Source organism: Pseudomonas sp. 86_A, from assembly GCF_017491705.1.
GTDB lineage: Bacteria > Pseudomonadota > Gammaproteobacteria > Pseudomonadales > Pseudomonadaceae > Aquipseudomonas > Aquipseudomonas koreensis.
This window is the reverse complement of record NZ_JAFGYS010000011.1, coordinates 1-55,125: the sequence shown is the minus strand read 5'-3', so window position 1 is coordinate 55,125 and position 55,125 is coordinate 1. Positions and strand designations below refer to the sequence as shown.

The 55,125-nt window shown below is 61.4% G+C and carries 53 protein-coding genes and 2 pseudogenes; 25 read left to right on the top strand and 30 right to left on the bottom strand.

The annotated features are described in order from the left end of the window. The first annotated feature begins 107 nt into the window (after positions 1-107). On the top strand, positions 108-1,610 hold the full coding sequence (gene ppx, locus J5M57_RS17750; RefSeq protein WP_064589755.1) for an exopolyphosphatase: 1,503 nt from the start codon (positions 108-110) through the stop codon (positions 1,608-1,610). 169 nt (positions 1,611-1,779) lie between these two features. On the opposite strand, the gene ppk1 is transcribed toward ppx, so the two are convergent. Next, positions 1,780-4,005, bottom strand: coding sequence for a polyphosphate kinase 1 (gene ppk1 / locus J5M57_RS17745; RefSeq protein ID WP_064589756.1), 2,226 nt, complete (start codon positions 4,003-4,005; stop codon positions 1,780-1,782). Between the two features lie 18 nt (positions 4,006-4,023). Beyond that, positions 4,024-5,037, bottom strand: a complete 1,014-nt coding sequence (gene hemB, locus J5M57_RS17740; protein WP_207848328.1) for a porphobilinogen synthase — start codon at positions 5,035-5,037, stop codon at positions 4,024-4,026. A 207-nt stretch (positions 5,038-5,244) separates the two neighbouring features. On the opposite strand from hemB, the gene J5M57_RS17735 reads away from it, so the two are divergent. Next, positions 5,245-5,895 (top strand): DedA family protein, encoded by a 651-nt coding sequence (locus tag J5M57_RS17735; protein ID WP_064589758.1) that lies wholly within the window; start codon positions 5,245-5,247, stop codon positions 5,893-5,895. Here J5M57_RS17735 and J5M57_RS17730 read toward each other — a convergent pair. Next, entirely contained in the window at positions 5,876-7,111 is a 1,236-nt protein-coding gene (locus J5M57_RS17730) for a sterol desaturase family protein (protein WP_207848327.1), read from the bottom strand. The genes J5M57_RS17735 and J5M57_RS17730 overlap by 20 nt on opposite strands. Positions 7,112-7,225: 114 nt before the next feature. On the opposite strand from J5M57_RS17730, the gene elbB reads away from it, so the two are divergent. Next, on the top strand, positions 7,226-7,894 hold the full coding sequence (elbB, locus tag J5M57_RS17725; protein WP_064589760.1) for an isoprenoid biosynthesis glyoxalase ElbB: 669 nt from the start codon (positions 7,226-7,228) through the stop codon (positions 7,892-7,894). A gap of 168 nt (positions 7,895-8,062) precedes the next feature. Here the strand turns inward: elbB and J5M57_RS17720 are convergent, their stop codons facing one another. The 3 genes from J5M57_RS17720 to J5M57_RS17710 form a co-directional block, all read right to left on the bottom strand. Continuing rightward, positions 8,063-8,518, bottom strand: coding sequence for a YaiI/YqxD family protein (locus J5M57_RS17720; RefSeq protein ID WP_064589761.1), 456 nt, complete (start codon positions 8,516-8,518; stop codon positions 8,063-8,065). 108 nt (positions 8,519-8,626) lie between these two features. Next, complete coding sequence (locus J5M57_RS17715) at positions 8,627-10,522, bottom strand: FTR1 family protein (protein WP_207848326.1); 1,896 nt, start codon at positions 10,520-10,522, stop codon at positions 8,627-8,629. 84 nt (positions 10,523-10,606) lie between these two features. Next, positions 10,607-11,506, bottom strand: coding sequence for a LysR family transcriptional regulator (locus J5M57_RS17710; RefSeq protein WP_207848325.1), 900 nt, complete (start codon positions 11,504-11,506; stop codon positions 10,607-10,609). 129 nt (positions 11,507-11,635) lie between these two features. Here J5M57_RS17710 and J5M57_RS17705 point away from each other — a divergent pair, with 129 nt between their 5' ends. The 5 genes from J5M57_RS17705 (at position 11,636) to J5M57_RS17685 (ending at position 16,411) form a co-directional block, all read left to right on the top strand. Further along, positions 11,636-13,015 (top strand): hypothetical protein, encoded by a 1,380-nt coding sequence (locus J5M57_RS17705; protein ID WP_207848324.1) that lies wholly within the window; start codon positions 11,636-11,638, stop codon positions 13,013-13,015. A gap of 240 nt (positions 13,016-13,255) precedes the next feature. Continuing rightward, positions 13,256-14,650: a hypothetical protein gene (locus tag J5M57_RS17700; RefSeq protein WP_064589765.1), complete on the top strand. Its 1,395-nt coding sequence runs from the start codon at positions 13,256-13,258 to the stop codon at positions 14,648-14,650. Between the two features lie 15 nt (positions 14,651-14,665). After that, positions 14,666-15,040 carry a YcfL family protein gene (locus tag J5M57_RS17695; protein WP_064589766.1) on the top strand — a complete coding sequence of 125 codons (375 nt, stop codon included), beginning with the start codon at positions 14,666-14,668 and terminating at the stop codon, positions 15,038-15,040. 36 nt (positions 15,041-15,076) lie between these two features. Further along, positions 15,077-15,664, top strand: a complete 588-nt coding sequence (lpoB, locus tag J5M57_RS17690) for a penicillin-binding protein activator LpoB (protein ID WP_003229365.1) — start codon at positions 15,077-15,079, stop codon at positions 15,662-15,664. 3 nt (positions 15,665-15,667) lie between these two features. After that, a complete protein-coding gene (locus J5M57_RS17685; protein ID WP_207848323.1) occupies positions 15,668-16,411 on the top strand; it encodes a penicillin-binding protein activator LpoB in 744 nt (247 codons plus the stop codon). 123 nt (positions 16,412-16,534) lie between these two features. On the opposite strand, the gene J5M57_RS17680 is transcribed toward J5M57_RS17685, so the two are convergent. The 3 genes from J5M57_RS17680 to J5M57_RS17670 all read right to left on the bottom strand — a co-directional run bounded on the left by J5M57_RS17680 (position 16,535) and on the right by J5M57_RS17670 (position 19,814). Continuing rightward, complete coding sequence (locus tag J5M57_RS17680) at positions 16,535-17,167, bottom strand: LysE family transporter (RefSeq protein ID WP_207848322.1); 633 nt, start codon at positions 17,165-17,167, stop codon at positions 16,535-16,537. Between the two features lie 155 nt (positions 17,168-17,322). After that, on the bottom strand, positions 17,323-17,904 hold the full coding sequence (locus tag J5M57_RS17675) for a mechanosensitive ion channel family protein (protein WP_169842972.1): 582 nt from the start codon (positions 17,902-17,904) through the stop codon (positions 17,323-17,325). After that, positions 17,904-19,814, bottom strand: coding sequence for an ATP-binding cassette domain-containing protein (locus J5M57_RS17670; protein ID WP_027610459.1), 1,911 nt, complete (start codon positions 19,812-19,814; stop codon positions 17,904-17,906). The genes J5M57_RS17675 and J5M57_RS17670 overlap by 1 nt, the downstream gene beginning before the upstream one ends. A 50-nt stretch (positions 19,815-19,864) precedes the next feature. Between J5M57_RS17670 and J5M57_RS17665 the strand changes: the two genes are divergently transcribed. Further along, positions 19,865-20,329 carry a TIGR02444 family protein gene (locus J5M57_RS17665; RefSeq protein ID WP_207848321.1) on the top strand — a complete coding sequence of 155 codons (465 nt, stop codon included), beginning with the start codon at positions 19,865-19,867 and terminating at the stop codon, positions 20,327-20,329. On the opposite strand, the gene J5M57_RS17660 is transcribed toward J5M57_RS17665, so the two are convergent. Beyond that, a complete protein-coding gene (locus J5M57_RS17660; protein ID WP_207848320.1) occupies positions 20,326-21,441 on the bottom strand; it encodes an AlgP family protein in 1,116 nt (371 codons plus the stop codon). The two genes, J5M57_RS17665 and J5M57_RS17660, sit on opposite strands and share 4 nt — an antisense overlap. A gap of 192 nt (positions 21,442-21,633) precedes the next feature. On the opposite strand from J5M57_RS17660, the gene J5M57_RS17655 reads away from it, so the two are divergent. After that, on the top strand, positions 21,634-22,299 hold the full coding sequence (locus J5M57_RS17655; protein WP_169842969.1) for an FKBP-type peptidyl-prolyl cis-trans isomerase: 666 nt from the start codon (positions 21,634-21,636) through the stop codon (positions 22,297-22,299). A gap of 77 nt (positions 22,300-22,376) precedes the next feature. On the opposite strand, the gene rsd is transcribed toward J5M57_RS17655, so the two are convergent. The 7 genes from rsd to J5M57_RS17620 all read right to left on the bottom strand — a co-directional run bounded on the left by rsd (position 22,377) and on the right by J5M57_RS17620 (position 28,777). Continuing rightward, a complete protein-coding gene (gene rsd / locus J5M57_RS17650) occupies positions 22,377-22,835 on the bottom strand; it encodes a sigma D regulator (RefSeq protein WP_169842968.1) in 459 nt (152 codons plus the stop codon). 186 nt (positions 22,836-23,021) lie between these two features. Further along, positions 23,022-23,573 (bottom strand): disulfide bond formation protein B, encoded by a 552-nt coding sequence (locus J5M57_RS17645; RefSeq protein WP_169842967.1) that lies wholly within the window; start codon positions 23,571-23,573, stop codon positions 23,022-23,024. A gap of 219 nt (positions 23,574-23,792) precedes the next feature. Beyond that, positions 23,793-25,031: a heme biosynthesis protein HemY gene (locus J5M57_RS17640; protein WP_064589775.1), complete on the bottom strand. Its 1,239-nt coding sequence runs from the start codon at positions 25,029-25,031 to the stop codon at positions 23,793-23,795. Continuing rightward, positions 25,028-26,170, bottom strand: a complete 1,143-nt coding sequence (locus tag J5M57_RS17635) for a uroporphyrinogen-III C-methyltransferase (protein WP_064589776.1) — start codon at positions 26,168-26,170, stop codon at positions 25,028-25,030. The genes J5M57_RS17640 and J5M57_RS17635 overlap by 4 nt, the downstream gene beginning before the upstream one ends. Positions 26,171-26,186: 16 nt before the next feature. Next, positions 26,187-26,954 carry a uroporphyrinogen-III synthase gene (locus J5M57_RS17630; RefSeq protein ID WP_169842965.1) on the bottom strand — a complete coding sequence of 256 codons (768 nt, stop codon included), beginning with the start codon at positions 26,952-26,954 and terminating at the stop codon, positions 26,187-26,189. Next, entirely contained in the window at positions 26,951-27,892 is a 942-nt protein-coding gene (hemC, locus tag J5M57_RS17625; RefSeq protein ID WP_064589778.1) for a hydroxymethylbilane synthase, read from the bottom strand. The genes J5M57_RS17630 and hemC overlap by 4 nt, the downstream gene beginning before the upstream one ends. Before the next feature lie 138 nt (positions 27,893-28,030). Further along, the gene (locus tag J5M57_RS17620; protein WP_003229385.1) at positions 28,031-28,777 is read right to left on the bottom strand and encodes a LytTR family DNA-binding domain-containing protein; all 747 of its coding nucleotides are present in this window, start codon (positions 28,775-28,777) and stop codon (positions 28,031-28,033) included. Between the two features lie 471 nt (positions 28,778-29,248). On the opposite strand from J5M57_RS17620, the gene argH reads away from it, so the two are divergent. Beyond that, the gene (gene argH, locus J5M57_RS17615; RefSeq protein WP_169842964.1) at positions 29,249-30,643 is read left to right on the top strand and encodes an argininosuccinate lyase; all 1,395 of its coding nucleotides are present in this window, start codon (positions 29,249-29,251) and stop codon (positions 30,641-30,643) included. 119 nt (positions 30,644-30,762) lie between these two features. Here the strand turns inward: argH and J5M57_RS17610 are convergent, their stop codons facing one another. Further along, a complete protein-coding gene (locus J5M57_RS17610) occupies positions 30,763-31,422 on the bottom strand; it encodes a glutathione S-transferase (RefSeq protein ID WP_169842963.1) in 660 nt (219 codons plus the stop codon). A gap of 123 nt (positions 31,423-31,545) precedes the next feature. Here J5M57_RS17610 and J5M57_RS17605 point away from each other — a divergent pair, with 123 nt between their 5' ends. The 3 genes from J5M57_RS17605 (at position 31,546) to J5M57_RS17595 (ending at position 35,325) form a co-directional block, all read left to right on the top strand. Next, positions 31,546-31,830 carry a hypothetical protein gene (locus tag J5M57_RS17605; RefSeq protein ID WP_207848319.1) on the top strand — a complete coding sequence of 95 codons (285 nt, stop codon included), beginning with the start codon at positions 31,546-31,548 and terminating at the stop codon, positions 31,828-31,830. A gap of 223 nt (positions 31,831-32,053) precedes the next feature. Next, positions 32,054-32,299, top strand: a complete 246-nt coding sequence (locus J5M57_RS17600; RefSeq protein ID WP_039757399.1) for a TIGR02647 family protein — start codon at positions 32,054-32,056, stop codon at positions 32,297-32,299. 182 nt (positions 32,300-32,481) lie between these two features. After that, positions 32,482-35,325 (top strand): class I adenylate cyclase, encoded by a 2,844-nt coding sequence (locus tag J5M57_RS17595; RefSeq protein ID WP_207848318.1) that lies wholly within the window; start codon positions 32,482-32,484, stop codon positions 35,323-35,325. Positions 35,326-35,332: 7 nt separating this feature from the next. On the opposite strand, the gene rnk is transcribed toward J5M57_RS17595, so the two are convergent. The 3 genes from rnk to cyaY all read right to left on the bottom strand — a co-directional run bounded on the left by rnk (position 35,333) and on the right by cyaY (position 36,555). Then, on the bottom strand, positions 35,333-35,743 hold the full coding sequence (gene rnk, locus J5M57_RS17590; protein WP_207848317.1) for a nucleoside diphosphate kinase regulator: 411 nt from the start codon (positions 35,741-35,743) through the stop codon (positions 35,333-35,335). 256 nt (positions 35,744-35,999) lie between these two features. Further along, on the bottom strand, positions 36,000-36,218 hold the full coding sequence (locus J5M57_RS17585; RefSeq protein WP_080593277.1) for a DUF1289 domain-containing protein: 219 nt from the start codon (positions 36,216-36,218) through the stop codon (positions 36,000-36,002). Between the two features lie 4 nt (positions 36,219-36,222). Further along, positions 36,223-36,555 (bottom strand): iron donor protein CyaY, encoded by a 333-nt coding sequence (gene cyaY / locus J5M57_RS17580; RefSeq protein WP_123454569.1) that lies wholly within the window; start codon positions 36,553-36,555, stop codon positions 36,223-36,225. A 327-nt stretch (positions 36,556-36,882) separates the two neighbouring features. Here cyaY and J5M57_RS17575 point away from each other — a divergent pair, with 327 nt between their 5' ends. From J5M57_RS17575 to J5M57_RS17550, 6 genes are read left to right on the top strand one after another with little or no spacing between them, the layout of a single operon-like run. Further along, on the top strand, positions 36,883-37,056 hold the full coding sequence (locus tag J5M57_RS17575) for a lipoprotein (protein ID WP_007911098.1): 174 nt from the start codon (positions 36,883-36,885) through the stop codon (positions 37,054-37,056). 9 nt (positions 37,057-37,065) lie between these two features. Further along, positions 37,066-38,313: a diaminopimelate decarboxylase gene (lysA, locus tag J5M57_RS17570; protein ID WP_207848316.1), complete on the top strand. Its 1,248-nt coding sequence runs from the start codon at positions 37,066-37,068 to the stop codon at positions 38,311-38,313. Positions 38,314-38,316: 3 nt separating this feature from the next. Then, the gene (dapF, locus tag J5M57_RS17565; protein ID WP_064589785.1) at positions 38,317-39,147 is read left to right on the top strand and encodes a diaminopimelate epimerase; all 831 of its coding nucleotides are present in this window, start codon (positions 38,317-38,319) and stop codon (positions 39,145-39,147) included. A gap of 13 nt (positions 39,148-39,160) precedes the next feature. Continuing rightward, entirely contained in the window at positions 39,161-39,886 is a 726-nt protein-coding gene (locus J5M57_RS17560) for a DUF484 family protein (protein WP_169842959.1), read from the top strand. Positions 39,887-39,888: 2 nt separating this feature from the next. Beyond that, positions 39,889-40,788: a tyrosine recombinase XerC gene (xerC, locus tag J5M57_RS17555; RefSeq protein ID WP_041071985.1), complete on the top strand. Its 900-nt coding sequence runs from the start codon at positions 39,889-39,891 to the stop codon at positions 40,786-40,788. Next, complete coding sequence (locus tag J5M57_RS17550; RefSeq protein WP_064589788.1) at positions 40,785-41,492, top strand: HAD-IA family hydrolase; 708 nt, start codon at positions 40,785-40,787, stop codon at positions 41,490-41,492. The genes xerC and J5M57_RS17550 overlap by 4 nt, the downstream gene beginning before the upstream one ends. Before the next feature lie 232 nt (positions 41,493-41,724). Here the strand turns inward: J5M57_RS17550 and sutA are convergent, their stop codons facing one another. The 4 genes from sutA to glnK form a co-directional block, all read right to left on the bottom strand. Further along, positions 41,725-42,051 carry a transcriptional regulator SutA gene (sutA, locus tag J5M57_RS17545; RefSeq protein ID WP_007951900.1) on the bottom strand — a complete coding sequence of 109 codons (327 nt, stop codon included), beginning with the start codon at positions 42,049-42,051 and terminating at the stop codon, positions 41,725-41,727. 102 nt (positions 42,052-42,153) lie between these two features. Next, complete coding sequence (locus tag J5M57_RS17540; protein ID WP_095049349.1) at positions 42,154-42,579, bottom strand: secondary thiamine-phosphate synthase enzyme YjbQ; 426 nt, start codon at positions 42,577-42,579, stop codon at positions 42,154-42,156. 216 nt (positions 42,580-42,795) lie between these two features. Then, a complete protein-coding gene (locus tag J5M57_RS17535; RefSeq protein ID WP_207848315.1) occupies positions 42,796-44,133 on the bottom strand; it encodes an ammonium transporter in 1,338 nt (445 codons plus the stop codon). 37 nt (positions 44,134-44,170) lie between these two features. After that, positions 44,171-44,509, bottom strand: a complete 339-nt coding sequence (gene glnK, locus J5M57_RS17530) for a P-II family nitrogen regulator (protein WP_002555808.1) — start codon at positions 44,507-44,509, stop codon at positions 44,171-44,173. Between the two features lie 413 nt (positions 44,510-44,922). Between glnK and J5M57_RS17525 the strand changes: the two genes are divergently transcribed. Together J5M57_RS17525 and J5M57_RS17520 are read left to right on the top strand one after the other, a co-directional pair. Continuing rightward, entirely contained in the window at positions 44,923-45,183 is a 261-nt protein-coding gene (locus tag J5M57_RS17525) for an accessory factor UbiK family protein (protein ID WP_007920416.1), read from the top strand. 358 nt (positions 45,184-45,541) lie between these two features. Further along, positions 45,542-46,065: pseudogene (locus J5M57_RS17520) on the top strand (Bro-N domain-containing protein). Here J5M57_RS17520 and J5M57_RS17515 read toward each other — a convergent pair. Next, positions 46,060-46,329 carry a HigA family addiction module antitoxin gene (locus tag J5M57_RS17515; protein WP_083367562.1) on the bottom strand — a complete coding sequence of 90 codons (270 nt, stop codon included), beginning with the start codon at positions 46,327-46,329 and terminating at the stop codon, positions 46,060-46,062. The pseudogene J5M57_RS17520 and the gene J5M57_RS17515 overlap by 6 nt on opposite strands. Before the next feature lie 252 nt (positions 46,330-46,581). On the opposite strand from J5M57_RS17515, the gene J5M57_RS17510 reads away from it, so the two are divergent. Together J5M57_RS17510 and J5M57_RS17505 are read left to right on the top strand one after the other, a co-directional pair. Then, positions 46,582-47,046 carry a hypothetical protein gene (locus tag J5M57_RS17510; RefSeq protein ID WP_095187946.1) on the top strand — a complete coding sequence of 155 codons (465 nt, stop codon included), beginning with the start codon at positions 46,582-46,584 and terminating at the stop codon, positions 47,044-47,046. Positions 47,047-47,428: 382 nt separating this feature from the next. Continuing rightward, positions 47,429-48,922 carry a YifB family Mg chelatase-like AAA ATPase gene (locus J5M57_RS17505; RefSeq protein WP_207848314.1) on the top strand — a complete coding sequence of 498 codons (1,494 nt, stop codon included), beginning with the start codon at positions 47,429-47,431 and terminating at the stop codon, positions 48,920-48,922. Here the strand turns inward: J5M57_RS17505 and J5M57_RS17500 are convergent. The 3 genes from J5M57_RS17500 to J5M57_RS17490 form a co-directional block, all read right to left on the bottom strand. Then, positions 48,919-50,133 (bottom strand): aldose 1-epimerase family protein, encoded by a 1,215-nt coding sequence (locus J5M57_RS17500; RefSeq protein WP_169842953.1) that lies wholly within the window; start codon positions 50,131-50,133, stop codon positions 48,919-48,921. The two genes, J5M57_RS17505 and J5M57_RS17500, sit on opposite strands and share 4 nt — an antisense overlap. A 219-nt stretch (positions 50,134-50,352) precedes the next feature. Beyond that, entirely contained in the window at positions 50,353-52,329 is a 1,977-nt protein-coding gene (locus J5M57_RS17495) for a methyl-accepting chemotaxis protein (RefSeq protein WP_169842952.1), read from the bottom strand. A gap of 188 nt (positions 52,330-52,517) precedes the next feature. Next, entirely contained in the window at positions 52,518-53,438 is a 921-nt protein-coding gene (locus J5M57_RS17490) for a LysR substrate-binding domain-containing protein (RefSeq protein ID WP_064589801.1), read from the bottom strand. A gap of 157 nt (positions 53,439-53,595) precedes the next feature. Here J5M57_RS17490 and J5M57_RS17485 point away from each other — a divergent pair, with 157 nt between their 5' ends. After that, the gene (locus J5M57_RS17485; RefSeq protein WP_207848313.1) at positions 53,596-54,990 is read left to right on the top strand and encodes a NorM family multidrug efflux MATE transporter; all 1,395 of its coding nucleotides are present in this window, start codon (positions 53,596-53,598) and stop codon (positions 54,988-54,990) included. A gap of 9 nt (positions 54,991-54,999) precedes the next feature. Here the strand turns inward: J5M57_RS17485 and J5M57_RS17480 are convergent. Further along, positions 55,000-55,125, bottom strand: a pseudogene (locus tag J5M57_RS17480) (EAL domain-containing protein); the annotation flags it as partial.

Sequence of the window (55,125 nt, the reverse complement as noted above, 5' to 3'; positions counted from 1 at the left end):
CCCTCGCCACAGAAGTTGTGTTGGATCAACGGTTTGAACCATGCGCGTTGGCGTCAGCGTTTGATCGTGGCACGATGTCGGGGTTATCGACCGAGACCCACCTGACCATGCCGCAATCCAAAGCCAAGAATCTGTCCCTGATCGCCGCAATCGACTTGGGCTCCAACAGCTTTCACATGGTCGTGGCCAAGGCCCAGAACGGTGAAATCCGTATTCTGGAGCGCCTCGGAGAGAAGGTTCAGCTCGCCGCCGGCATCGACGAAGAGCGTCACCTCAACGAAGAATCCATGCAGCGCGGGCTCGATTGCCTTAAGCGCTTTGCCCAACTGATCAACGGTATGCCGCTGGGCGCCGTGCGGATCGTCGGCACCAACGCCCTGCGCGAAGCGCGCAACCGTCTGGAATTCATCCACCGCGCCGAAGAAATCCTCGGTCATCCGGTGGAGGTCATCTCCGGCCGTGAAGAGGCGCGCCTGATCTACCTGGGCGTCTCCCACACCCTCGCCGACACCCCGGGCAAGCGCCTGGTGGCCGACATCGGCGGCGGCAGTACCGAATTCATCATTGGCCAGCGTTTTGAACCGCTGCTGCGCGAAAGCCTGCAAATGGGCTGCGTCAGCTTCACCCAGCGCTACTTCAAGGACGGCAAGATCACCCCGGCCCGTTACGCCCAGGCGTACACGGCGGCGCGGCTGGAGATCATGAGCATCGAACACGCCCTGCACCGCCTGACCTGGGATGAAGCCATCGGCTCCTCGGGCACCATCCGCGCCATCGGCCTGGCGCTGAAGGCCGGCGGGCATGGCACCGGCGAAGTGAATGCCGAAGGCTTGGCCTGGCTCAAGCGCCGCTTGTTCAAGCTCGGTGACGTCGACAAGATCGATTTCGAAGGCATCAAGCCGGACCGGCGGGCGATCTTCCCGGCGGGCCTGGCGATTCTCGAAGCGATCTTCGACGCCCTCGAACTGCAACGCATGGATCACTGCGAAGGTGCGCTGCGTGAAGGCGTGCTCTACGACCTGCTCGGTCGCCATCATCACGAAGACGTGCGCGAACGCACCCTGACTTCGCTGATGGAGCGTTACCACGTCGACCTGGAACAAGCAGCGCGGGTCGAGCGCAAGGCGCTGCACGCCTTCGATCAGGTCGCGGCCGACTGGGAGCTCGATGACGGTATCTGGCGCGAACTGCTGGGCTGGGCGGCGAAAGTCCACGAAGTCGGGCTCGACATCGCGCACTACCACTACCACAAGCACGGCGCCTACCTGATCGAACACTCGGACCTCGCCGGGTTCTCCCGCGAAGACCAGCAGATGCTCGCCTTGCTGGTGCGCGGCCACCGCCGCAACATTCCCAAGGACAAGTTTGCCGAGTTCGGTGACGACGGCGACAAGCTGATTCGCCTGTGCGTGCTGCTGCGTTTCGCGATTCTGTTCCACCACATTCGTGGCACTCAGGCGATGCCGCAGGTGGTGCTGCACGCCAAGGGCAACACCCTCGACGTGGAATTCCCGGAAAACTGGCTGGATGAGAATCAGCTGACTCAGGCGGACTTTGGCCTCGAGGCCGATTGGCTGACGCGGGTGGGGATTGTCCTCACCGTGCACTGATCCTGGTGGCGAGGGAGCTTGCTCCCGCTGGGGCGCGAAGCGGCCCTTTCTTTAAAAGCCTGGGCCTGCTGCGCAGTCCAGCGGGAGCAAGCTCCCTCGCCACAAGTGTGTGAACGACAGGCACAAAAAAGGCGATCCCGAGGGATCGCCTTTTTTATTGGGCTGAAGGTCAGCTGCTCACCGGCAGAATCGGGCTGCCCAGGCGTTCCAGCAACGTCGCCTGCGCACTGCGCGGGTTCTGGTTACCGGTTGGCGTGTTGCGGATGTAACGGCCATCCGACTGCAGGCTCCAGCTGTGGGTATTGTCGGTCAGGTACAACTCCAGCTCTTTCTTCACGCGGGTCAGCAGTTTCTTGCCTTCCACCGGGAAGCAAGTCTCGACGCGCTTGTCGAGGTTGCGCTCCATCCAGTCGGCACTGGAGAGGAACATCTGCTCCTCGCCGCCGTTGAGGAAGTAGAACACCCGGGTGTGCTCGAGGAAGCGGCCGATGATCGAGCGCACATGGATGTTGTGCGAAACCCCGGCAATGCCCGGACGCAGGCAGCACATGCCACGCACCACCAGATCGATGCGCACGCCAGACTGGCTGGCCTTGTACAACGCGCGGATGATCTTCGGATCGGTCAGCGAGTTGAACTTGGCGATGATGTGCGCCGGTTTGCCGTCGAGGGCGAACTGGGTTTCCCGGGCAATCATGTCGAGCATGCCCTTCTTCAGGGTGAACGGCGCATGCAGCAGCTTTTTCATGCGCAGGGTTTTACCCATACCGATCAACTGGCTGAACAGTTTGCCGACGTCTTCGCACAACGCATCATCAGAGGTCAGCAAGCTGTAGTCGGTGTACAGACGGGCGTTGCCGGCGTGGTAGTTACCGGTGCCGAGGTGCGCGTAACGCACGATCTCGCCGGCCTCGCGCCGCAGGATCAGCATCATCTTGGCGTGCGTCTTGAAGCCGACCACACCGTAGATCACCACCGCACCGGCCGCTTGCAGACGGCTGGCCAGTTGCAGGTTGGACTCTTCGTCAAAGCGTGCGCGCAGTTCGATGACTGCGGTCACTTCCTTGCCGTTACGCGCGGCGTCCACCAGCGCATCGACGATTTCCGAGTTGGCGCCCGAGCGGTACAGGGTCTGGCGTACGGCCAACACATGCGGGTCTTTCGCCGCCTGGCGCAGCAGGTCGACCACCGGGGTGAACGACTCGAACGGGTGTAAAAGCAGGATGTCCTGCTTGCTGACGACGCTGAAAATGTTCTCGCTGTTCTGCAGCAGTTTCGGGATCTGCGGGGTGAACGGCGTGTATTGCAGCTCCGGGTGACTGTCCAGACCGGTGATGCTGAACAGACGGGTCAGGTTGACCGGGCCGTTGACCTGATACAGCTCCGTCTCGCTCAGGTTGAACTGCTTGAGCAGATAGTCCGAGAGATGTTTCGGGCAGGTGTCGGCGACTTCCAGGCGTACCGCATCACCGTAACGCCGCGAGAACAGCTCGCCACGCAGGGCGCGCGCCAGGTCTTCGACGTCTTCGGAATCGAGCGCCAGGTCGGCGTTTCGGGTCAGGCGGAACTGGTAGCAGCCCTTGACCTTCATGCCCTGGAACAGGTCATCGGCATGGGCGTGGATCATCGACGACAGGAACACATAGTTGTCGCCGGTGCCGCCGACTTCTTCCGGCACCTTGATGATTCGCGGCAGCAGGCGCGGTGCCGGGATGATCGCCAGACCGGAATCGCGACCGAAGGCGTCGATGCCTTCGAGTTCAACGATGAAGTTCAGGCTCTTGTTCACCAGCAACGGGAACGGGTGCGTCGGATCGAGGCCGATCGGGGTGATGATCGGTGCGATCTCGTCGCGGAAATAACGGCGCACCCAGGTTTTGATCTTGGTCGTCCAGTGGCGGCGACGGATGAAGCGCACCTGGTGCTTTTCCAGCTCCGGCAACAGGATGTCGTTGAGGATCGCGTACTGGCGGTCAACGTGACCGTGCACCAGCTCGCTGATCCGTGCCAACGCCTGATGCGGTTGCAGACCGTCGGCACCGGCCTGTTCACGGGCGAAGGTGATCTGCTTTTTCAGGCCGGCGACACGGATTTCAAAGAATTCATCGAGGTTGCTGGAGAAGATCAGCAGGAACTTCAGCCGCTCCAGCAACGGATAGGACTCGTCCAGCGCCTGTTCCAGCACGCGGATGTTGAACTGCAGTTGCGAAAGCTCGCGGTGGATGTAAAGGCTGCTGTCATCCAGGCCCGGGATCGCAATCACCGGCGCCGCCGCGACGGCTTCGGTGACCGGCGCGGGTGGCGCAGGCTCGAGTTCCGGCGGGGTTTCGGTGATTTGCTCCACCACCGGCTGAGCTTCTTTTACTGCAACTTCTGTGAGTCCTTCGGTATTCATCGAATGTTCCTGGGAGGGCTATTTCTGCTCTCGTAACAATTGAGCGGCGCGGACAGCAAAGTAAGTCAGGATGCCATCAGCGCCGGCACGTTTAAAGGCGGTCAGTGATTCAAGAATCACCGCCTCGCTCAACCAGCCATTCTGGATCGCCGCCATGTGCATGGCGTATTCGCCGCTAACCTGATAGACGAAGGTCGGCACTTTGAAGGCATCTTTTACCCGGAAAAGAATGTCCAGATACGGCATGCCGGGTTTGACCATGACCATGTCCGCGCCTTCAGACAAGTCGGCGCCGACTTCGTGCAACGCTTCGTCGCTGTTGGCCGGGTCCATCTGATACGAAGCCTTGTTGGCCTTGCCCAGATTCGCCGCCGAGCCCACCGCATCGCGGAACGGCCCGTAATAGGCGCTGGCGTACTTGGCCGAGTAGGCCATGATCCGCACGTTGACGTGGCCGGCAATCTCCAGCGCTTCACGGATCGCCTGAATGCGCCCGTCCATCATGTCCGACGGTGCCACGACCTGAGCGCCGGCTTCGGCGTGGGACAGTGCCTGCTTGACCAGTGCGTCGACGGTGATGTCGTTCTGCACATAGCCTGCTTCGTCGAGAATGCCGTCCTGCCCGTGGGTGGTGAACGGGTCGAGCGCGACGTCGGTGATGACGCCCAGCTCCGGGAAGCGCTCACGCAGGGCGCGCGTGGCACGCTGGGCGATGCCTTCAGGGTTCCAGGCCTCGGCGGCGTCGAGGGATTTGAGTTCTGCGGGAGTGACCGGGAACAGCGCCAATGCCGGAATCCCCAGCTCGACCCAGTGCGCCGCTTCTTCAAGCAGCAGATCGATGGTCAAGCGCTCTACACCGGGCATCGAAGCAACAGCTTCGCGGCGATTTTCGCCGTCGAGCACAAACACCGGCAGGATCAGGTCATCGACCGTCAGCACGTTCTCCCGCACCAGCCGTCGCGAAAAATCATCGCGGCGATTGCGGCGCAAACGGGTGGCAGGGAACAAACGGTTGGCAGGGGTAAAGCTCACGGCAGACTCCTGAGCCCGCGCAAACGGGCGAGCGTGACAGTTATAGACGGCCATTATGACGAACAGATTACAGTTATGCGTACCCCGTGACATGTAGCCGCATTCCATTGTTAGCGTAGGAATTGTTCACGTCGAGACACATTTCGACACTTTCCTGAATGTGTACGAAGGGTTAGGCTGCGCGTTCATTTCGCCAGCACCCAGACAATGCTCCAACAATTTCTGCATGACTTCGGCTACTTTGCCTTGTTCCTCGGCACGTTCTTCGAAGGCGAAACCATCCTGGTGCTCGCAGGCTTCCTCGCGTTCCGTGGATACATGGACATCAACCTGGTGGTGGTCGTGGCGTTCTTCGGCAGCTATGCCGGCGATCAGCTGTGGTATTTCCTGGGCCGCAAGCACGGGCGCAAATTACTGGCGCGCAAACCGCGCTGGCAGATGATGGGCGACCGCGCGCTGGAACACATCCGCAAGCACCCGGACATCTGGGTCCTGAGCTTCCGCTTCGTGTATGGCCTGCGCACGGTGATGCCGGTGGCGATCGGCCTGTCGGGTTATCCGCCGGGACGTTATCTGCTGCTCAACGGCATCGGCGCGGCGATCTGGGCCACCGCCCTGGCAGCGGCCGCTTACCACTTCGGCGCGGTGCTCGAAGGCATGCTCGGCAGCATCAAGAAATACGAGTTGTGGGTCCTCGGCGCGCTGCTGGTGCTGGGTGTCGGCCTGTGGCTGCGTCGCCGCTTCAAGAACGCACGCCTGGCCAGGCAGGTGTACGCCGACGAGCAAGCCGCAAAAGCCGCCGATCGGCTTCAAGCAGAACAGGCCAGCCTCGCCGAACCTAAGAAGCCAGCCGAGTGACGCGCTGGCGACAGCCATACAGCGCGATGCCGCTGAGCAGGCTGTAACCGAGCAGGCCAGCCCAGACCAACGGGCTGGCCGGCCATAGCCCGAGCAGTGGCGCCAGCCCTGCCAGCGGCAGAGTCGAGGCCAGTCGCAGCAGCTCCACCTTCAGCGCCCACGGGCGATTTTCCAGGGCCACGCCCAACGCAAACAACCCCCACGCCACGGCGCCCCAGCCCAACAGCAGCGCTGCGACCGGCAAATGTGGCGCCTGTCCCATCAAGTAACTGCCCAACGCGATATAGACACAGAACTGCAAGGCCACGTAGCCCTTTCGACGGCTGTCGAGTGGCACCTCGAACTTGCGAAAACGGCTCAGGTCCGGCTTGTTCAGCGGGTACTTCAGCGCCACGTCTGCCGGGCGCCAACCGGTGCGCATGAACCAGATCCGCAGCTTGTCCCACGTACGCTCGGCGCGGCGCGCGTCGTCCCATAACTGCGCATAAAACTGCACGTTGGCCCACAGCGGATTCCAGCTTGCCAGCGGCGTGGTCACGCCGAAAATCACCGGTTCGTTGTCGTCCTCTTCCTGGAACGTACCGAACAGCCGATCCCAAAGAATGAACACCCCGCCGTAGTTGCGATCCATGTAGAGAGCGTTCTGTGCATGGTGAGCCCGATGATTGGATGGCGTGACGAAGAACCACTCGAACCCGCCGAGCTTGGGAATGTGCCGGGTATGGACCCAGAACTGATACAGCAGATTCATCGCCGCGACGCTGACGAACACCGGCAGTGGCACCCCGAGCACGGCCATCGGCAGGTAGAAGATCCAGCCCAGCAAGAACCCGGTACTGGTCTGGCGCAACGCAGTGGAGAGGTTGTACTCCTCGCTCTGGTGATGCACCGAATGCGCGGCCCAGAGAATGTTGCGCTCGTGGCCCAGGCGGTGCAGCCAGTAGTAACAGAAGTCGTAGAACACAAAGGCCAACACCCAGACCCAGGCGCTGTCCGCTGGCAGCCTGAACAGCGCCAGATGTTCGAGGGCAAACCCGTACGTCAGCAGCCCCACCCCCTTGGTCAGCAGCCCGGTGGTGGTCGACAACACCCCGGCGCTGAGGCTGTTCACCGAGTCGGCGAGGCGATAGTGGCTGACCCCGCGCCAGCGGTCGGCAAGCAGTTCGGCAGCGATCAGCACGAAGAAAAACGGCACCGCATACAGAATGAAGTCCATGGCGCGCCCCGGTCGGATTCTATGGACAGATCCTAGGTGTAGCCGCCCAATCACCCTATGGCAACGCGCGACAAATTAGTGGACATTTAGCGCCATGAAACTGGAGAGAAACCCATGAGCAAAAAAGTTGCAGTGATCCTGTCCGGCAGCGGCGTGTACGACGGCGCCGAGATCCATGAGAGCGTCATCACCCTGCTGCGCCTGGATCAACGCGGCGCGCAAGTGCAGTGCTTCGCCCCGAACGTCGCGCAATTGCATGTGATCAATCACCTGACCGGTGAAGAAATGCCCGAGACGCGCAACGTCCTGGTGGAGTCGGCACGCATCGCCCGCGGCAACATCAAGGACATCCGCGAAGCCGACGTCGAAGACTTCGACGCACTGATCGTACCCGGCGGCTTTGGCGCGGCGAAAAACCTGTCGAACTTCGCCGTCGAAGGCGCCAACTGCACGGTGCAGCCCGAAGTGCTGGCCCTGGCCGAAGCGTTTGCCGAAGCGGGCAAACCCGTGGGCCTGATGTGCATCTCGCCGGCGCTGGCAGCAAAAATCTACGGCCCGGGCGTGACCTGCACCATCGGCAATGACGCCGATACCGCGACCGCCATGAACAAAATGGGCGCCACCCACGAAGACTGCGCAGTGAGCGACATTATCGAAGACAAGGCACGCAAACTGGTGACCACCCCGGCGTACATGCTGGCGCAGAACATCAGTGAGGCGGCGTCGGGGATCAACAAACTGGTCGACCGCGTGCTCGAACTGACCCACGAGAACGATGCCTGAGGCATCGCTGAGAACCCTTTGTGGCGAGGGAGCTTGCTCCCGCTCGGCGGCGCAGCCGTCGTAAACCCGATAAGCCGAGCGTATCTGGCAGCTCGTGGTTGAATGGTTTTGCGGCTGCTACGCAGCCAGCGGGAGCAAGCTCCCTCGCCACAGGGTGATAGGGTTGAATCAAGGCTGGCGGGTCAAGCGCGTCAGGATGCGGTCCAGCGCATTGGCAAACGCCTGCTTCTCACGCTCGCCGAACGGCGCCGGGCCGCCGCTGATCTGGCCCTGTTCGCGCAGGTCGGTGAACAGGTTGCGCACGGCCAGGCGCTCGCCCATGTTCTGCGCGTCGAATTCCTTGCCCCGCGGGTCCAGCGCCGCCACGCCCTTCTTCACCAGACGATCGGCCAGCGGAATATCGCTGCAGATCACCAGCTCACCAGGCACCGCGTGCTCGACCAGATAATCGTCCGCCGCATCCGGACCGCTGGGCACCACGATCAGTTTGACGATCGCCAGCCCCGGCTTGGTCTGCGGCTGGCCTGCCACCAGCACCACCTCGAACTTGCGCTTGAGGGCGAACTTCACCACCAGATCCTTGGCGGCCCGAGGGCAGGCGTCGGCATCGATCCATACACGCATCTTCTTTTCCTCTCTTGAAAGCATCGCGGGCAAGCCCGCTCCCACAAGGTTAACGCTAAACCTGTGGGAGCGGGCTTGCCCGCGAATGTGAGCGCCAGCGAATGCTTTTTAAGCGACGGCCCGCCGCTTCTCGGCCATCCGGCTACGCCCGTACAATACGACAATCGCAACAATCGCCAGCGCCTGCGCCATCAGCGAATAGGCGTCGGCATGAATCCCCAGCCAGTCGAAGTCGAAAAACGCCACCGGCCGCGTGCCGAAGATCCCGGCTTCCTGCAACGCCTTCACGCCATGGCCGGCGAACACCACCGACAACGCACACAGCAGCCCGGCGTTGATGCTGAAGAACAGCGCCAGCGGCAGCTTCGCCGAGCCGCGCAGGATCACCCAGGCCAGACCGACCAGCAGCACCAGCGCCGTGGCGCCACCGGCCAGCACCGCGTCATGTCCGGCCGGACCTGCCTGCAGCCACAGGGTTTCGTAAAACAGGATCACTTCGAACAGCTCGCGATACACCGAGAAGAAGGCGAGGATCGCGAAGCCGAAACGCCCGCCGCCGCCCACCAGACTCTGCTTGATGTAGTCCTGCCAGGCCGCCGCGTGACGCCGGTCGTGCATCCACACCCCAAGCCATAGCACCATGACACTGGCAAACAGCGCCGTCGCGCCTTCGAGCAGTTCACGCTGCGAGCCGCTCACATCAATTACATACGCCGCCAGCGCCCAGGTGCCGAGACCGGCCAACAGCGCCAGCACCCAACCGATGTTGACGCTGCGCACCGCCGACTGCTGGCCGGTGTTGCGCAGGAAGGCGAGGATCGCCGCCAGCACCAGAATCGCTTCCAGACCTTCACGCAGCAGAATCAGCAGGCCGGAAATGAAGCTCAGCGACCAGCTCAAGCCATCGCTGCCGAGCAATTCGGCGGACGCTTTCAATTTGTCCTTGGCCGCGTCCAGACGCTGCTCGGCCTGCGCCACCGGCAAGCCGTCCTGCAGCGATTGGCGGTAGGCCATCAGCGATTTTTCGGTGTCCTTGCGCACGTTGGCGTCGACGTTATCCAGCGAGCTTTCGACCAGCTCGAAACCTTCCAGATACGCCGCTACCGACAGGTCGTAGGCCTGATCGCGATCACCGGCACGGTACGCGGCCAGGCTCTTGTCCAGTGTGGCGGCGGTGTAGTCGAGCAACTGCGCCGGGCCGCGCTTGACCTGCGGCGGCTGCGCGCGCTGGGCGCGGAAGATGGCGGCGGTTTGCGCACCTTCGGCGGCCTGCACTTCGGCCGGGGTCTGGCGGGCCAGATCGGCGATGTTGTAGGTCTTGTCGGACTTGGCCGCTGCCGGGTCGGCACTGAAACCGGCGATGTAGGTCGCCAGATCCCAGCGCTGACGGTCGTCCAGTTGATCGGCGAAGGCCGGCATGTCGGTGCCCTCGACGCCTTGGCCGAGGGTGCTGTAGATCGCGTACAGGCTCAGGTGGTCCATCCGTGCGGCATCGCGCAGGTTGGCCGGTGGCGGCGTCATGCCGAGACCTGCCGGGCCGTCACCGGCACCGTTGGCACCGTGGCACACCGAGCAGTTTTGCGCGTACAGCGGCGCGCCACGGGTCGGATCGGGGGTGATGATCGGGGCCTGGCTGACCTCGTAGGCCACCGCCAGTTTCGCCCCCAGTTGCCGGGCCTGACGGGCGACGTCAGCGCCGTCCTGCCTGGCGGTGATCGCGGCGTGCAGCGCACTGACGCCCTGCTCCAGCGCAGCCTTGTCCGGCTTCGCTGGCAGGCTTGCGATCAGCCCTTGCAACACTTGGGTGAATTCCAGTTGCTCGCGGTATTCGCCGTCGTCGACGACCTTGCCTGACGCCACGGTCGGCGGGTAGTCGGCACTGATGTAATCGAGCAGGTGCAGCGCCTGCGGGGCGCCTTCCACGGTGTCGGCGAGCAGATTGGCGCTGCACAGGGCAAACAACGGGAACACCAGCCAGGCCAGCAATCGGGACGAGGCAGTCATGAATGAGTCTCAAATGGAAATGCGAAGTTACATATTGTTCACTTCGAACGCCTTTCGCTCAAGCTTTGTCGACGTAGAACCGCTTTAGCGCAGTGGCGCCGACGCCTGGCGATAATGTTCGAGCATGAATTCGACAAAGACCCGAACCTTGAGCGCCACATGCCGGGCGTGCGGATAAAGCGCGTAATAGTGCCGTTGACCGAGGCTGCAGTTGGGCAGGATCTGCACCAGCCGGCCACTCAGCAGATCGTCCTGCACCGTGGCCCGGGTGAACGCGGCAATGCCGACCCCGGCCAGCGCCGCCGCGTGCAGCGAACTGATCGAATCCGCCTTGAACCGACCTTGTGCCGATACCGGCGTCGTCACCCCGCGCGCATCGGTCAGCACCCAGCTGCTGCCTCCGGCAAACGCCAGCAACTGATGCTCGGCAAGCTCGCGCACCTGACGCACCAGGCCATTGCGGGCGACGTAGGCCGGCGACGCCACCAGCAACAGGTCCGAGACGGTCAGCAGGCGCGCGACCAATGACGAATCGGCCAATGGCCCGCAGATGCGCAAGGCCACGTCGAAACCCTCGGCGATCAGATCGACAAAGCGGTCATCGCAGGACAGGTCTACCTCGATCGCGGGATAGCGCTGTTGAAACGCCGGCAGCCAGCTCGCCAGCTCCAGCGTACCGATCACCATCGGCGCGCTGATGCGCAGCACACCGCTGGGGCTTTCGTGAGCCTGCCCCACTGCCAGCGCGGCTTGATCAAGACGTTCGAGAATGTCCACGCACGCCGCGTAATACTGCTGCCCCGCCGTGGTCAGGCTGAAACGGCGGGTGTTGCGGTTGATCAGGCGTGTGCCGAGTTCGCTTTCCAGTTGCTGCAACTGCCGGGAGATGGTCGAGTGGGTGGTGTCGAGTCGCTCGGCAGCGGCGCTGAATCCGCGACACTCGACGATGCAACGAAAGGCGCGCATGGCTTGCAGTTGATTCATCGAGAGTCCCCGACTTGTTGATCGCTGAGCGCGCAAGCCTAGCGTAATGCTTACCCACCCGGCAGCAGCAAAGCGCCCCTATAATGCGTCACCCCCGTGCTTTTGCCGTTCAAGGAAGAACCCGTCTCCATGCGCCATTGTCTGCCGTTCTGCCTGCTGCTCAGCCTCATCGTGCAACTGAGCGGTTGCGCCGCTTATCGCAATTACGATCAGGAAATGCAGCAGACCATCGACCAGATGGCGCAGGGCAATCTGAACGAAGCGCTCTACCTGATGGAGCTGCACAATCCTTGGGAAGACAAGGATCTGCTGTATTACCTGGAACGCGGCGCGATTCTCAGCGCCGGCACCAACCTGCCAAAAAGCCAGGAAGCCTGGCGCAGTGCCGACCGGATGATTTTCCAGCGTGAAGAGACCACCCCCTCAGCCCCAATCAAACTGCTGACCCGCTTCGGCAACGAAATGGGCACGATGCTGGTCAACGACAAGCTGCTGCGCTACGAGGGCTACGACTACGAAAAAGTCATGCTGACCACCGAGATGGCGCTCAACCAACTGGCGGAAAACGATTTCGACGGTGCCCGGGCCGACATCAAGAAAACCCACGAGCGCGAAACCCTGATCGCCCGGCAGCGCGAAAGGCAATACGAAGAAGCTGAAGAGCAAGCCAAAAGCCAAGGGATCACGCTGCATTACAAAGATTTGCAAGGCTATCCGGTGACCATCCTCGACGCTGCGCAAGTCATCGCGCTGAAGAATGGCTACCAGAGTGCGTTCAGTCATTATCTGGCTGGCTTCACCTATGAAGCCTTGGGCGAGCGTACGCTCGCGGCACCCGGCTATCGACAGGCGATCGAATTGCGCCCGGGCCTGCGGTTTCTCGAAAACGCTCTGCGCAATCTGGACAAACCCGGGCCGGCAGGCGATGAAAGCGAGATTCTGATCGTGGTCCAGGCCGGCTTCGCCCCGGCACGCAGCTCGGTGCAAGTGCCGATCCCGGTGCGGCTGAACGAAAACCTGACGATTATCGCCCCCATTTCGTTCCCGGTGATGGTGCCCGACACTCTCACACCTCCAGTTCCAAGCGTGCTCGTCGATGGTAAACAATACCCGCTGACGATGATCAACAGCGTCACGGACATGGCCATGCGCACCTTGCGCGATGACATGCCGGCGATCATTTCTCGCGCCATGTTCCGCGCCAACATGGCAGCCATCAGCCAGGCGCAAAAGAACGAACGCGATCCGGCCAAGGCTTCGCTGGTGGTGACCGATCACGATCCTTTCGAGGAAGCTGACACACGAACCTGGCGCACACTGCCGGATAAAACCCTGGTCGCCCGTCTGCGCCTGAAAAAAGGCCTGCACCGCGTGCGCTTTCCGTATTTTCGTGCAGAAGACGGGTTCACGGTACGCGTCGACCAGAACCATCAAGTGTTCAATCTGCGGGTATTCATGGGCAAAAACTATTTCGTGGGTTCCGCACTGGTCCTGCCTGAAACGCCATGACCGCAGGACGATTGATAATGCTTAGAATGATGGCACCAAACTAACAAGTGCGATTAAAAAGCTATTACATGGCCAGCACCGCCCGCTTATAATGCCGCGCCCGCGCTATCGCGATGCGGCATAAAAGCTCCTCTGGTTATGAGGAATTGGCAGGAGGCCAGCGCCACTGTCGATGGGTCACATCAGCCCGACCAGCACAGGTGGCTGCTGCTGTTTCAAGCTCAGGGAAGAAACACCCCCATGGCATTCCGTGCTCCCACCTTGATCGCGCTCAGCGCTGTCACTCTGCTGTCCGGCTGTTCGGCATTTCGCAACTACGATTCGGAACTGGCCCAGACCAACCAGCAACTGGCGACCGGCAACGTCGATGCCGCGCTGACCCTGCTGGAAAAGAACAACACCGGCCCGGACAAAGACCTGCTCTATTACTTCGAGAAAGGTGAGTTGCTGCGCGCCAAGGGCGACCTGTCCGGCAGCCAGAATGCCTGGACCAGCGCCGATCAGGTGGTCGGTCAGTGGGAAGATGCAGTCAAGCTCGACTCCGCCAAATACCTCGCCCAGTTCGGCAGCTTCATCGTCAACGACAAGGTGCGTCGCTACGAAGGCTACGACTACGAAAAAGTCATGCTGACCACGCAGATGGCCCTCAACCTGCTGGCGGTCAATGACTTCGACGGCGCCCGCACTGCGATCAAGAAAACTCACGAACGTGAAGCGGTGATCGCCGACCTGCGCGACAAGGAATACCTCAAGAGCGAGGAAGAGGCCGAAAAAGAAGGGATCAAGACCCAGTACAAGGATCTGCAGGGTTACCCGGTCGCCAGCCTCGACGCGCCGGAAGTGGTCGGCCTGAAAAACAGCTACCAGAGTGCGTTCAGCCATTACCTGGCCGGTTTCGTCTACGAAGCCCTGGGCGAGAAAGACCTGGCTGCACCGGGCTACCGCAAGGCCGCCGAACTGCGCCCGAACACGCCGCTGCTGGAACAGGCGCTGGTCAACCTCGACAAGCCGACCAAGTCCGACGACAGCGACATCCTGATCGTGGTGCAAAGCGGCTTGGCGCCAGCCCGCGACTCGATCCGCGTACCGCTGCCATTGCCGATTTCCAACAACGTGGTGATCACCCCGCTGTCGTTCCCGATCATCAAGCCTGACACCTCCACCGCGCCGTTCGCGCAGATTGGCGTCGATGGCCAGCAAGTCAACCTGACCGCCCTCAACAGCACCACCGCCATGTCGCGCCGCGCCCTGCGCGATGACATGCCGGGGATCATCGTGCGCACCACCGTGCGCGCAATCACCAAAGGCGTGGCGCAGAAGAAGATCAACGAAACCAACCCGCTGGCGGGTCTGGCCGTGGGTATCTCTTCAGCCGTGCTGGAAGGTGCCGATACCCGTACATGGCGCACTCTGCCGGATAACACCCAAGTGGTGCGACTGCGCTTGAAGAAAGGCGAGCACCAAGTCAGTCTGCCGAGCGCCGTCGGCGGTTCGGTGGTCAAGGTCACCGTCGATCAGCGTTATCAGGTGATCAGCCTGCGCGCCGTGGGCAATCAGGTGTTCGCTGCGGGCCTCGCCGCCCACGTCATCCCGAGCGCCGGCGCGACCAACGTCGCCAGCCTCAAACAACCTTAAGAACGGAGTCTTTGCATGCGCTTCAAACTCATCGCCGTTGCCGCCCTCGCCGTCCTGGCCAGCGGCTGCGCCACCCCGCCACCACCAGAGCCGGGCAGCGCCGCGAGCAAGGTCGTGGCCATGGGCCCGCAAAAACACATCGCGGTCGGCGCCATGCGCGTGGCTCGCGAGAACGGCTTCATGACCGTCAATGTGCAGTTGACCAACACCCTCAACAGCAACAAGACGTTCTACTACCGCTTCGCCTGGCTCGGTCCGGAAGGTTTCCCGATCGCCGAGGAAGAAGTCTGGAAAAGCCAGTTGATGTACGGCGCCCAGACCAGCTTTATCCAGGGCATCGCGCCGACCCCGAAAGCCGTGGATTTCCGTCTGGAACTCAAGACGCCTTAAGCCCGCCACCCTATTCCTGTTTTAGAGAGCATTCCCATGTTTGCACGCTTTTCCTTGATCGCTGTCCTCGCCCTGCTGGCTTCCGGTTGCGCCAACACTTCGCCGACCCTGGGCAGCAAGAACATCAGCTACGGCGACACCAAAGCGGTTGAAACCGTGACCAACGAATTCGGTTCGACCGACCTGCAAATGATCGCCGAATCGATGACCCGCTCGCTGGCCCAGTCCGGCATCCTGCAGGGCCGCCCGGTGGTGCAGGTCTACGACGTGAAGAACAAGACCAGCGAGTACATCGATACCCGCGAGATCACCACCAGCATCAAGACCCAGTTGATGAAGTCCGGCACTGCCCGCTTCGCCAGCGACAACACCGCAATGCAGAGCCAGGTTGATCAGCTCAAGCTGCAAAACCAGAGCGGCCTGTACAAGAAGAGCACCGTGGCCAAGACCGGCAACATGATCGCCGCCAAATACCGTCTGGAAGGCTCGATCAGCTCGATCGTCAAGCGCAGCAGCGACTACAAGGACGTCTTCTACAAATTCAGCCTGCAACTGATCGACGTTGAAAGCGGTCTGGCCGAGTGGATGGACGAAAAAGAGATCCGCAAAACCACGGAGCGTTAAGCAATGCGCGCATGGATTGGCATGATGGCCCTGGCTTGCGCGTTCAGCGCGCAAGCGGCCCCGAAAGTCGCGGTGACGGATCTGGCGTATCAGGAGCGTGTGGAGCAATACATCCACATCGTTTCGGCGCAGAACAATTACCGCGAGGGTTACTACAGCTCCAGTGGTTCGTCGAACTACAACGAGCTGGAAGCGACCACCAGCTACATCGAGCAGACCGAGCTGCGCAAATTCACCGGCGACATCAAGGGTGAAATCCTGCGCACCGGTATGTTCCAGCTGGTGCAGGGCACGCCGTACACCGCGTCGTCCAAGGGTGATATCTACGACGTGATCAAACGCATCAAGGCCGGCAACTTCAAGGGCGCCGACTATGTGTTGTTCGGCACCGTGTCCGACATCGATTTCACCCAGGACATGAATGAGCTGGCGCACACCGACAGCTATTCGGCGGTGCTGGGCCTGACGCTGGTGGCGGATTTCAGCCTGATCAACACCAAGACTTACGAGATCACGTCGGCCTTCACGGCGATGGGTGAAGCACAGGACACCAAACTGGTGAACGGCCGCGACATCAAGATCTCGCTGAACCGCCCTCGGGTGGTGCGTGAGGTGTCGAAAGCGCTGGGCGAAGACGTGGCCGGGCAACTGAGCATGCAGCTGGGTGGCAGCGGTTACGAGCAGCCGCGTGAACCGCAGCAGCGCAACAATCTGCCGCGTGATACTGCGCCGGTGATTTTGCACTAGCCGGCTGAGTGAATAACCCTGTGGTGAGGGGATGAATCCCCTCGCTACAACTGAGTTCTCTAGAGAAATCAGTAGAAATAAAAAGGCGACCTCAAGAGGTCGCCTTTTTTGTGGCCGAGGCTTTTAGACCGCCGCTTTGCGCAACGTCGCCATGAACGCCGCCGCGCCAATGAACAGCCCGGCAAACGTGCGGTTCATGCGCTTCTGCTGCGTCGGGGTACGCAACAGGCGCAGCACCTTGGATGCCAACCCGGTGTAGCCGGCCATGACGATCAGATCAACACAGATCATGGTCACGCCGATCACCAGATACTGCATCAGCAACGGTGCATGCGGATTGATGAACTGCGGCAGCACCGCCAGCATGAACACCAATGCCTTGGGGTTGCTGATGTTCACCAGAAAGCCGCGGAACACCAGGGCCAACGGTTTGCCGATCGGCCGCACCGCCGCGTCGTCGCTCATGTCCATGGGCAGCGCACGCCATTGCTTGATCGCCAGATAGACCAGATAGGCCACGCCAAACCATTTGATCGCATAGAACGCCGTGGCCGAAGCAGTAAGAATCGCGCCAACACCGGCGCCGACAATCGCAATCTGCACCGCCAAGCCAACTTGCAGGCCCAAGGCATTCCAGTAACCGCGCCAGAAACCGTATTGCAGACCGCTGGACATCGACGCAATGGCGCCGGCGCCCGGGGACAGACTGATCACCCAGCAGGCGGCAAAGAATGCCAGCCATGTTTGAAGCTCCATCGCACACCTCGACTCGGACTCGTACCAAACGTCCAAGCTAATGCGGTTTGGGCCTAAAAGCAAAAGATCGTAGCCTTCGGCAGCTCTTGCATGGAATTGGCGCTGACCCTGTAGGAGCTGCCGAAGGCTGCGATCTTTTGATCTTGCTTCAAGACTTACTTCTCAAACCCACTGGAAGGAAAAACATCCGTCCCGCGCCAGCGCCGCACCGAGCGCTGGAAGAACAAGCTGTTCGGCACCTGCACCATGGCGCTGCCGGTGCCCAGTTCTTCAGCCTCGATCAACGTGGTGTAGAGCAGATTGATCGCCACCACCCGGCCTTTGACGCCGGGCTTGTCGGTGGTGTCCACCAACTCGACCACATCCCCCAGACGGAACGGGCCGACGGTGAAGATCAGGATCGCGCAGAGCAGGTTCGACAGCACACTCCACATCGCGAAGAACGCCACCGCCGCCACCGCGACGAAACCCGACAGCGCGGTCCACAACACCGTGGCCGACACGCCGAGGCGCTCCAGCACAAAGATCAGCGCGCTGCCCATGATCAGCCAGCGCAGCCCGCCACGCAGCGGCATCAGCAACTGCGGCGGGAACGGATAGCGCTCACCCAGACGGGTCAGGCATTTGGCGACAAAGCGCTGGGCAATGTAACCGGCCAGCAGGATCAGCAGAATCTGCACGCCGAGCCAGATCGGCTCGACCCACATGGCCGGCAGCGGCAGCTTGAACGCGTCCATCAGGACAGCGCCTCCAGCTCCGCCTGCATGCTTTCCAGCGTTTCCAAGGCTTCCATCCAGGCCTCTTCCAGTTCGGCTTCGCGCACTTTCAACTTGGCCTGTTCGGCCAGCAGATCACGCAACTCGTTCTTGCGCGCCGGCTCGTAGATGTCGCTGTCACCGAGGCTAGCATCGACCTTGGCGAGTTTCTCGTGGAGCTTGCCCAGCTCGGCTTCGAGCTTGTCGGCTTCACGCTTGTGCGGTGCCAGTTGCTGACGCAATGCAGCAGCGGCCTGACGTTGAGCCTTCTTGTCAGTCTTGTCCGGGTTGACCGGGGTGTTGCTGACCGGGGCGTTGCGCTGACGGTATTCCACTAGCCAGCGGGCGTAGTCTTCGAGGTCGCCATCGAACTCTTCGACCTTGCCATCAGCGACCAGATAGAAGTTGTCGGTGGTGCTCTTGAGCAAGTGCCGATCGTGAGACACCACCAGTACCGCGCCGCTGAATTCCTGCAGCGCCATGGTCAGCGCCAGGCGCATTTCCAGGTCGAGGTGGTTGGTCGGTTCGTCGAGCAGCAACAGGTTCGGCCGTTCCCAGGCGATCAATGCCAGGGCCAGACGCGCTTTCTCGCCACCGGAGAAATTCAGTACCGGCTCATCGATGCGTGCGCCACGGAAGTCGAAACCGCCGAGAAAGTCGCGCAGGGTCTGCTCGCGCTCGGTCGGTGCCAGACGCTGCAAGTGCAGCAACGGGCTGGCCTTGGCGTCGAGCGAGTCGAGCTGATGCTGGGCGAAGTAGCCGACCACGGTGTTCTCGCCACGGGTCAGGCGTCCGGCCAGCGGCTCGAGTTCGCCAGCAAGGTTCTTGATCAGCGTCGATTTACCGGCGCCGTTCGGTCCGAGCAGACCGATCCGCGCACCCGGGGTCAGTTGCAGCTTGACCTTCTCCAGGATGGTTTTATCGCCGTAACCCAAACGCGCATCGGACAGATCGATCAGCGGGCTGGAGATCTTGGTCGACTCGCGGAACACGAAATCGAATGGCGAATCGACGTGGGCCGCCGACAGCTCTTCCATGCGCTCCAGTGCCTTGATCCGGCTCTGCGCCTGACGGGCCTTGGTGGCCTGAGCCTTGAAGCGGGCAATGTAGCTTTCCATGTGCGCACGTTGCGCCTGCTGCTTCTCGTAGGCCTGCTGTTGCTGGGCCAGACGTTCGGCACGGGCGCGCTCGAACGCGGTGTAGCCGCCGCGGTAAAGGGTCAGTTTGCGCTGATCGACGTGGGCCACGTGATCGACCACTTCATCGAGGAAGTCGCGGTCGTGGGAAATCAACAGCAAGGTGCCCGGGTAGCTTTTCAGCCACTCTTCGAGCCAGATGATCGCGTCGAGGTCCAAGTGGTTGGTCGGTTCGTCGAGCAGCAACAGGTCCGACGGACACATCAAGGCCTGCGCCAGGTTCAGACGCATCCGCCAGCCACCGGAGAAATCTCCTACCTGCCGATCCATCTGCTCGTTGGTGAAACCGAGCCCGGCCAGCAACTTGCGCGCCCGCGCATCGGCGGTATAACCGTCGGCGCTGTCGAGTTCGGCGTGCAGACGGGCCAGAGCCGTGCCATCGTGGGCTGCTTCGGCTACGGCGAGGTCACGTTGCACTTCGCGTAGACGCAGGTCGCCATCGAGCACATAGTCGACCGCCAGGCGCTCGAGCGTGTCGACCTCCTGGCGCATGTGCGCGATCCGCCAGTCGGCCGGCAGCAGGCAATCGCCCGAGTCCGGGTGCAACTCGCCGCGCAACAAGGCGAACAGGCTGGATTTGCCGGCGCCGTTGGCACCGATGAGGCCAGCTTTGTGGCCGGCGTGCAGGGTCAGCTCGGCGTCTTCTAGCAGACGTTGCGGGCCACGCTGTAAAGTCAGGTTCTGAAGTCGGATCATAATGGCGGCGGAGTCTACCAGCTTCGCTCACAACTGGCGCGAGTAGCACGATGTCCTCTGACCTGTGGAGCTTTTCCCTTGCCACCTACGCCCGACCGGGCGTGGAACCGGCCTGCCTGCAACTGCAGACAGCGGGGGCCAACGTGTGCCTGTTGCTGTGTGGTCTGTGGCTGGAACAACGCGGCGTGGCTTGCGACGAACAGCGCGCGGAGCAGCTGAAAATGCTGGTGGGGCCTTGGGATCGGGAGGTGGTGCAGCCACTGCGTGCGTTGCGCACTCAATGGAAAATCCTGGCCGAAGAGGATCCGGTGCTCAAGGGCCTGCGTGAACAGATGAAAGCGCTGGAGCTGGAAGCCGAACGGCATCTGCTATGGCAACTTGAGCAAATCGCTCAGGACTGGCCGTTGCAGGCTGCATCAGCGTCGGAAGAGTGGCTTGAGCGTCTGGCGGGATCGGCCGCCAGCCCGAACCGCGACGCGCTGCAAATGCTGCGCGTCGCGGCAACCGGCACTTAGGAAGCGCTGGTCGGGTTGCTGCTGGTGCTCGACGTTGCGGCTGGCGTTGGCGCAGTCGTGGTGGTCGAGGCAGGAGCGGCTGGAGCAGCTGCGGTGGCCGGCGCTGTAGCGGCTGGCTTGGCGGCAGCGGCGGTCGCCGGTTTGGCGGCAGCGGGTTTGGCAGCGGCCGGTTTTTTCGCGGCGGGTTTAGCGGCTGGCTTTGCTGCCACTGGTTTGGCAGCAGGCTTGGCGGCAGCGGTTGCCGGCTTGGCAGCAGCAGGTTTGGCGGCTGGTTTGGCAGTGGCTTTAGCTGCTGGCTTTGCGGCTGGTTTGGCAGCGGTTTTAGCGGCTGGTTTGGCAGTGGTTTTTGCCGCAACAGGTTTGGCTGCAGGATTGGCTGCAGGTTTTACCGCCACTTTCGCAGCGGGTTTAGCGGCGGCGGTTTTTGCCGGAGCCGCTTTGCGCGCAGCAGGTTTTGCGGTTGGTTTGGCGGCCGGTTTTGCAGCAGCCGGTTTGGCGGCGGCAGTACGTGCAGCAGGTTTTGCAGTGCTCGCTGCCGCAGGTTTTTTCGCCGCGGTCGCAGCAGTTTTTGCAGCAGGTTTGGCCGCAGCTTTAGCCGGAGCCTTGGCTGCTGGCTTGGCCGCTGGTTTCGCCGCAGCGGTTTTCGCCGGCGCTTTCGCCACTGCAGGTTTGGCTGCCGCTTTCTTCGCAGGCGCTGCTGCAGGTTTGGCTGCACGGGAGGACAGCGCCTTGCCGGCGGCCTCTTGCACACGACCGACACCCTGAGCCAGTTTCAGGCTTTCCTGGGCATCGCGCTTGAGTTGCAGAATGTAGCCGCGAGTGTCGGACTGACGATCCTTCAGCGCGTCGAGCAGGTCTTCGAGTTCTTTGACTGCAGCCTTGGCCTTGTTCTGCGCCTTGGCTTTACCGGCAGTGGCTGCGTCCTGCAATTTGGTGCGGGATTTGTGCAGTTTTTCTTGCGCCTTGCCGCGTTGCTTTTCCAGTTTGGCGAGCAGTTTTTCAGCATCAGCCAAGGCTTGCGAGCAAGCGTTTTCCAAATGCTCGAGCAGGCTGCCCGAGAGTTGTTGGAGTAAGTGCAACGGAGTGTTTACAGGCTTCTTGGTGGCCGACATGGTTTACCTCCTGGCTGACGTGAGTGCGGCTCATACTAGACCTCTGCAGTTACCGCCGCTAGGTCATCTTGACAGTAACGAAACCGTTGCGTTGCAACGAAGCGAAAATGTTCTGCACAAAGGCAAAAGCAGTTCACCGTTGCAGACGTTCGCGCTGGCATAATCGCCCGCATCTCAGGACGGAGAGTGCCCATGTCGCGCTACCTTTTTTTATCCCTCTGCATGATTTTTTCCGCCGCCCACGCCGACGAAAAAACCACTGCGAACGACGCCCACGATCTGGCTTACAGCCTCGGCGCCAGCCTCGGTGAACGGCTGCGTCAGGAGGTCCCTCAATTGCAGATCCAGGCACTGGTCGAAGGTTTGCAGCAGGCCTATCAAGGCAAGCCCCTGGCGCTGAGCGAAGCACGGATCGAGCAGATCCTTGCTGATCATGAATCGCAAAATGCCGAACACTCTTCGCTGCCTTCGAGCGATGCCGCGATGGAGAACGAGCAACGTTTTCTCACCGCCGAAAAAGCCAAGCCAGGCGTGAAGGAACTGGCCGACGGCATTCTGCTGACCGAACTGACGCCGGGCACCGGTGCCAAGGCCGGTCCGGATGGAAAAGTCCAGGTGTTGTATGTCGGTCGACTGCCGGATGGCACGGTGTTCGATCAGAACACTCAGCCGCAATGGTTCAGCCTCGACAGCGTGATTGCCGGCTGGCGTACTGCGCTGCAGAACATGCCGGTGGGTGCCAAGTGGCGACTGGTGATTCCATCGGATCAGGCCTACGGCGCTGACGGTGCGGGCGATCTGATTGCGCCGTTTACGCCACTGGTGTTTGAGGTCGAGTTGCGGGGCGCAACGAGCTGATCGCACCCAACACGCAGGCATAAAAAAACGCGGTGCGCTTTCGGCGCACCGCGTTTTTTATGTCTGCGAGAAACGAATCAAGCCTGAACCGGATCTTCCTGCTTGTGTGCCGTGTGCAGCACTTCAATCAGACAGTCTTCCAGCTCGAAGCGCTCGTGCAGCAGGCCGCCCAGTTCCTTGAACTTCTCGGCGACGCATTTGCCCGCGTCGCACAGATCGTTGAACGCGAGCAGCTTCTCGGTGATCACGTCGATGCGCGGGTAAATCGTGTCGGCCAGTTCCAGGCCACGCTTGTCGTTGAACGCCTTGGCTTCGCCCGTCAGCTGTTCGTAGATTTCGAAGTGCCCGGCCGAAACGTAGTCGACCAGCACACCGCAGAATTCCTGCAAGGGCTTGCGACTCTCGGACAGCGACTCAGGCTGCGCACCGAGCCTGTCGTAGGCGCCGATCAGATCTTCACGCTCGTGCAACCAGCGGTCGATCAGCAGATGAACTCCACCCCAACGTTCCTGAGCATTCTGACAACTTTCGAGCATGGCGATCTCTCTTCCCTTGTGGGTCATGCTGCTCTACACCCGCGCCCCTCTTCTGGCTTTTAGCGCTTGGAGGCCGACCGGGCAGAGCGTCATCGAGCAACATAAATCCAATGACACGTGCGGGCCAGATTATGCCCGCACGCCTATGGCTTCAAGGTACGCAGGAGATAAAGTTCATACAAGTGTTTAATCCCTGACCAACGTGCGGTGCGACGCTTCGCCGCTGAGTGGTCGTTGCAGAGCGTTCCAGACCAGCCGCAGCAATTGGTACATCGCAAGGATCGACATCGCCACAAAGAACAGCAGACTCCACTCCGGAATGCTCAGATCGAACAGTGTCCAGGAAATTTCCGCGCAATCGGCACTGCCTTTAAACATGCGTACCGTGGCGCACAGCCACGGCAGATTGCTGAACAGGGCTTCGGCGTCGGGTACACAGTGAGTCATTTGCAACAGCGGATCGCTCTGCAACAACACTTGCCGCCAGGCGGCGATGGTCCCGCCCAGGCTTATGCAAAGCGCGCTCATCCAGTACAGCGACAGGCCGACACGCCGCGGCCCATGAACCGCCGCCAGGCCACAACAGCCGATCAGCAACGTCATGAACAACCGTTGCGCCAGGCACAGGCTGCAGGGCGTCAGCCCGACCGCGTATTCGAGGTAATAGGAAGCTCCCAGGGCCAGCGCCGCTGCAGTGAAAGCCGTGAAAAACAAGGAGCGTGAACAGGCCAACGACATGGCTTTTCCGTAACAGTAGAGACAGGCAGTTACGGTAGAGGAAAGCTTGTCAGCCTTTCAAGGCAGGTTCCTGCCGACAGTTCATCAGAAGTGTAGGGAAAACCCGACAGGCGCGAGAGGAATCGGTGTAGTCCATTGTAGGACTTTGCCTAGGACACCCACGAAAAGGACATTCTCCGTTCGCTGAGCGTTAACGAGGGAGCATTCTCCCTCGTTATTTCAAGCGTGAACCGGCACTGGCAGTGGTGCGGCCAGAAGACGCTCATCGAGCAGTCCGAGACCTTCCTGGAACAACTGGTTGCTGCGCTCGGTGTCGCCCAGTTGCGCCAGCAGGCGTGCCAGCTCTGCGCAGGCTTCCGGATTGCGCTGCACTCGCAGGCTGCTCTCCAGATAATCCCGGGCCTTGCCCCACAGGCTGGTTTGCAGGCAGAGACGCCCCAGGGTCAGCAACAGGCTTGCATCGCCCGGATGCTCCTTGAGCCACCCTTCGGCAGTCTGCAACTGACGGGCCGGATCGCTGCCGCGCACCAGTCCATACAGTCGGGCCAAGTGGCTGTCGTACTTGCGTTTAAGGGCGCTGCGCAGCAGCTCTTCGGCTTCGACCTGAGCCCCCAACTGACGCAGTTGTTCGGCATACGCCAGCACCAGCGCCGGCTCCTGGCGTTGCGCGGCACTCAACTGCTCCCAGGCGCGATTGAGCGACTGCAGACCGACTTTGCCATCCTCGTCACGGTGCGCGGCCAGCGACAGGTTGTTGCCCCAGGCGCGACGCTCGAGCTCGGCCAGCTCAGCCGCCGGCAGTGCCTTGTCCTTGCGCAGTTCCGGCAACAGGCGAATGACCGCCGACCAGTCGCCACGCTGTTGGTGCAGGCGCTGCAACTGACGCAGGGTCTGCACGTTATGCGGATGCCGCTCGTGCATCGCCTGCAGGGTCACCAGTGCCCCCTCGGTGTCGCCGCGATCGGTCTGCAACTGCGCATGACTCAAGGCGATCGCCAGTTCGGCCTGCGGCTGGCGCTCCAGGGCGCGTTCGAGCAACTGATCACATTCTTCGTACTTGCCTTGTTCGTTGGCCGCGCGTGCCGCGCCGAGGTAATACAACAGCGGCTGGCGCTCGGCTTCAGCAGCGCGATACAGATGACGTTGCGCGCTGGCCCAACGCCCTTCCGCCAGATCCAGCTGACCGTGTTCGATCGCCACCTGCACCCGACGGCTGCGGTTACGCCGCGACCAGGGATTGACCACACCACTGGAGGCCATGACCAATTCGACCAGCGCCTTGATGCCCCAGATCAGCAGCCACAGCACCGCGATCAGCCCCAGCGTGGCCCACAGGCTCGCCTCGTAGCGGAAGCTCTTGTAGGCAATCAGCACGTACCCGGAGTGCTCGGCAATCGCCAGGCCCAATGCCGCTGTCGCGGCAATCACCAGAAACACGATCACGTACAGGCGTTTCATGGCGTGGTCTCCTGCGCGGTGTTGGCGGCAGGTTTGGCGAACGGTTTCACCGACTCTTCAGCATTGACGTTACGTCGCTCCAGGTAGCCTTGCACCGCACTCAGCGTGCCGGTGAGGTCTGGCGTCTTGACCGTGACCGGTTGCTGGCTCAGCTCGGCAACCTGCTCGAGCATGACCTTGCTCTGCGGATTGTCCGGATTGAAATTACCTTTGAGCACGTCCCGCGCTTCGGTCAATGCCTGGGTGTAAACCGGCGCCTGACCATTGAGCGCAGCCCACTGCGCCTGCTCCAGCGCCAGGCTCAGGGCCAGGCGAACCTGGCTCAGGCTCTGCCCCGCCAGCAGTGGCTTCACATTCTTGTCGGCGTTGAAATCGATGCGGATGTAGCGGGAAATCTGATCCCACCACTGCGCCCAGCGGCTCGCGCCATCACCGTCAGCGGTCAGACCCAGCAATGATTCGCCGCGATCCTTGTACTCCGGCGCCAGTTCGGTCAGTTCGATGACCTGATCGCGCAACGCGCCAATGCGCAGGAACAGCCCGGTACGATCCGGCTGCTCGGTGCTGCGCAGGGCGACCAGGGTTTTCGCCACTTGCTCGCGGGCGGCGAACGAGCCTGGGTCGTTCTGTTCACGGAGAATTTCGTCGGCCCCCTGCACCAGCGCCTGGGCGCTGCTGATGTCCTGCAACGCCGACAGACGCAGGCTGGCCAGACGCAGCAGATGCTCGGCCTCGGCCAGACGCCAGTCCTTGCGGCTGGCACCGAGGACGGTTTCCAGACGCTGGTTGAGGCGCTGCTGATCACCTTGCAGTTGCGTCACCAGACGCTGGCGTTCAGCGAGCTCATCAGCACCCGGCAACTGCGCGAGGCGCTCGGTCAGGCGCTGTTCGTTGAGCTTCAGGCTCTGCGCCTGATCGTTCAGCGCCTGCACCTGGCCTGACTGTTGTGCGGTGTTGGTCTGCAGGTGCCGCACCTGCCAGACACCCCAGCCACCGATCGCCACGCCGGCAGCGCCGAGCAACAGGGCGACAATGGCCAGTCCGTTGCCTCGGCGCGGCTCTTTGGCCGGCGGTGGAGTTTCAACCTGGGCATCGATCACAGGTTGGACGTCATCTTTAGGCAAGGCTGTTTCGCTCACGTATCCATCCTTTGCATTAGAGAACGGGCACGGGATGCTCCCGTAACGCCGTCAGCAAAGCCGCGGCACTCGCGCCGCGGCAATCCACAACTGTTTGAGCCCCGGCGGCACGTGCCAGCTCGGCGACCCTTGGGCTTGGAACAAACAACGGCAACTGCGCAATCGCCGGCCAGGCATCGCCGGCCATTTGGCGCAGGTGCTCGAAACCCTGTCCACTGCTGACCACCAGCCCGTTCAAGCGTTCCGCTGCAATCCGCCGCGGCAGCTCTTGTGGCGGGTAGGCCGGCAGGTCACGCCGATACAACTCCAGATACTCGACACTAGCACCTAGTGCGCGCAGGCGCTCGGCGAGCAGCTCGCGGCCACCCTCCCCGCGCAGGATCAACACCTGCGCACCGGACCGGGTGACGGCTTCGCGCAGACGCGGCAATTGCAGCAACGCTTCACTGTCATCGCCGGTGGCCGGGAAGTGCACGTCCAGGCCACGATCACGAAGAATCTGTGCGGTCGCCGCACCGACGCTGAACCACGGCATCGACAGCGAGTGCAGGCCAAAGGCATCGAGCAGATCAAGCGCAATTCGCGCCGCCGGTTTGCTGACCACGATGACGGCGCTGCAGTGCGGCAACTCTGTCATCGCCTGACGCATGCTGTCAGAAACCGGCAGCGGTGCGATGTCCAGAAGCGGCAGGCAACTGCTGAAAAAACCTTCTTGGGCCAACACCGCGGCCAGCGCCGCGCAGTCGTCCGCAGGGCGTGTCAGCAGCACTCGCCAACCGGTCACTCGTGACCTGCCTCGCCATACACCGCTTTGAGAATGTCGTCGGCACCCTGGCCGAGCAGGTCTTCAGCGACCTTCACGCCCAGCGCCTCAGCATCGGCACGCGGTGCGCGCGCCTGAGCACTGAGCAGCTTGCCACCGCTCGGCTCGCCGACCAGACCACGCAACCACAACTGCTCACCCTCGAGCACGGCGTAGCAGGCGATCGGCACCTGGCAGCCACCATTCAGATGTTTGTTGAGGGCACGCTCAGCGGTGACGCGCGAGGAGGTATCGGCGTGGTGCAACGGCGCCAGCAAGGCGTGAATTTCAGTGTCGGCACTACGGCATTCGATGCCGACCGCGCCCTGGCCACCGGCCGGCAGGCTGTCGTCGACGCTGATCGCCGAGGTGATGCGGTCTTCGAAACCGAGGCGGATCAGACCGGCTGCCGCGAGGATGATCGCGTCGTACTCACCGGCATCGAGCTTGGCCAGACGGGTATTGACGTTGCCGCGCAGGAAGCGGATCTCGAGATCCGGGCGACGCGTCAGCAGTTGCGCCTGACGACGCAGGCTGGAGGTGCCGACGATGGCGCCGGCGGGCAGCGCATCCAGGCTTTGATAAGTATTGGAAACGAACGCATCACGCGGGTCTTCGCGCTCGCAGATGCAGAACAGACCCAGACCTTCGGGGAAGTCCATCGGCACATCTTTCATCGAGTGCACGGCGATGTCGGCTTCGTTTTCCAGCAGCGCGGTTTCCAGTTCCTTGACGAACAGGCCCTTGCCGCCGATTTTCGACAGCGGCGAGTCGAGCAGCTTGTCGCCGCGACTGACCATGGGCACCAGCGTCACCAGCAGACCCGGATGGGCCGCTTCCAGACGGGCTTTGACGTATTCGGCCTGCCAGAGGGCCAACGCACTTTTACGGGTGGCGATGCGGATTTCGCGAGAGGACATGGATCAATCCGTACTGAATAGATACGGCGGATAATAACAGCTCAGTCAAATCCACTTTGACTTGAATCAGAAACGGCGTGGCCTCCCTGGCCGGCAATGCCTGGTAAAAAGACTTCAGAGCCGCCCGGAATGACCGGGTTACAGGCCCTGCATCATTTTGCGCACGCCCGCCACATGGCGGCGGCTGACGATCAGAGCATCGCCATTGAGGCCCTTGAGGAACAGCTGAAAGTGCCCCAGCGGCGTGCGTTGCAGACGTTCGATGCGGTCACGGGCGACCAGCGCATTGCGGTGAATGCGCACGAAACGCTCGCCGAATTCGTCTTCGAGCGCCTTGAGCGGTTCGTCCAGCAGCACTTCACCGCTTTCATGGCGCAAGGTCACGTACTTGTGATCGGCAATGAAGTAGACCACCTGATCCAGCGGGATCAGTTCGATGCCTTTACGGGTTCGGGCGCTGATATGACTGCGCGGGCCGTTGCCGCTTTCGGCGGCGGGACGGGTCAGGGCAGAGAGTTGCGCCCGGTTGGGACGTTCTGCCCGTTTCAGGGCGTCATGCAGATGTTCGGTTCGCACGGGTTTCACCACATAGCCCACGGCGCTGGCCTGCAGGGCTTCCACGGCAAATTCATCGGGGCCGGTGCAAAACACCACGGCCGGCGGCGTTTCGCGTTCGCACAGACGGGCAGCGACCTGCAGGCCATCGAGGCCCGGCATGCGGATATCGAGCAGCACGATATCCGGCTTGTGGCTGTCGATCAGCGCCAACGCCTCTTCGCCATTCGTGGCGCTGGGCTCCAGGACTGTGTAACCCTCGAGCTCGCTTACCATGCGGCTTAGGCGCTCGCGAGCCAGTGGTTCGTCATCAACGATCAGGACATTCATATTGCGCTGGATTCCTGCGTGAGTCTCGCACAAGGATAGCGTAGACAGGTGAAGTGACATCCGTCACCGCGATCCACGCTAAGACTAGCCCGAGCGCCAAAAAGTGCCGTACGTCGGCCAGCAATATTTGCCAGTGTCCGGGTCGTACTGCTCAAAGCCCGCTGTTTTCTGCGTTTTTCACGGGGTTTGCCAAAGAACAATCCACCCACCCCCTCTTCTTATAGTCGGCGTCCGGACCTTTGTGCGATCCGCAGTCGCGCCGACCCTTATGTCCAACTGTAGACGCTTGCCGGGCCGATATTGCTCAATCGAAAAATATCCTTGCGCAAATCCCCCACAGACAGCGCCGACTATGAACGAGCAGATGAGAAAAAAACGTATCGACCGGTGTCAGCGACAGGATTGGCAACCCTGTTATTATCCGCGCCAGCGTTTCACGCCTTCTTTCTCCAAGCCGATACGAGCGAATTCATGAGCACTGACAAGACCAATCAGTCCTGGGGCGGCCGCTTCAGTGAACCCGTCGACGCCTTCGTCGCCCGCTTCACCGCCTCCGTCACTTTCGACCAGCGCCTGTATCGCCACGACATCATGGGCTCGATCGCCCACGCCACCATGCTGGCCAAGGTCGGCGTGCTGACGGATGCCGAGCGCGACAGCATCATCGATGGTCTGCAGACCATCCAGGGCGAAATCGAGGCCGGCCAGTTCGACTGGCGCGTCGACCTCGAAGACGTGCACATGAACATCGAAGCACGCCTGACCGACCGCATCGGCATCACCGGCAAAAAACTGCACACCGGCCGTAGCCGCAACGACCAGGTCGCCACCGACATCCGCCTGTGGCTGCGTGACGAAATCGACCTGATCCTCGCCGAGATCACCCGCCTGCAAAAAGGCCTGCTGGAGCAAGCCGAGCGTGAAGCCGCCAGCATCATGCCGGGCTTCACCCACCTGCAGACTGCGCAGCCAGTGACCTTCGGCCACCACATGCTGGCCTGGTTCGAAATGCTCAGCCGCGACTACGAGCGCCTGGTCGACTGCCGCAAGCGCACCAACCGCATGCCGCTGGGCAGTGCCGCACTCGCTGGCACCACCTACCCGATCGACCGCGAATACACCGCGCAACTGCTTGGCTTCGACGCGGTGGGCGGCAACTCGTTGGACAACGTGTCCGATCGCGACTTCGCCATCGAATTCTGCTCGGCCGCGAGCATCGCGATGATGCACCTGTCGCGTTTCTCCGAAGAACTGGTGCTGTGGACCAGCGCGCAGTTCCAGTTCATCGATCTGCCAGACCGTTTCTGCACCGGCAGCTCGATCATGCCGCAAAAGAAAAACCCCGACGTGCCAGAGCTGGTACGCGGCAAGACCGGCCGTGTGTTCGGCGCGCTGATGGGCCTGCTGACCCTGATGAAAGGCCAGCCGCTGGCCTACAACAAGGACAACCAGGAAGACAAGGAACCGCTGTTCGACGCTGCCGACACCCTGCGCGATTCGCTGCGGGCGTTCGCCGACATGATCCCCGCGATCAAGCCGAAGCACGCGATCATGCGCGAAGCGGCACTGCGCGGGTTCTCCACCGCCACCGACCTGGCGGACTACCTGGTGCGCCGTGGTCTGCCGTTCCGTGATTGCCACGAAATCGTTGGTCACGCGGTGAAGTACGGCGTCGACACTGGCAAGGACCTGGCCGAGATGAGCCTGGAAGAACTGCGTCAGTTCAGCGATCAGATCGAGCAGGACGTGTTCGCCGTGCTGACCCTGGAAGGCTCGGTGAATGCCCGTGACCACATCGGCGGGACTGCGCCGGCGCAGGTCAAGGCTGCGGTTGTTCGCGGTCAGGCCCTGATCGCCAGCCGCTAAAAGCTTCGCTGGCAAGCCAGCTCCCACAGGGTTCTTTGCTGGAACACAATTTGCGTTCGACCCAAAGACCTGTGGGAGCTGGCTCGCCAGCGATGACTGATTTCAGAACGCTAGAAAACTCACTTCTTGGCTGCGATCATCGCCAAAAACGCCGGCATCGCTGCGTCCTTGTCCGCCGCAATCTTCTGCACATGCGGATTCTGCTCAAGTCGCTCCAGCAGCGCCTTGGCCTTCGGCATCTCGGCCAGCAAATCGATCCCGAACAGTTTCTGCCCGACCGCACACGCCAGTGGCACGCTGTAGAGGAAATACAAATCGGCAACACTCAGACTGTCGCCCGCCACGTACGGAGAGAATTTTCCGTGTCGTCCCAGCGCCGCAAAGCCGAGCAACAGTTCGGTCTTGGTCTTCTCCTTGATCGCGTCCGGCAGGGTCATTCCAAAAAATGCCTCGCCATAACAAGCGCGCCCCGGCAGCTCGATGTACAACTCGATTTCCCTGGCCATGGCCAGCACTTGCGCGCGCTCGAACGGGTCGGCAGGCAGCAGCGGCGTACCCTGCGCGTTCTGCTCGATGTATTCGAGGATGACCGAGGTTTCATTGATGAAACCGCCTTCGACCTCCAGCACCGGGACCTTGCCCCGCGGGCTGATCGCCAGCGATTGCGGGGTCGGCGTCGGATAGAACGTCACCTCTTCGAACGCCAGGCCTTTTTCCAGCAGCGCCAGTTTGACCATGTTGTAGTAGTTGCTGACAGGGAATCCGTAGAGCTTGAACATCACATAGCCTCCAGGCCGTGCGGGGTGGGCGGTCACTGTTTATAGATCGTCGGACTCGATCCTGCCAGCAGCATCACGCCGCTGAATGCGGGTAAACTGGCGCCTTTCCTTGAGGAGCCTGCCATGAGCGAGCCGACAGACATCGACAACGACGAAGAAGAGTTCACCGAGATGACGTTGATCGGAGCCATCGAGAACCAGATCGAAAGCGACAACCCGCCAGCGGCCAAAGCGACCTTCAACAAGCTGACCCTGGTAGGCGTCGAGCGCGAAGAAATCCTCAACCTGATGGCGCACGTGCTGGCCTACGAGATTGACGCGATGCTTGATGAAGACCGCGCCTTCGATACCGAATGGTACGAAGCGGCGCTGCGCGCATTGCCAGAGCTGCCGCCCGAAAAGCAGTAAACCCGTTTTTCCAGACTAGACTCTGTGGCGAGGGAGCTTGCTCCCGCTCGGCTGCCTGGCAGTCGTCAGCTTTTGGGGCCGCTGCGCGCCCCAGCGGGAGCAAGCTCCCTCGCCACAAAAAGCATCCCTGGGCGAAAACCCTGATTCAGGCACTGGACATGCCGCAAAAGCGGGTTCACCTTAGGGGCGCTGTCGTCCAATTCCTAGAAAGTCTGGAGTCCTTATGTCGCTTACCCCTGAGTTGGTTGCCGAACTGGAAGTCCTCGCACTCTTCAACCTGGACAGTTCCCAGGAAGGTTTGAAAATTCATCAGACCGCTGCCCCGAAACACATTGCCGCTGCCCAACGCCTCTTCGAAAAAGAACTCACCGACCAGCCCGATGGCGGGTATCTGACCAGCCTCGGTCGCGATGCCGCGCAAAATGTGCAAACCGTGCTGACCATTCTGAGAGAGCAGGAAACCGCCTGATTTTCCCGTCTTTGCCCACGGGAACTCCTGCCACGGGATTTCCGCGGGCCCACTTCACCGCCCCGTGCTAAAAATCTGACGTCAAAAACAAATTCAGCTTAAAAGTCCCGCTGGTCAGAGGCTAAACTGCCTCCCATTCCGAGACCTTCTTCGTCCGAGCCTGCGAGCCGGTTTGAGCTGACATGACGCGCACCCATGAAATCCGCCCCGATCTGGACGAAGGCATCGACCGCAAGGTCCTCAGCCAGCTGCGCGCGCGTTTTCTCAAGCTCAATGAAGGCCGCCTCGGCCGGGCACTCGAAGGCTTGTCGACGCGCCAGCAAGGCGTGTTGACGCTGCTGCCGCTGTTCTTCCACGTCAATCACCCGCTGCTGCCGGGTTATGTCTCGGGCAGCACTCCGGCCGGTCTGTCGAATTATGAGCCGGATGCCAATACCCTCGCCGAAGCGCAACGCCTGACTCGCTCGTTCTCCTACAAGCCGCGCCACGGCAGTAACCCGCCGCGGCCAATTCACGGGCTGTTCCTGATGGGCAGCCTCGGCACGCTGGCCCAGGCCGATCAGAGCGACATGGACGTGTGGGTCTGCCACGCGCCGGACCTGAGCGAAAACGAGCTCGCCGAACTGCGCAAGAAATGTCAGCTGCTTGAAGCCTGGGCCGCTACGCAAGGCGCGGAGGCGCATTTCTTCCTGATCGACCCGGTGCGTTTCGTCAAAGGTGAACGCGATACCCAGCTCAGCTCCGAAAACTGCGGCACCACTCAGCACTATCTGCTGTTGGACGAGTTTTACCGCACGGCGATCTGGCTGGCCGGGCGCACGCCGATCTGGTGGCTGGTGCCGGTCTACGAGGAAAGCGCCTACGATCTTTACACCGACACCTTGCTGTCCAAGCGTTTCATCCGCGCCGACGAAACCCTCGACCTCGGCCATCTCGCGACCATTCCGCCGGGGGAGTTCATCGGTGCCGGGCTGTGGCAGTTGTTCAAGGGCATCGAGTCACCCTACAAGTCGGTGCTCAAGCTGCTGCTGACTGAGGTCTACGCCAGCGAACACCCGAAAGTGCAGTGCCTGAGCCTGCGCTTCAAGCAAGCGGTGTTCGCCAATCAGTTGGATCTGGATGAGCTGGATCCGTACATGGTGGTGTACCGGCGCATCGAGGAATACCTCACGGCGCGCAATGAACCGGAGCGACTGGAGCTGGTGCGCCGCGCGCTGTATCTGAAGGTCAATCGCAAGCTCACCGGCAACAGCCGCACCCAGAGCTGGCAACGTTCGCTGCTGGAGCGTCTGGCCAGCGAATGGCATTGGGACCAGCGACAACTGGCGCTGCTCGACAGTCGCAGCCAGTGGAAAGTCCGTCAGGTCAGTGCCGAACGCCGTGCGCTGGTCAACGAGCTGAATTACAGCTATCGCTTCCTGACCCAGTTCGCCCGCACCGAACAGACCGTCAGCCTGATCAATAAACGTGATCTCAACGTCCTCGGCCGTCGCCTGTACGCGGCATTCGAGCGCAAGGCCGACAAGGTCGAGTTCATCAACCCCGGGATCGCCCCGGATCTGGCCGAAGACACCCTGACCCTGGTGCAGTCGCCGAACAAGAAAGAGCCCGGGCAAACCCAGTGGGGCCTGTACAACGGCAACCTGACCGCGCTGGAGTGGGAACACTTCGCACCGATCAAGCGCAGCCGCGAGTTGCTCGAACTGCTCACCTGGTGCCATCGCAACGGCGTGATCGACAGCAGCACCCGCCTGGCCCTGCATCCGGGCACCAGTGACTTGAGCGAGTTCGAACTGTTCAACCTGCTCGGCAGCCTGCAACAGAGCATCGCCCTGCCCTTGCCCACCGTCGCCGAAGAGCCGTTGCTGCGCGCCGCCGTGCCGAGCGAAGTACTGATGCTGGTCAACGTCGGGGTCGATCCGCTCAAGCATCACCGCGACCTGAATATCCTGATGACCACCGAGCGCACCGACTCGCTGAGTTACGCCGGAGTGCGCGAAAACCTCGTATTGACCCTGGATCAGGTCACGCTCAACAGCTGGAACGAAGTGCTGGTCAACCGCTTCGACGGTCCCCACGCGCTGCTCGACTGCCTGCGCGACTACCTCAACAACCTGCCCCGTGGCCGGCAACAGCCATCGCTGAAGGTGCGCTGCTTCTGCCACAACCGCGCGCAGTTCATTGCCCGTCGCGTCGAAGAGATCGTCGATACCGCGCAAACCCTGCTGCTCAGTGAGTTGAACCATCGCTACCTGATTCAGGTGCAACAGCACTATCACGTGCTGGAACTGGTGCCGGGCCAGGTCAACCACGTGGCCCTCGCGACATTGCCGGCGCTGCTGGATTATCTCGGCGAAGAGCAGGCACGTTACAGCCCGCTGCACCTTGATCCGATGGCGCTGGAGGAACACGATCTGGCATTGATCCTGCCGATGGGGCAGCCGGAAGCGATTCAGGTGTTCTACCGGATCACCGAACATCAGGCCGAGTTGTACGTGCTCGATGAGTTCAACGCCCTGTGGCAGCAGCGTTTGCCGTATCACGACGAGCAGAGCCTGCTCGTGCCGCTGCAGCGCTTCCTGCAATCGATCCAGTACCGGCGTGAAGCCCTGTTGCCCATGGAGGGCAGCCCGGCGATCAGCCTTGAGACTTTGTATTACCAGTTGTTGCCTTCGGGCCCCGGACGCGCACGACGGGTCGAAGCCCGGCCGGCGCCGCAGACCCCGGTCAACAAACCGTTCTACGACGTGCAGGCGATCATCGGCAAAGCTGCGCCAGGAGAGGTGCAGGTCACCCTGTATTGCAATCAACGGGAATTCAGCGAGCTGGAACATGGCGACCAGCTGTTTCGCGTGGTCGCCCGGGAGATCGTCGAGCAACGCCGCGAAACCGAGCGCTATCGCTGCTACATCACCGACCTGGACCTGTCGGGCCTGCTCGGTGATGGTCAGAGCTCAAGCAATTTGTATCTGCGCTACAAGGCCGACCTGGAGCGCGCCCTGAACGAGGCGCTCGAACAAGTCTGAGGCGGGTTTACTCGGGGAATTCACCGCCGTTGGCCGGCTGCGATTCGACTTCGAGCAAGTTCAGTTTCAGGGTCTTGCCACCCGGTGCCGGCCAGTCGATGTGCTGACCGACCTTCAGGCCCAGCAGCGCACTGCCGACCGGTGCCAGAATCGAGATCTTGCCTTCGTCGGCGTTGGCGTCCTTGGGATAGACCAGCGTCAGGTGATAGTCCTTGCCACTGCCTTCTTCGCGGCAGTGCACGCGGGAATTCATGGTCACGACGTCAGCGGGCACTTCATCGTGGCCGACCAGTGTATCGGCGCGGTCCAGTTCGGTTTGCAGCGCGATCACGCCCGGCAGCGTGTCATCCAGGCTGTCGATCAGGCGCTCCAGACGTTGCACGTCCAGACGGGTAAGGGTGATGGAAGGTGCGGTCATGATCCGGGCAGACTCCTTTCTTCTGCACACAAAAAAAGCAAAACCCCGCCAAAAAAGACGGGGTTTTCACCAGGCCTCGATGGGTTGAGGCGTGGTCGGACACTATCACAGCTCAAAAAATATACAAGTCACCCTCCGGACCGGAGGAGACCCTTGTGGCGAGGGAGCTTGCTCCCGCTGGGGCGCGTAGCGGCCCTGAAATTGCTACGACTGCTGCGCAGCCGAGCGGGAGCAAGCTCCCTCGCCACAGATCGGATCAGGCTTGTGATTTTCGTGCGGCAGCCTGCTGGCAGATGATCCGACGGCGCTCATCATCCGCCGAGCGCCATTCGCGAATATCCTCAACATGCCGGAAGCAGCCGAGACAAACCTTCTGTTCATCCAGCCGGCACACGCCGCTGCACGGCGAAGGCACGGCCGGGCTGATGTTGCTGTAAAGCGGCTTTGGCGGACGAACAGGTGCGGTGTCAGTCACGAAATCACAGACCTTCGAAGTCGAATTCAGCGCCAGCCTGTTGCTTGACGATGCGCTCGAGCATTTCGCCCAGCTGTTCTTCGCTCTTGTCGCACATCCAGCGCTCGCTCTCTTCGTCGTAGTCGAAGTGGAAACCACCGGACACCGCCGCCAGCCACAGCTGACGCAGCGGCTCCTGACGGCTGAAGATCAGTTGCGAGCCGTTTTCGAACTTGACGGTCAAGACACCTGCCGAGCTTTCCAGGTCGATATCCAGGTCGCTGTCATCAAAGATATCTTCCAGCGTCTGCTGGGTAGCATCGACCAGATCGTGGAAACGGGCTTCGGACAAACTCATTGCGGCAACCTCAAAAAATGTCTGATCAGGCTCAAGCGCCGAAAGATACGGACGCTGCCGGCCGATTGCAAAGATTAACGACCAAGCACCTGCCCCACTCCTGACACCGAATCCTTGTAGGAGTGAGCCTGCTCGCGATAGCGGAGTGTCAGTCAACATACATGTCTCTGACACTCCGCTATCGCGAGCAGGCTCACTCCTACAGGAGATTGCGGCGATTCGGGCAGCTTTGGGCAAGCCCCGCCGGACGGGAACCCCCTCGCATAGGCAAGCTGCCGGGTGGCCGGTATACTCCGGCGCAATTAACGCATTTTCAAGGATTTCGCCATGAAGCGCCTGATCTCTTCCCTTGCTGCGCTCGTCGCGGTTGCCTGCCTCGTTTCGGCCTGTGGTCAAAAAGGCCCGCTGTACCTGCCGGATGACGATCAGGACCCGGCCGAACAAGCTCAGTCTTCGCAAAAGCAGCCGTCCAAAGCACACAAGCACGACGTTTACCAATAAGGGATCGCCATGGACGCTTTTAACTACCGTGGCGGGGAGCTGTTCGCGGAAGGTGTGGCGCTGTCCGCCATCGCCGACCGCTTCGGCACGCCCACCTATGTCTACTCGCGTGCGCACATCGAAGCCCAGTATCTGGCCTACGCCGATGCGTTGGCCGGCATGCCGCACCTGGTCTGCTTTGCGGTCAAGGCCAACTCCAACCTCGGCGTGCTGAATGTCCTGGCCCGTCTCGGTGCCGGTTTCGACATCGTTTCCCGTGGCGAGCTGGAGCGTGTGCTGGCCGCTGGCGGCAGCGCCGACAAGATCGTGTTCTCCGGTGTCGGCAAGACCCGTGACGACATGCGTCGTGCCCTGGAAGTCGGCGTGCACTGCTTCAACGTCGAGTCCACCGACGAGCTCGAACGCCTGCAAGTGGTCGCCGCCGAACTGGGCGTTCGCGCGCCGGTCTCGCTGCGCGTGAACCCGGACGTCGATGCCGGCACCCACCCGTACATTTCCACCGGTCTCAAAGAGAACAAGTTCGGCATCGCCATTGCCGACGCCGAAGACGTGTATGTGCGTGCCGCGCACCTGCCGAACCTGGAAGTGATCGGCGTCGATTGCCACATCGGTTCGCAACTGACCACTCTGCCACCGTTCCTCGATGCCCTCGACCGCCTGCTGGATCTGGTCGACCGCCTCGGCGATTGCGGCATTCATCTGCGCCACATCGATCTCGGTGGTGGCCTGGGCGTGCGTTATCGCGATGAAGAGCCGCCATTGGCCGGCGACTACATCAAGGCTGTGCGCGAACGTCTGAACGGACGCGATCTGGCGCTGGTGTTCGAACCGGGCCGCTTCATCGTCGCCAACGCCGGCGTGCTGCTGACTCAGGTCGAATATCTCAAGCACACCGAACACAAGGATTTCGCCATCGTCGACGCGGCGATGAACGATCTGATCCGCCCGGCGCTGTACCAGGCCTGGATGGACGTCACCGCGGTCAAGCCGCGCGACACCGCCGCACGCCAGTACGACGTGGTCGGCCCGATCTGCGAAACCGGCGACTTCCTCGCCAAGGATCGCCAACTGGCGCTGGAAGAAGGCGACCTGCTGGCCGTGCATTCGGCCGGTGCCTACGGCTTCGTGATGAGTTCCAACTACAACACCCGTGGCCGTGCCGCTGAAGTGTTGGTAGACGGTGATCAGGTATTTGAAGTGCGCCGCCGCGAAACCGTGGCCGAGCTGTTTGCCGGCGAAAGCCTGCTGCCGGAGTAACCCATGCTGCTGCGTTTTACCAAAATGCACGGCCTGGGCAATGACTTCATGGTTCTCGACCTGGTCAGCCAGCACGCGCATATTCAGCCCAAGCACGCCAAGCAATGGGGCGACCGGCACACTGGTATCGGTTTTGACCAGTTGCTGATCGTCGAAGCGCCGAGCAACCCGGACGTGGATTTCCGTTACCGGATCTTCAACTCCGACGGCTCGGAAGTGGAACAGTGCGGCAACGGTGCACGCTGCTTTGCCCGCTTCGTGCTCGACAAGCGCCTGACCGCCAAGCGCAAGATTCGCGTCGAGACCAAGGGCGGCATCATTGAGCTGGACGTGCGTAACGACGGCCAGATCGGCGTGAACATGGGCGCGCCACGCCTGGTGCCGGCGGACATACCGTTCGACGCACCGGCGCAGGCCTCCAGCTATCAACTTGAAGTCGATGGCACCACGGTCGAACTGGCCGCCGTGTCGATGGGCAACCCCCATGCGGTGCTGCGCGTGCAAGACATCAACACCGCACCGGTGCATGAACTGGGGCCGAAAATCGAACACCATCCGCGCTTCCCGGCGCGGGTCAATGTCGGTTTTCTCCAGGTCATCGACCGCCACCGCGCGCAACTGCGCGTCTGGGAACGCGGCGCCGGGGAAACCCAGGCCTGCGGCACCGGCGCCTGCGCTGCGGCTGTTGCGGCAATCAGTCAGGGGTGGATGGATTCGCCGCTGTTGATCGACCTGCCCGGCGGGCGCCTGTCCATTGAGTGGGCAGGCCCAGGCCAACCGGTGCTGATGACCGGTCCGGCAGTGCGTGTATACGAAGGACAAGTGCGTCTTTGAGTGAGCAGAAGCCATGACCGATAAGCCTCAGGTACCCGCCCGACAGTCCGACGAATCCGCGTCCGAGAGCCTGGAGGCGGCAGCGGTTGCCGCGTACCTGGAGGCTCATCCGGACTTCTTCGTCGAGCACGAAGAACTGCTGCCCGCCATGCGCATTCCCCACCGACGCGGTGACACCGTGTCGCTGGTCGAGCGGCAGATGACTATTCTGCGTGACCGCAACATCGAGATGCGCCACCGCCTCTCGCAGTTGATGGACGTCGCCCGCGACAACGATCGCCTGTTCGACAAGACCCGCCGCCTGATCCTCGCCCTGATGGACGCCGCCAGCCTAGAAGACGTGGTGATCAGCGTCGAAGACAGCCTGCGCCAGGACTTCCAGGTGCCTTTTGTCAGCCTGATCCTGCTCGGCGACAACCCGGCACCGGTCGGCCGTTGGGTGACCCACGCCGACGCGCAAACCGCGATCGGCGGCCTGCTCACCGAAGGCAAAAGCGTCAGCGGCACCCTGCGTGAACATGAACTGGACTTCCTGTTCGGCGAAGAGCAGCGCAAGCAGATCGGCTCCACTGCCGTGGTCGCGGTCAGCCATCAGGGGATTCACGGCATTCTGGCGATCGCCAGCCGCGATCCGCAGCACTACAAGAGTTCGGTCGGCACGCTGTTCCTCAGCTACATCGCCGAAGTCATGGGCCGCGTGCTGCCACGGGTCAACAGCTCCCTGCGTTCGGTACGCTGAACATGGAACGACAACTGGACGCTTACTGCGAACACCTGCGCAGTGAGCGACAGGTGTCGCCGCACACGCTGTCGGCCTACCGCCGCGACCTCGATAAAGTCCTCGGCTGGTGCATCAAACAGAACATCGGCAGTTGGGCGGCGCTGGATATTCAGCGCCTGCGCAGCCTGATCGCCCGCCTGCATGCGCAGGGCCAGTCTTCGCGCAGCCTCGCCCGCTTGCTCTCGGCGGTGCGCGGGCTCTATCACTATCTCAATCGTGAAGGCTTGTGCGACCACGACCCGGCCACCGGCCTGGCCCCGCCAAAAGGCGAGCGGCGCCTGCCGAAAACCCTCGACACCGACCGCGCACTGCAACTGCTGGAAGGTGCGGTCGAGGATGATTTTCTGGCGCGGCGTGATCAGGCGATCCTGGAGTTGTTCTACTCCTCGGGCCTGCGTCTTTCCGAGCTGACCGGGCTCAACCTCGATCAACTCGATCTGGCCGATGGCATGGTTCAGGTGCTCGGCAAGGGCAGCAAGACCCGACTGCTGCCGGTCGGCAAAAAGGCCCGAGAAGCCCTGGAACAGTGGCTGCCGCTACGGGCCATGACCAACCCGGCGGATGACGCCGTGTTCGTCAGCCAGCAGGGCCGACGCCTTGGTCCGCGGGCGATTCAGGTCCGGGTCAAACTGGCCGGTGAACGCGAACTGGGGCAGAACCTGCACCCGCACATGCTGCGTCATTCCTTCGCCAGCCACTTGCTGGAATCCTCGCAGGACCTGCGCGCGGTGCAGGAGCTGCTCGGCCACTCCGACATCAAGACCACGCAGATCTACACCCACCTGGACTTCCAGCACCTGGCGGCGGTCTACGACAGCGCCCACCCACGGGCCAAACGCAGCAAAGGCGACGATTCATGAACATCCAGTTGATCACCTTCGACCTCGACGACACCCTGTGGGACACCGCCCCGGTGATCGTCAGCGCCGAAGCGGTATTGCGCGAATGGTTGAGCGAACATGCGCCGAATCTGGGCGCGGTGCCGGTGGAGCATCTGTGGGCGATTCGCGAGCGGGTGCTGACCAGCGAGCCGGGACTGAAACATCGCATCAGCGCGTTGCGCCGGCGCGTGCTGTTCCACGCATTGGAGGAAGCCGGGTACACCCACGGCGAAGCCTCGGATCTGGCCGACAAGAGTTTTGAAGTGTTCTTGCATGCGCGGCACCAGATCACGGTATTTCCGGAGGTCGAGCCGACCCTGGAAATCCTCGCCAACCATTACGCCCTCGGCGTGGTCACCAACGGCAACGCCGACGTGCGCCGGCTGGGGCTGGCGGATTACTTCAAGTTTGCCTTGTGCGCCGAAGACATCGGCATCGCCAAGCCGGATGTACGCCTGTTCCATGAGGCCCTGCAGCGCGGCGGTGTAAGCGCGGACCTGGCGGTGCACATTGGTGATCATCCGGGCGATGACATCGCCGGGGCACAGCAGGCGGGGATGCGCGCCATCTGGTTCAACCCGGCGGGCAAAGTCTGGGAAGCCGAGCGGCTGCCGGATGCCGAGATCCGCAGCCTGACCGATTTGCCGGCGGTGCTGGCGCGCTGGAATGCCATTTCCGCCTGATATAAAACTGTTTTTTGTGGCGAGGGAGCTTGCTCCCGCTCGGCGGCGCAGCCGTCGTAAAACCAGCCACACAGTATTCCTGAAAAAATGTGTTTGCAGATTTTGGGGTCGCTTCGCAACCCAGCGGGAGCAAGCTCCCTCGCCACAATGTCGCAGTGAACGAGCGCTTTTATTTCGCCCATGAAAAAGCCCGCAGCGACGGCGGGCTTTTTCAGCAAGCAAGTGGCACGCTTCAGATAGGGCGGCTGCCGTACTTGTTGTCCGGCTTCTTGGGCGGATCGGCGACCACGTTGGCCTCCACTTCCTGCACCTTGCCGCCGCGCGCAAGGAACTCTTCCATGGCCTTGGCCAGGGCGTCGCGCTCCTTGTTCTTGGCTTCGATGCTCGGCAACTCGTCTACCGACACCGCAGCCTTGGCTTTGCCTTTGGCAGCCGGAGCCGGCGTATCGTCACCGCCATCGTCTTCAGCAACGTCTTCCGCTGCTGCTTCCAGACCATCCTCGGCCTCGTCTTCGTCGCCTACTTCGAGGTCGTCGTTTTCCAGATCATCGTCGCTCATGTTCTACCTCATGACTTGCGAAAAGCAGATTAGTTATAGACCAGCTTTGGCGACTGTCGAAAGTCGCCGGAAAAAAATCGGTAACCGCTGGTGACCAACGGTTTACGCCCCTTCACCGTGCAAGGTGGCGAGGACTTTACGGGCCCCGCCATGATCACGGTGCTCGCCCAGATAAACGCCTTGCCAGGTTCCCAGAGCCAGTCGTCCCGCCGATACCGGCAAACTGATCTGGCAGCCAAGCACACTGGCCTTGAAGTGCGCCGGGAGGTCGTCCAGGCCTTCGTCGTTATGCTCATAGCCGTCTGTTCCTTGTGGGATCAGACGATTGAAAAATCGTTCGAAGTCGCGACGGACCGCCGGATCGGCGTTCTCGTTGATGGTCAACGACGCCGAGGTATGCTGCAGCCACAAATGCAACAGACCGACCCGACACTGCCTGAGTTCAGGCAGCCCGGCGAGTAACTCGTCCGTCACCAGATGAAAGCCCCGGGGCCGTGCCCGCAGGGTTATCAGAGTCTGTTGCCACATACAGTTCTCCGCACGTTCGGGGCGCATTCTAGCGCGCTCTGTGAAAAAACAAAGACCCTAATATTCCCGCAATGATGTAAGCGATTGGCCGCAGTAAAACGCGGGTCGTAAACACGACCAAAGCCGTACGAAAAATCCTTTCAGCCTTCCCTTCAATGACAAATCCCAGACAAAAAAATGCCCGGCAAGCCGGGCAAGTTTTTTTGATACGCGTACTTACAGGTTGTAGCCGCGTTCGTTGTGTTGTGCCAGATCGAGACCTACCGATTCTTCTTCCTCGGTCACACGCAGCCCCATCACAGCGTCCAGGACCTTGAGGATGATGAAGGTGACGATCGCGGTGTAGATCACCGTGAAGCCGACGCCTTTGCACTGAATCCACACTTGTGCGGCGATGTCGGTCACGGTGCCGAAGCCACCCAGCGACGGTGCAGCGAATACACCGGTGAGGATCGCGCCGAGGATGCCGCCGATACCGTGTACGCCGAAGGCGTCCAGGGAATCGTCATAACCGAGTTTGCGTTTGAGGGTGGTCGCGCAGAAGAAGCACACCACGCCTGCCGCCAGACCGATCACCAGTGCGCCCATCGGACCCACGGTGCCAGCAGCCGGAGTAATTGCCACCAGACCGGCAACCACACCCGAGGCGATGCCCAGTGCACTTGGCTTGCCGTGGGTGATCCATTCGGCAAACATCCAGCCCAGCGCGGCAGCAGCGGTCGCGATCTGAGTGACCAGCATCGCCATGCCGGCGGTGCCGTTGGCCGCTGCAGCGGAACCGGCGTTGAAGCCGAACCAGCCAACCCACAGCATCGCTGCGCCCATCAGGGTGTAGCCGAGGTTGTGCGGCGCCATCGGGGTGGTCGGGAAGCCTTTGCGCTTGCCCAGCACCAGGCACGCTACCAGACCGGCGATACCGGCGTTGATGTGCACCACGGTGCCGCCCGCGAAGTCGAGTACGCCCCAGTCCCACAGCAGGCCGCCGTTACCGGACCAGACCATGTGCGCGATCGGTGCATAGACGAGAGTGAACCACACGCCCATGAAGATCAGCATCGCGGAGAACTTCATCCGCTCGGCGAACGCACCGACGATCAGCGCCGGGGTGATGATCGCGAAGGTCATCTGGAAGGTGATGAACACCGCTTCAGGGAACAACGCCGCCGGGCCGGTCAGGCTTGCCGGAGTGACACCGGCCAGAAATGCCTTGCCCATGCCTCCGACGAAGGAGTTGAAATTGACGACGCCCTGCTCCATGCCGGTGGTGTCGAACGCGATGCTGTAGCCATAAATGACCCACAGGACGCTGATCAGACCGGTAATGGCGAAGCACTGCATCATCACCGAAAGAATGTTTTTCGACCGCACCATGCCGCCGTAGAACAGCGCGAGGCCCGGAATGGTCATGAACAGCACGAGGGCTGTGGAGGTCAGCATCCAGGCGGTGTCGCCGGAATTGAGGACTGGAGGCGCCACCGGATCTGCCGCCATAGCCAGGCCGGGCATTACGATGGACAACAGGGCGCCTAGCCCTGCGAATTTACGCAGAGTCATATTGTTTTCTCCTGGGGCGTTGGGTTTGTGGCGGCGCTTAGATCGCGTCGGTATCGGTTTCGCCGGTACGGATGCGAATCGCCTGTTCCAGATTGACCACGAAGATCTTGCCGTCACCGATCTTGCCGGTGTTGGCCGCCTTGGTTATCGCCTCGATAACCCGATCCAGATCCTTGTCGTCGATGGCCACGTCGATTTTCACCTTGGGCAGAAAATCGACCACATATTCCGCGCCGCGATACAGCTCGGTGTGACCCTTCTGCCGGCCGAAGCCTTTGACTTCAGTAACGGTAATGCCCTGCACGCCGATTTCGGACAGCGACTCGCGTACGTCGTCCAATTTGAACGGCTTGATGATGGCAGTGACTAGCTTCATGAAACTCTCTCCCGAATTGGTGGACTTGCCCCAGGAAAACAAACCCGACTCAAGTCTAAGCGCAGTGCCTGGCTTTGTAACGCATCGTCGGCCTTACCTGCCCGACTGACGCCAGCTAACCGCTGCTGACGAAACTCCCCGCTCCGTCTGCCGCACTGCATTCGTCACAGCGACTGCATCAGTGCATGGGTCACTACCGACTAAGCAGAAAGCTTGCCATCTCGCCAAATTCCCCTGATTTCAATCCCTTGGCCGCTGCCGCAGGCGCTTGCGCGAAAAACGCGCGGCGGTTACGCACAACAACGGTGCGTTGCCGTCCGTCCGCTTGCGCGAAAAGCGTGCATCCGTGCCTGCGTCAATGACTATAGACACTGCGTGATACACTGCCGGCCATTGTTTCCAGGACATCCACCATGCTCGCGCCCAAAGACTTCCTCGACGCCCTGAGCGGCACCGCCTCTCGCCTGTTCAGCGGCGACACCCCGCTGCCGAAAGCCGAAATCGAAAGCCAGTTCAAGATGCTGCTGCAGAGCGCCTTCAGCAAACTCGACCTGGTGAGCCGCGAAGAATTCGACAGCCAGATGGTCGTACTGGCCCGTACTCGCGCTCGCCTCGAGAGCCTCGAAGCCAAAGTCGCCGAGATGGAAGCCAAGCTGACACCGCCCGCTGAATAATCCGCGCCCCCTGTAGGAGCTGCCGAAGGCTGCGATCTTTTGATCTTCAGCCCTTCAACCATCCCGGCAACGTCCTACAACCTGCACCACCGCCGTCCGATTGCGCCGAAAAGCCCAGGTTTTTAAGCTCATCCGATGCTGAATGTTCAGCACTGGGTTTGGCGACCTGGACAGCTTAAGGCGCACGACAACCATGATGGCGGCTACATTTACCGCCACATCGTTTCATGGCGGTTGTGCGTGGGAGACCTTCGGGTCTGCCGGGTTCCTTTTGCTCCGGTTCGCCAACCCGCGTACAACTGCCACCCAATCGTTTGGCGACGATTGAGGGCAGCCCTTAAGCAAGAGGAACTGCTCAATGAATCAAGAAGAGACTTATCTAAGCCCGCACATCTTCACCCGCCACAAACTCCCCCTCCACGCCCTCCTCATCCAGAACCAACCCTGGTTCTGCGCCCGAGACCTGAGCCGCCTGCTGCACATCTACCTCAACGAACGCATGCTGCGAAAACTCGACCCCGACCAATACCAAACCCGCAAAACCCTGATCCACAACCAAATCGAAAACACCCTGCTGATCAGCGAATCCGGCATCTACGCCCTCCTCGTCTACCACTACTGCCCCGAATACCGAGCGCTGCGCGAATGGCTCACCCATCAGGTCATCCCCACCCTGCGCGACGCCCCCAACACACCACAAGCGAACGCCCACACCTGAGCCTACTCAGTTGGCCGGACATGACGTTGAGTTTGTTGCACTGGAATAACCAGCCGTGGATACGGTTGCAGGATGTGCCGTTGATGGTGGTAGAGCGAGAAATGCCGAAGCGCGAGGCGGGGCGATGGTGGAAAAGAGCTTCACGGATGTTGCAATCGCTATAAGCCCGAATGCCGGAGCTGGGCCCTGCGCAAATCGTAAGTCGATTGAAGATTCATCCAGAACTCAGGCGTGGTGTTGAGATGAATGGCAAGTCTGATTGCCAGGTCGGCGCAGATCCTGAGCTGGCAATTCACAAGCTTTTCTATCTCACTTTCGGGCCATTTCGTGGGCATGGCCAGATCCATGACGGTCATGCCCAACGGCTCCATGAATTCCTTATTCAGAACCTCGCCCGGATGAATCGGGCGCGTACCATTGCGGTCCATTTTTCGCCTCCAAAGGCTGCGTTGAGTGGCCAAACTGGAGCATCCGACTCCGCGATACAAGACCGTCGAAACCCTTTCGCCGACGTCCTACAACTATTAGGGCATGGCCCTACAAAAATCAGCGTCTGAGCCTGATTCCGTGAGTTCTTCCCCGTGATTACGCTGGTGGCTTTCGCCTGCGCTGGTCGATCCAACAAGTCGAATTGCAGACGAATCACATTGATCGCCAGACACTCTGGTTCTGGATCCCTCTTGTCTGACTTGCTCAAACTCAAAGAAAACACGCTGGTTCAGCACCCAGATGGCGGCTACATCTTCGGCACGATCCCCGATATGCCAAAGTTCGGCTTGCCAGGCGGGAAAATTTATTTGCGAGTAGGTATTCACCGCCGAGCGAATAGCGGTTTTGGCGTAGTACACGTATGGGAAGCCCATAGAGCCGACTTGCTCAAACATGGTTGCCAGACTGTCGATGGGGTAGCAGCGATTGTTGCGAAAATGATCGTCCCGGGAGCGCAAATCTATTGCGAGTTCAAAGAACAGCGATGTGGAAACAGGGTCGCGGTACTGAAGACATCTATGGGAACACTGATTCTTGAACCGCGACACGAGCGCGCCACAGGATTTGGTTACTTCGTGGTGACTTGGTACCCGCAAAAGCGCGCGCATGGCACGTTGGTGGGGCAGATACCACGGGCATCATCCAATCAGAAATAAAAAAGGCGTCCAATGGACGCCTTTTAAGTATTTTTTGAGGAGTAGTCGCAGCGATTCTTTAGCTCCTGGCTTTACAGCCTTGGGTTCAGAATCCGACAGGCTCGCCCGTCGTCACTACTTCAGAGAAACCAGCTTTCTCTGCTGCCAAAAATGCGGGGGAGCTTTTGCTGGTGCCCAGTCCCGACGAATGCGCAGTTGCAGTCCTCGGACGGGATGATCCGTCAATGCCGGTCGAGAGTCAACGCTCCACTTCAGGGAAGCAGTGCCGCGCCATTGCGTTTTGATACGTCTTGTAAACCTCTATTCCAGCACTGAAACCCGGCTCAACTACCCTTAAAAAACCCGCAGGAAGCGGCCCCCCGATTCAGCTCAAGGAACGACCATGTCCCTCTCCATCGTCCACAGCCGCGCCCAGATTGGCGTGGAAGCCCCCGCTGTCACCGTCGAAGTCCATCTGGCCAACGGCCTGCCGTCGCTGACCATGGTCGGCTTGCCCGAGGCGGCAGTGAAGGAGAGCAAGGATCGGGTGCGCAGCGCGATCATCAATTCCGGGCTGCAGTTTCCGGCGCGGCGGATCACTTTGAATCTGGCGCCGGCGGACCTGCCCAAGGATGGCGGACGATTTGATCTGGCGATTGCCTTGGGGATTCTGTCGGCGAGTGTGCAGGTGCCGTGTCTGACGCTGGATGAGGTGGAATGCCTCGGTGAGTTGGCGTTGTCCGGCGCCGTACGAGCGGTGCGCGGAGTGTTGCCGGCGGCACTGGCGGCGCGCAAGGCGGGGCGGGCGCTGGTGGTGCCGCGGGCGAATGCCGAGGAGGCCTGCCTGGCTTCGGGGTTGAAGGTGTTTGCGGTGGATCATCTGCTGGAAGCGGTGGCACATTTCAACGGGCACACGCCCGTGGAGCCTTATGTATCGGACGGCTTGATTCATGCCGCCAGACCCTATCCCGATCTCAACGAAGTGCAGGGGCAAATGGCAGCCAAACGTGCGCTGCTGATCGCGGCGGCGGGCGCACACAACCTGTTGTTCAGCGGGCCACCGGGGACGGGCAAAACCTTGCTGGCGAGTCGCTTGCCGGGGCTGCTGCCGCCGCTGTCTGAATGCGAAGCACTGGAAGTGGCGGCGATTCAATCGGTCGCCAGCGGCGTGCCGTTGACCCATTGGCCGCAACGTCCTTTTCGCCAGCCACACCACTCGGCATCAGGCCCGGCACTGGTCGGTGGCAGTTCGAAACCGCAACCCGGCGAAATCACCCTGGCCCATCACGGCGTGCTGTTTCTCGATGAACTGCCGGAGTTTGATCGCAAGGTGCTGGAGGTGCTGCGCGAGCCGCTGGAGTCCGGGCATATCGTGATCGCCCGAGCCAAGGATCGCGTGCGCTTTCCGGCGCGCTTCCAGTTGGTGGCGGCGATGAATCCGTGTCCCTGTGGATATCTCGGCGAGCCAAGCGGCAAGTGCTCCTGCACGCCGGACATGGTCCAGCGCTATCGCAACAAACTGTCGGGGCCATTGCTGGATCGGATCGATCTGCACCTGACGGTAGCGCGGGAGGCGACGGCGCTGAATCCGACGGTGAAGCCGGGAGAGGACAGCGCCAGTGCAGCTGCGGTGGTGGCCGAAGCCCGAGAGCGCCAGCAAAAGCGTCAGCGTTGTGCCAATGCGTTTCTCGATCTGCCGGGGCTGAAGCGGCACTGCAAGTTATCCACAGCCGATGAAAAATGGCTGGAATCGGCGTGTGAACGGCTGACCTTGTCGCTGCGTTCGGCGCATCGCTTGCTCAAGGTTGCGAGAACTCTGGCAGACCTTGAGCAAGTCGACGCAATCAGCCGTGAGCACTTGGCCGAAGCACTGCAATACCGGCCGGCGACACCTTAATGCTCGGTCAGATCCACCAACGGCGCCTGCCGCACTTCGGTTTCACGCCCGGCCTGAATCTCGGTCACGCGCTTCAAGGCGTTATCCACAGCGCCTTTGTCCGCCAGCAGGCTGTAGCTGATCTGGAACTGTTGACTGGCCTTTGGCGCAATGGTCGGGACCAGATTCAACGGACGCTGATAGCGGCGGTTGTAGGAAAAACTGGTGCCCGGCTCAAGGCCCGTGACATAGCCCTGCCCTTGGGTATCGGTGTTTTTCCACAGGGAAAAAACCGGCAGCTGCTGCGTATTGAAGCCAACAGAGACGCCGAGGCTGCCAGCCTTGTTATGCAACACGGCCAGGGTTTCGCCCTTGGCGTCCGCATAAGGCACGACGTTGTAGACGGTTTCGTCGTAGTCCTTGGTCGGGGCGCGATAGGTCTGCCAATCGGCCAACTCGGCTTTGGCCTTGTCGTTGAAGGGCGAGACCTGCTTAACCGGCGCGGCGAACCGGGCGCCCTGTTCAAGGAACGGCGTACTGAAGTTGCTGTGATACAGCGCCTGGTATTCCTTCGGATAATCGCCGTTGTTGGTCAGCGTGTCGTTGAGGGCGAAACGCGCACTACCCGGCTCGGTGACCAGCTCAGTGACCACCGAGAAGTCGACCTTCTTGAAGGCCTGCTCTTTCAACTCGCCGCGCAGGCTGATGGCGTACGGCGGCTTCTCGTCAATGTGCAGGGTTACGCTGCTGGCCGGGATATTGGCGGCGCGCCCGTGCAGGGTCAGCAACTCACCATTGTCCATGCCGGGATGGCCGACCCATTCGTAACCACAACGGGTCACCAGCTCGTTGAAACCTTCCAGCCAACCCAAGCCACCGCGTCCGTTGAGTTCGATGAAGGCTGGGTTGACCACTTCCTTGACTGGCGAATCCCAACCCATACGCACGTTGCCGACCGACGCCTGCAAGACGTTCATGCCTCGGGTCGGCACTACCGAGAGTTTCATCGTGCCGTTATCGATATCGACGATGCTGACCCCTTCCTGCCGCCCACCATGCAAGGTGCGCAGGCTGACGGAGAAAGGTTTGTCGGTTTTCACCCCCAGTTGCTCACTGGAGATGCTCCAGTTTTGCGCGGGTTTGTTGGTATCGAGAAGGACATAGTCCCAGGCCATGGCGTGGGAAGCAGCAGAGAGTGCGCCGAGGGCGACGGCGAGTTTGAGCGGAGTCATGGCAGCAGCCTTTATTGGAGTTGTGCCATTTTTATAGCGCTGCGGAAACGTTTCAGCAAGTTTGAAAGAGCAAGAATTCGAGTGTTTGACCCTAGATTGGCAGTGATGCTATCGCGAGCAGGCTCACTCCTACACGGATCTTCAGTGATCACACACATTGTGACCTACCGATATACCTGTAGGAGTGAGCCTGCTCGCGATAGCTATGTCAGCCGCGCATCAACGAAACCGATCAACCTCGGAACGCAGATCCGCTGCCAGTTTCTCCAGCTCCTTGGCCGTCACCGCCAGGTTCGACACCACCTCACGCTGCTCACTGTTGGCCAGCGCAATGCTCTGCAGATTGCTACTGAGCAATGTCGCCGTGCTGCTCTGCTCCTGCGTCGCGGTGGTGATCGCCGCAAACTGTTGCCCTGCCGAACGGCTCTGTTCATCAATCCGCGCCAGCGCCGATGCGACATTGGCGTTGCGCGACAGGCCTTCCTGCATCAGCAGGTTGCCCTGCTCCATGGTGCTGATGGCGTTGCCGGTTTCCTGCTGGATGCTGTGGATCATCCCGGAGATTTCGTCAGTCGCCTGACGGGTGCGCGAAGCGAGGTTGCGCACTTCGTCTGCCACCACAGCAAAGCCACGGCCCTGTTCACCGGCGCGCGCGGCTTCAATCGCAGCGTTGAGCGCCAGCAGGTTGGTCTGCTCGGCAATCGAGGTGATCACGCTGACGATGCCGCCGATTTCCTGGGAGCGCTGACCGAGGGTGTTGATCACGGTCGCGGTGGTGTTCAGTGCACCAGCGATTTGCTCCAGCGAGGAAGAAGCCTCTTCCATCGAAGTGCGCCCGATCTGGGTCTGTTGCGCGTTTTCCTGGGCCAGACGCTGGGTGTTGCCCATGTTGTCGGCGATGTTCAGCGAGGTGGCGCTGAACTCTTCCACGGCGCCGGCCATGCTGGTGATTTCACCCGACTGCTGCTCCATGCCTTCATAAGCACCACCGGACAAACCGGACAGCGCCTGGGCCCGGCTGTTGACCTCTTCCGAGGAGCGGCGGATATGCTCGACCATGGTCGACAGCGCCTGGCTCATCTGGTTGAACGCGCGGGACAGCTGACCGATTTCATCGTGGCTCGACACATTCAGGCGCACGCTCAGATCACCGGCGCCCAAGGCTTCGGCCTGACGCACCAGGTCGCCCAGCGGTTGCAACTTGCTGCGCAACAGCCACATCGCCGAGCCGACCGCGATCAACATCGCCAGCAGACTGCCGATGGCCAGTTGAATGCCGACACTCCAGGTCACGGCGCGGATTTCCGCTTTCGGCATGCTCGCCACCACCGACCACGGCCCGCCTTCGAACGGCACGGCGATGCTGTAGAAATCTTCGCCCGTGTCGCTCCAGAACTGACCCTTGCCCGGGGTTTTCGCCAGGTCCTTGATCACCGGCACCGCTTGTTCCAGGGCCTGCACGCCCGCCGGGGCCACCAGCCATTTGCTTTGTTCATCCAGCAGCGCCAGCGAGCCGCTATGGCCGATGCGGAAGCGCTTGAGGTTATCGAACTGGGCGTTCTGCGCGTCGGTGTAATCGAAGCCGACGAACAGCACCGCAATCACCTTGCCGCTGCCATCGCGCACCGGGGTGTATTGGGTCATGTAGGAGCGATCGAACAGCAAGGCACGGCCGACATAGCCCTGCCCCGCCATCAACTTCGCATAAGCCGGGTGCGCATGATCGAGCAAGGTGCCGATGGCGCGCGTACCGTCCTGTTTGGTCAACGACGTGCTGACCCGCACGAAGTCTTCGCCGCTGCGCACGAACAGCGTGGCGACGCCGGCCGTCATCTGCTTGAACTCGTCGACTTCCTTGAAGTTGTTGTTCAGCACTTCGCCGCCCAGGTGCAGGCCCGGGGTCTGGGTGCCGGCAACCGTCACCGGCTCATCCGGGTGAATGCTCAAACCCGCGCTGAAGCGCTTCTCGAACAGCCCGCTCAGGCGCTGGGTACTTTCGCGCAGCGTGCCGTGGAAGGTGCTCAACTGGTCGGCCAGCAGCCGCGCCTCACTGGCGAGGTGCTCTTCACGGGTGGCGAGGTTGGCGGTATCCAGCGAACGCAGGGCGAACACCGTACTGCCACTGATGACAATCGCCAGTATCACAGCGAGCGCGAGGCCCAGCTGCGAGGCGATCCGGGCACGAGGTTGAGACATGGACAGCTCCTGGCCGAGCCACCGGATCCTCCTTGATCGCAGCACTTGCTCGGAAAATTCTAATAGTGGGGTGTAATCGTGGAGACCGGCACGACGGTTCCACATGCACGTATTCGGCGGTAGAACCGAATACTTGAGCGAATAGCAGGGTTATGGCACAAGGCCGGCATTGTGGCGGCTCGAACGTTTCAGCTCAAGCGCGTCACCGCCGGAAGCGCCATGGCCCGCACTTCGCCTTGCAGGAAGTCGCTGAGGCGGCGCAAACGTTCACCTCCCGGGCGGGTTTTCGGCCAGACCAGGTAGTAATTCAGTCCGCTGGCGACGGCGGTCGGCCACGGCAGACTCAAGCGACCTTGCGCCACATCCTCGGCCACCATCAACAGATCGCCCATGGACACACCGTAACCCCGCGCCGCCGCGATCATCCCCAGCTCCAGGGTATCGAACACCTGTCCGCCCTTGAGCGAAATCTGATCAGACAATCCCATGTGCTCCAGCCAACTGCGCCAGTCACGTCGATCCGGGGTCGGGTGCAGCAATTCGGTGGAGGCCAGCCGCGCCAGATCCCAGGGTTGATCATTGAGCAAATTCGGCGCACCGACCGGAATCAGCTCTTCGGGAAACAACAGGCTGGCCTCCCAGTCCGGCGGGAAGTGTCCGTCACTGAGCAACACCGCGCAGTCGAAAGGCTCGTCGTTGAAATCCACCGAGTCCACGTCCATCCACGCGCTGGTCAGCTGCACCTCATTGCCCGGCTGCAGATGACGAAAGCGACTGAGCCGCGCCAGCAACCAACGCATGGTCAGGGTCGAGGGGGCTTTCATGCGCAGGATGTCGTCCTCGGCGCGCAAGGTGTTGCAGGCGCGTTCAAGGGCGGCGAAGCCGTCGCGAATCCCCGGCAGCAGCATCCGCGCCGATTCGGTGAGTTGCAGGTTACGGCCGCTGCGGTGAAACAGCTTGCAGGCGAAATGCTCTTCAAGCGTACGAATGTGCCGACTCACCGCACTCTGGGTGATCGACAGCTCCTCGGCTGCGCGGGTGAACGAGCTGTGCCGCGCCGCCGCTTCGAATGCGCGCAGGGCATACAAGGGAGGAAGACGACGGGACATTCGGAAAGCTCCTATAGCGGGTTACGGCCAACTTAGCAGAATCTGATCTGGATGAGTTTTAATCATGCCACCCATCCTTTTTATCCCTTTGTGCGAAAGCGCTTAAGCGCCGAGAATCGATGGCTCCCTGTTCCCTCTTTCATGAGTGGTGATGACCATGCAGCATCCTGTGCGTACCGAACTCTGGGCCATCCTGCGGCTGGCGGGGCCGTTGATTGCTTCACAGTTGGCGCACATGTTGATGGTGCTGACCGACACCCTGATGATGGCGCGCCTGAGTCCCGAAGCCCTGGCCGGCGGCGGACTGGGAGCGGCGAGTTACTCGTTCGTGTCGATCTTCTGCATCGGTGTGATCGCAGCGGTGGGCACCCTGGTGGCGATCCGGCAGGGCGCCGGCGACATCATCGGCGCCGCGCGCCTGACCCAGGCCGGATTGTGGCTGGCGTGGCTGATGGCGCTGGGCGCCGGGCTGCTGCTGTGGAATCTGAAACCGGTGTTGCTGCTGTTCGGCCAGACCGAAACCAACGTCAACGCCGCTGAACAATTTTTGATCGCCCTGCCCTTTGCCCTGCCCGGCTACCTGAGCTTCATGGCCCTGCGCGGCTTCACCAGTGCGATTGGCCGGGCGACCCCGGTGATGGTCATCAGCCTGGGCGGCACCGTGGCCAACTTCCTGCTCAACTATGCGTTGATCACCGGCATGTTCGGCCTGCCGAAACTGGGGCTGACGGGCATCGGCCTGGTCACGGCGATTGTCGCCAACTGCATGGCGCTGGCCCTCGCTTGGCACATCCGCCGGCACCCGGCCTACGACGCTTACCCGTTGCGCGCCGGCCTGTCGCGGCCGAACCGCCAGTACCTCAAGGAGCTGTGGCGCCTCGGCCTGCCGATTGGCGGCACCTACGCGGTGGAAGTCGGTCTGTTCGCCTTCGCCGCGCTGTGCATGGGCACCATGGGCAGCACGCAGCTGGGCGCCCATCAGATCGCCCTGCAGATCGTTTCCGTGGCGTTCATGGTGCCGGCGGGCATGTCCTACGCCATCACCATGCGCGTCGGCCAGCACTACGGCGCCGGGCAACTGGGCGATGCGCGGATGTCCGGGCGGGTCGGGATCGTCTTCGGCGCGGTGGTGATGCTGGGCTTCGCCATGGTGTTCTGGCTGTTGCCGAATCAACTGGTCGGGTTGTTCCTCGACCACGACAACCCGGCGTTTGCCGAGGTGATTCGTCTGGCCGTGAGCCTGTTGGCGGTGGCAGCGTGGTTCGAGCTGTTTGACGGCACCCAGACCATCGCCATGGGCTGCATTCGTGGGCTCAAGGATGCGAAGACCACGTTCCTGGTCGGCCTCGGTTGCTATTGGCTGATCGGCGCGCCGGCGGCGTGGTGGATGGCATTCCACTTGAACTGGGGGCCGACGGGCGTCTGGTGGGGTCTGGCGCTGGGGTTGGCGTGTGCGGCGGTGAGTTTGACGCTGGCGTTTGAATGGAAGATGAAACGGATGATTCGGCGTGAGCCTGTGTCACAGAGGTTCGAGACCGTTCGCGCGGATTAAGATCAAAAGATCGCAGCCAAATCCGCGCAACAACTCCAGTTGCTCTGGTGTCTCGACCCCTTCGGCCACCACTTCCAGGTGCAGGTTGTGCGCGAGGTTGATCATCGCGTGCACCAGTTTGCGGTTCTCTTCGCG

Excerpts from the sequence above, each read along its gene's own strand:
- ppx (WP_064589755.1), top strand. The coding sequence starts at position 108 with ATGCCGCAATCCAAAGCCAAGAATCTGTCCCTGATCGCCGCAATCGAC.
- ppk1 (WP_064589756.1), bottom strand. The coding sequence starts at position 4,005 with ATGAATACCGAAGGACTCACAGAAGTTGCAGTAAAAGAAGCTCAGCCG.
- J5M57_RS17735 (WP_064589758.1), top strand. The coding sequence starts at position 5,245 with ATGCTCCAACAATTTCTGCATGACTTCGGCTACTTTGCCTTGTTCCTC.
- J5M57_RS17730 (WP_207848327.1), bottom strand. The coding sequence starts at position 7,111 with ATGGACTTCATTCTGTATGCGGTGCCGTTTTTCTTCGTGCTGATCGCT.
- elbB (WP_064589760.1), top strand. The coding sequence starts at position 7,226 with ATGAGCAAAAAAGTTGCAGTGATCCTGTCCGGCAGCGGCGTGTACGAC.
- J5M57_RS17720 (WP_064589761.1), bottom strand. The coding sequence starts at position 8,518 with ATGCGTGTATGGATCGATGCCGACGCCTGCCCTCGGGCCGCCAAGGAT.
- J5M57_RS17715 (WP_207848326.1), bottom strand. The coding sequence starts at position 10,522 with ATGACTGCCTCGTCCCGATTGCTGGCCTGGCTGGTGTTCCCGTTGTTT.
- J5M57_RS17710 (WP_207848325.1), bottom strand. The coding sequence starts at position 11,506 with ATGAATCAACTGCAAGCCATGCGCGCCTTTCGTTGCATCGTCGAGTGT.
- J5M57_RS17705 (WP_207848324.1), top strand. The coding sequence starts at position 11,636 with ATGCGCCATTGTCTGCCGTTCTGCCTGCTGCTCAGCCTCATCGTGCAA.
- J5M57_RS17700 (WP_064589765.1), top strand. The coding sequence starts at position 13,256 with ATGGCATTCCGTGCTCCCACCTTGATCGCGCTCAGCGCTGTCACTCTG.
- J5M57_RS17695 (WP_064589766.1), top strand. The coding sequence starts at position 14,666 with ATGCGCTTCAAACTCATCGCCGTTGCCGCCCTCGCCGTCCTGGCCAGC.
- lpoB (WP_003229365.1), top strand. The coding sequence starts at position 15,077 with ATGTTTGCACGCTTTTCCTTGATCGCTGTCCTCGCCCTGCTGGCTTCC.
- J5M57_RS17685 (WP_207848323.1), top strand. The coding sequence starts at position 15,668 with ATGCGCGCATGGATTGGCATGATGGCCCTGGCTTGCGCGTTCAGCGCG.
- J5M57_RS17680 (WP_207848322.1), bottom strand. The coding sequence starts at position 17,167 with ATGGAGCTTCAAACATGGCTGGCATTCTTTGCCGCCTGCTGGGTGATC.
- J5M57_RS17675 (WP_169842972.1), bottom strand. The coding sequence starts at position 17,904 with ATGGACGCGTTCAAGCTGCCGCTGCCGGCCATGTGGGTCGAGCCGATC.
- J5M57_RS17670 (WP_027610459.1), bottom strand. The coding sequence starts at position 19,814 with ATGATCCGACTTCAGAACCTGACTTTACAGCGTGGCCCGCAACGTCTG.
- J5M57_RS17665 (WP_207848321.1), top strand. The coding sequence starts at position 19,865 with ATGTCCTCTGACCTGTGGAGCTTTTCCCTTGCCACCTACGCCCGACCG.
- J5M57_RS17660 (WP_207848320.1), bottom strand. The coding sequence starts at position 21,441 with ATGTCGGCCACCAAGAAGCCTGTAAACACTCCGTTGCACTTACTCCAA.
- J5M57_RS17655 (WP_169842969.1), top strand. The coding sequence starts at position 21,634 with ATGTCGCGCTACCTTTTTTTATCCCTCTGCATGATTTTTTCCGCCGCC.
- rsd (WP_169842968.1), bottom strand. The coding sequence starts at position 22,835 with ATGCTCGAAAGTTGTCAGAATGCTCAGGAACGTTGGGGTGGAGTTCAT.
- J5M57_RS17645 (WP_169842967.1), bottom strand. The coding sequence starts at position 23,573 with ATGTCGTTGGCCTGTTCACGCTCCTTGTTTTTCACGGCTTTCACTGCA.
- J5M57_RS17640 (WP_064589775.1), bottom strand. The coding sequence starts at position 25,031 with ATGAAACGCCTGTACGTGATCGTGTTTCTGGTGATTGCCGCGACAGCG.
- hemC (WP_064589778.1), bottom strand. The coding sequence starts at position 27,892 with ATGTCCTCTCGCGAAATCCGCATCGCCACCCGTAAAAGTGCGTTGGCC.
- J5M57_RS17620 (WP_003229385.1), bottom strand. The coding sequence starts at position 28,777 with ATGAATGTCCTGATCGTTGATGACGAACCACTGGCTCGCGAGCGCCTA.
- argH (WP_169842964.1), top strand. The coding sequence starts at position 29,249 with ATGAGCACTGACAAGACCAATCAGTCCTGGGGCGGCCGCTTCAGTGAA.
- J5M57_RS17610 (WP_169842963.1), bottom strand. The coding sequence starts at position 31,422 with ATGTTCAAGCTCTACGGATTCCCTGTCAGCAACTACTACAACATGGTC.
- J5M57_RS17605 (WP_207848319.1), top strand. The coding sequence starts at position 31,546 with ATGAGCGAGCCGACAGACATCGACAACGACGAAGAAGAGTTCACCGAG.
- J5M57_RS17600 (WP_039757399.1), top strand. The coding sequence starts at position 32,054 with ATGTCGCTTACCCCTGAGTTGGTTGCCGAACTGGAAGTCCTCGCACTC.
- J5M57_RS17595 (WP_207848318.1), top strand. The coding sequence starts at position 32,482 with ATGACGCGCACCCATGAAATCCGCCCCGATCTGGACGAAGGCATCGAC.
- rnk (WP_207848317.1), bottom strand. The coding sequence starts at position 35,743 with ATGACCGCACCTTCCATCACCCTTACCCGTCTGGACGTGCAACGTCTG.
- cyaY (WP_123454569.1), bottom strand. The coding sequence starts at position 36,555 with ATGAGTTTGTCCGAAGCCCGTTTCCACGATCTGGTCGATGCTACCCAG.
- J5M57_RS17575 (WP_007911098.1), top strand. The coding sequence starts at position 36,883 with ATGAAGCGCCTGATCTCTTCCCTTGCTGCGCTCGTCGCGGTTGCCTGC.
- lysA (WP_207848316.1), top strand. The coding sequence starts at position 37,066 with ATGGACGCTTTTAACTACCGTGGCGGGGAGCTGTTCGCGGAAGGTGTG.
- dapF (WP_064589785.1), top strand. The coding sequence starts at position 38,317 with ATGCTGCTGCGTTTTACCAAAATGCACGGCCTGGGCAATGACTTCATG.
- J5M57_RS17560 (WP_169842959.1), top strand. The coding sequence starts at position 39,161 with ATGACCGATAAGCCTCAGGTACCCGCCCGACAGTCCGACGAATCCGCG.
- xerC (WP_041071985.1), top strand. The coding sequence starts at position 39,889 with ATGGAACGACAACTGGACGCTTACTGCGAACACCTGCGCAGTGAGCGA.
- J5M57_RS17550 (WP_064589788.1), top strand. The coding sequence starts at position 40,785 with ATGAACATCCAGTTGATCACCTTCGACCTCGACGACACCCTGTGGGAC.
- sutA (WP_007951900.1), bottom strand. The coding sequence starts at position 42,051 with ATGAGCGACGATGATCTGGAAAACGACGACCTCGAAGTAGGCGACGAA.
- J5M57_RS17540 (WP_095049349.1), bottom strand. The coding sequence starts at position 42,579 with ATGTGGCAACAGACTCTGATAACCCTGCGGGCACGGCCCCGGGGCTTT.
- J5M57_RS17535 (WP_207848315.1), bottom strand. The coding sequence starts at position 44,133 with ATGACTCTGCGTAAATTCGCAGGGCTAGGCGCCCTGTTGTCCATCGTA.
- glnK (WP_002555808.1), bottom strand. The coding sequence starts at position 44,509 with ATGAAGCTAGTCACTGCCATCATCAAGCCGTTCAAATTGGACGACGTA.
- J5M57_RS17525 (WP_007920416.1), top strand. The coding sequence starts at position 44,923 with ATGCTCGCGCCCAAAGACTTCCTCGACGCCCTGAGCGGCACCGCCTCT.
- J5M57_RS17515 (WP_083367562.1), bottom strand. The coding sequence starts at position 46,329 with ATGGACCGCAATGGTACGCGCCCGATTCATCCGGGCGAGGTTCTGAAT.
- J5M57_RS17505 (WP_207848314.1), top strand. The coding sequence starts at position 47,429 with ATGTCCCTCTCCATCGTCCACAGCCGCGCCCAGATTGGCGTGGAAGCC.
- J5M57_RS17500 (WP_169842953.1), bottom strand. The coding sequence starts at position 50,133 with ATGACTCCGCTCAAACTCGCCGTCGCCCTCGGCGCACTCTCTGCTGCT.
- J5M57_RS17495 (WP_169842952.1), bottom strand. The coding sequence starts at position 52,329 with ATGTCTCAACCTCGTGCCCGGATCGCCTCGCAGCTGGGCCTCGCGCTC.
- J5M57_RS17490 (WP_064589801.1), bottom strand. The coding sequence starts at position 53,438 with ATGTCCCGTCGTCTTCCTCCCTTGTATGCCCTGCGCGCATTCGAAGCG.
- J5M57_RS17485 (WP_207848313.1), top strand. The coding sequence starts at position 53,596 with ATGCAGCATCCTGTGCGTACCGAACTCTGGGCCATCCTGCGGCTGGCG.